The organism is Streptomyces sp. NPDC041135 (genome assembly GCF_055592085.1).
Window position 1 is genome coordinate 740,826 of record NZ_JBVIYZ010000002.1, and the last position, 56,058, is coordinate 796,883.

General features: G+C 71.0%; 51 protein-coding genes (1 of these 51 cut by a window edge). 22 read left to right on the forward strand and 29 right to left on the reverse strand.

Annotated elements, in window-relative coordinates; all coding sequences use genetic code 11:
• Positions 1–283: 283 nt before the first annotated feature.
• The 10 genes from ACZ6CZ_RS07550 to ACZ6CZ_RS07595 all read right to left on the reverse strand — a co-directional run bounded on the left by ACZ6CZ_RS07550 (position 284) and on the right by ACZ6CZ_RS07595 (position 10,846).
• The gene (locus ACZ6CZ_RS07550; protein ID WP_469016130.1) at positions 284–1,513 is read right to left on the reverse strand and encodes a cytochrome P450 family protein; all 1,230 of its coding nucleotides are present in this window, start codon (positions 1,511–1,513) and stop codon (positions 284–286) included.
• A 47-nt stretch (positions 1,514–1,560) separates the two neighbouring features.
• Positions 1,561–2,901: an MFS transporter gene (locus ACZ6CZ_RS07555; protein WP_469016132.1), complete on the reverse strand. Its 1,341-nt coding sequence runs from the start codon at positions 2,899–2,901 to the stop codon at positions 1,561–1,563.
• A 134-nt stretch (positions 2,902–3,035) separates the two neighbouring features.
• A complete protein-coding gene (locus ACZ6CZ_RS07560; RefSeq protein WP_469016135.1) occupies positions 3,036–4,739 on the reverse strand; it encodes an AMP-binding protein in 1,704 nt (567 codons plus the stop codon).
• 5 nt (positions 4,740–4,744) lie between these two features.
• Complete coding sequence (locus tag ACZ6CZ_RS07565; protein WP_469016596.1) at positions 4,745–5,518, reverse strand: enoyl-CoA hydratase/isomerase family protein; 774 nt, start codon at positions 5,516–5,518, stop codon at positions 4,745–4,747.
• Positions 5,519–5,541: 23 nt separating this feature from the next.
• Positions 5,542–6,282 (reverse strand): SDR family NAD(P)-dependent oxidoreductase, encoded by a 741-nt coding sequence (locus ACZ6CZ_RS07570; protein WP_469016137.1) that lies wholly within the window; start codon positions 6,280–6,282, stop codon positions 5,542–5,544.
• Complete coding sequence (locus tag ACZ6CZ_RS07575) at positions 6,282–6,770, reverse strand: PaaD-like zinc ribbon domain-containing protein (protein ID WP_469016140.1); 489 nt, start codon at positions 6,768–6,770, stop codon at positions 6,282–6,284. Before ACZ6CZ_RS07575 ends, ACZ6CZ_RS07570 begins: the two co-directional genes overlap by 1 nt.
• On the reverse strand, positions 6,767–7,840 hold the full coding sequence (locus ACZ6CZ_RS07580) for a Phenylacetic acid catabolic protein (protein WP_469016143.1): 1,074 nt from the start codon (positions 7,838–7,840) through the stop codon (positions 6,767–6,769). Before ACZ6CZ_RS07580 ends, ACZ6CZ_RS07575 begins: the two co-directional genes overlap by 4 nt.
• Positions 7,840–8,727, reverse strand: a complete 888-nt coding sequence (locus ACZ6CZ_RS07585) for a Phenylacetic acid catabolic protein (RefSeq protein ID WP_469016146.1) — start codon at positions 8,725–8,727, stop codon at positions 7,840–7,842. Before ACZ6CZ_RS07585 ends, ACZ6CZ_RS07580 begins: the two co-directional genes overlap by 1 nt.
• 56 nt (positions 8,728–8,783) lie before the next feature.
• Positions 8,784–9,776, reverse strand: a complete 993-nt coding sequence (locus ACZ6CZ_RS07590; RefSeq protein WP_469016149.1) for a 3-oxoacyl-ACP synthase III family protein — start codon at positions 9,774–9,776, stop codon at positions 8,784–8,786.
• On the reverse strand, positions 9,773–10,846 hold the full coding sequence (locus ACZ6CZ_RS07595; RefSeq protein WP_469016152.1) for a ketoacyl-ACP synthase III family protein: 1,074 nt from the start codon (positions 10,844–10,846) through the stop codon (positions 9,773–9,775). The genes ACZ6CZ_RS07590 and ACZ6CZ_RS07595 overlap by 4 nt, the downstream gene beginning before the upstream one ends.
• A gap of 559 nt (positions 10,847–11,405) precedes the next feature.
• Here ACZ6CZ_RS07595 and ACZ6CZ_RS07600 point away from each other — a divergent pair.
• The 3 genes from ACZ6CZ_RS07600 (at position 11,406) to ACZ6CZ_RS07610 (ending at position 16,390) form a co-directional block, all read left to right on the forward strand.
• The gene (locus ACZ6CZ_RS07600) at positions 11,406–12,875 is read left to right on the forward strand and encodes an MFS transporter (protein WP_469016154.1); all 1,470 of its coding nucleotides are present in this window, start codon (positions 11,406–11,408) and stop codon (positions 12,873–12,875) included.
• Between the two features lie 532 nt (positions 12,876–13,407).
• A complete protein-coding gene (locus ACZ6CZ_RS07605) occupies positions 13,408–15,306 on the forward strand; it encodes a 2-oxoacid:acceptor oxidoreductase subunit alpha (RefSeq protein ID WP_469016156.1) in 1,899 nt (632 codons plus the stop codon).
• Entirely contained in the window at positions 15,299–16,390 is a 1,092-nt protein-coding gene (locus ACZ6CZ_RS07610) for a 2-oxoacid:ferredoxin oxidoreductase subunit beta (protein WP_469016159.1), read from the forward strand. The genes ACZ6CZ_RS07605 and ACZ6CZ_RS07610 overlap by 8 nt, the downstream gene beginning before the upstream one ends.
• Position 16,391: 1 nt before the next feature.
• Here the strand turns inward: ACZ6CZ_RS07610 and ACZ6CZ_RS07615 are convergent, their stop codons facing one another.
• The gene (locus ACZ6CZ_RS07615; protein ID WP_469016162.1) at positions 16,392–17,198 is read right to left on the reverse strand and encodes a hypothetical protein; all 807 of its coding nucleotides are present in this window, start codon (positions 17,196–17,198) and stop codon (positions 16,392–16,394) included.
• Between the two features lie 312 nt (positions 17,199–17,510).
• Here ACZ6CZ_RS07615 and ACZ6CZ_RS07620 point away from each other — a divergent pair, with 312 nt between their 5' ends.
• The gene (locus ACZ6CZ_RS07620; protein WP_469016165.1) at positions 17,511–19,556 is read left to right on the forward strand and encodes a cell wall-binding repeat-containing protein; all 2,046 of its coding nucleotides are present in this window, start codon (positions 17,511–17,513) and stop codon (positions 19,554–19,556) included.
• Between the two features lie 84 nt (positions 19,557–19,640).
• Here ACZ6CZ_RS07620 and ACZ6CZ_RS07625 read toward each other — a convergent pair whose 3' ends face one another.
• From ACZ6CZ_RS07625 to ACZ6CZ_RS07665, 9 genes are all read right to left on the reverse strand, one after another.
• Positions 19,641–21,143: an oxygenase MpaB family protein gene (locus tag ACZ6CZ_RS07625; protein WP_469016167.1), complete on the reverse strand. Its 1,503-nt coding sequence runs from the start codon at positions 21,141–21,143 to the stop codon at positions 19,641–19,643.
• Entirely contained in the window at positions 21,137–21,913 is a 777-nt protein-coding gene (gene uppS, locus ACZ6CZ_RS07630; protein ID WP_469016169.1) for a polyprenyl diphosphate synthase, read from the reverse strand. The genes ACZ6CZ_RS07625 and uppS overlap by 7 nt, the downstream gene beginning before the upstream one ends.
• Before the next feature lie 264 nt (positions 21,914–22,177).
• Entirely contained in the window at positions 22,178–23,332 is a 1,155-nt protein-coding gene (locus tag ACZ6CZ_RS07635; protein WP_469016172.1) for an alkane 1-monooxygenase, read from the reverse strand.
• Positions 23,333–23,557: 225 nt separating this feature from the next.
• Complete coding sequence (locus ACZ6CZ_RS07640) at positions 23,558–24,421, reverse strand: MurR/RpiR family transcriptional regulator (RefSeq protein ID WP_469016174.1); 864 nt, start codon at positions 24,419–24,421, stop codon at positions 23,558–23,560.
• Between the two features lie 124 nt (positions 24,422–24,545).
• A complete protein-coding gene (locus ACZ6CZ_RS07645) occupies positions 24,546–25,841 on the reverse strand; it encodes a cyanophycinase (protein ID WP_469016177.1) in 1,296 nt (431 codons plus the stop codon).
• Positions 25,842–25,956: 115 nt separating this feature from the next.
• The gene (locus ACZ6CZ_RS07650; protein WP_469016180.1) at positions 25,957–27,171 is read right to left on the reverse strand and encodes a M20 family metallopeptidase; all 1,215 of its coding nucleotides are present in this window, start codon (positions 27,169–27,171) and stop codon (positions 25,957–25,959) included.
• Positions 27,168–27,920: an amino acid ABC transporter ATP-binding protein gene (locus tag ACZ6CZ_RS07655; protein ID WP_469016598.1), complete on the reverse strand. Its 753-nt coding sequence runs from the start codon at positions 27,918–27,920 to the stop codon at positions 27,168–27,170. Before ACZ6CZ_RS07655 ends, ACZ6CZ_RS07650 begins: the two co-directional genes overlap by 4 nt.
• 8 nt (positions 27,921–27,928) lie before the next feature.
• Positions 27,929–28,891: an amino acid ABC transporter permease gene (locus ACZ6CZ_RS07660; protein ID WP_469016182.1), complete on the reverse strand. Its 963-nt coding sequence runs from the start codon at positions 28,889–28,891 to the stop codon at positions 27,929–27,931.
• Between the two features lie 2 nt (positions 28,892–28,893).
• Positions 28,894–29,835, reverse strand: coding sequence for an ABC transporter substrate-binding protein (locus ACZ6CZ_RS07665; RefSeq protein WP_469016185.1), 942 nt, complete (start codon positions 29,833–29,835; stop codon positions 28,894–28,896).
• 278 nt (positions 29,836–30,113) lie between these two features.
• Here ACZ6CZ_RS07665 and ACZ6CZ_RS07670 point away from each other — a divergent pair, with 278 nt between their 5' ends.
• Together ACZ6CZ_RS07670 and ACZ6CZ_RS07675 are read left to right on the forward strand one after the other, a co-directional pair.
• A complete protein-coding gene (locus ACZ6CZ_RS07670; RefSeq protein ID WP_469016188.1) occupies positions 30,114–31,541 on the forward strand; it encodes a pre-peptidase C-terminal domain-containing protein in 1,428 nt (475 codons plus the stop codon).
• A gap of 160 nt (positions 31,542–31,701) precedes the next feature.
• A complete protein-coding gene (locus ACZ6CZ_RS07675) occupies positions 31,702–32,286 on the forward strand; it encodes a TetR/AcrR family transcriptional regulator (protein WP_469016190.1) in 585 nt (194 codons plus the stop codon).
• Between the two features lie 130 nt (positions 32,287–32,416).
• Here the strand turns inward: ACZ6CZ_RS07675 and ACZ6CZ_RS07680 are convergent, their stop codons facing one another.
• Positions 32,417–34,027, reverse strand: coding sequence for a right-handed parallel beta-helix repeat-containing protein (locus ACZ6CZ_RS07680; protein WP_469016193.1), 1,611 nt, complete (start codon positions 34,025–34,027; stop codon positions 32,417–32,419).
• Positions 34,028–34,528: 501 nt separating this feature from the next.
• Here ACZ6CZ_RS07680 and ACZ6CZ_RS07685 point away from each other — a divergent pair.
• Positions 34,529–34,723 carry an antitoxin gene (locus ACZ6CZ_RS07685; RefSeq protein ID WP_469016195.1) on the forward strand — a complete coding sequence of 65 codons (195 nt, stop codon included), beginning with the start codon at positions 34,529–34,531 and terminating at the stop codon, positions 34,721–34,723.
• A 107-nt stretch (positions 34,724–34,830) separates the two neighbouring features.
• Here the strand turns inward: ACZ6CZ_RS07685 and ACZ6CZ_RS07690 are convergent, their stop codons facing one another.
• Both ACZ6CZ_RS07690 and ACZ6CZ_RS07695 read right to left on the reverse strand, forming a co-directional pair.
• Complete coding sequence (locus ACZ6CZ_RS07690; RefSeq protein WP_469016197.1) at positions 34,831–35,385, reverse strand: DUF305 domain-containing protein; 555 nt, start codon at positions 35,383–35,385, stop codon at positions 34,831–34,833.
• Positions 35,361–36,701, reverse strand: coding sequence for a DUF1996 domain-containing protein (locus tag ACZ6CZ_RS07695; protein WP_469016200.1), 1,341 nt, complete (start codon positions 36,699–36,701; stop codon positions 35,361–35,363). The genes ACZ6CZ_RS07690 and ACZ6CZ_RS07695 overlap by 25 nt, the downstream gene beginning before the upstream one ends.
• Before the next feature lie 584 nt (positions 36,702–37,285).
• Between ACZ6CZ_RS07695 and ACZ6CZ_RS07700 the strand changes: the two genes are divergently transcribed.
• Positions 37,286–38,278 (forward strand): LacI family DNA-binding transcriptional regulator, encoded by a 993-nt coding sequence (locus ACZ6CZ_RS07700; RefSeq protein WP_469016203.1) that lies wholly within the window; start codon positions 37,286–37,288, stop codon positions 38,276–38,278.
• Positions 38,279–38,363: 85 nt separating this feature from the next.
• Here the strand turns inward: ACZ6CZ_RS07700 and ACZ6CZ_RS07705 are convergent, their stop codons facing one another.
• Positions 38,364–39,020 carry a TetR/AcrR family transcriptional regulator gene (locus ACZ6CZ_RS07705; RefSeq protein ID WP_469016206.1) on the reverse strand — a complete coding sequence of 219 codons (657 nt, stop codon included), beginning with the start codon at positions 39,018–39,020 and terminating at the stop codon, positions 38,364–38,366.
• 178 nt (positions 39,021–39,198) lie between these two features.
• Here ACZ6CZ_RS07705 and ACZ6CZ_RS07710 point away from each other — a divergent pair, with 178 nt between their 5' ends.
• Entirely contained in the window at positions 39,199–40,230 is a 1,032-nt protein-coding gene (locus tag ACZ6CZ_RS07710) for a medium chain dehydrogenase/reductase family protein (protein ID WP_469016209.1), read from the forward strand.
• 238 nt (positions 40,231–40,468) lie between these two features.
• Positions 40,469–41,272, forward strand: coding sequence for a hypothetical protein (locus ACZ6CZ_RS07715; protein WP_469016212.1), 804 nt, complete (start codon positions 40,469–40,471; stop codon positions 41,270–41,272).
• Positions 41,273–41,936: 664 nt separating this feature from the next.
• Here the strand turns inward: ACZ6CZ_RS07715 and ACZ6CZ_RS07720 are convergent.
• On the reverse strand, positions 41,937–42,521 hold the full coding sequence (locus ACZ6CZ_RS07720; protein WP_469016215.1) for a TetR/AcrR family transcriptional regulator: 585 nt from the start codon (positions 42,519–42,521) through the stop codon (positions 41,937–41,939).
• Positions 42,522–42,661: 140 nt separating this feature from the next.
• On the opposite strand from ACZ6CZ_RS07720, the gene ACZ6CZ_RS07725 reads away from it, so the two are divergent.
• From ACZ6CZ_RS07725 to ACZ6CZ_RS07745, 5 genes are all read left to right on the forward strand, one after another.
• On the forward strand, positions 42,662–43,510 hold the full coding sequence (locus ACZ6CZ_RS07725; RefSeq protein WP_469016217.1) for a class I SAM-dependent methyltransferase: 849 nt from the start codon (positions 42,662–42,664) through the stop codon (positions 43,508–43,510).
• Between the two features lie 239 nt (positions 43,511–43,749).
• Entirely contained in the window at positions 43,750–43,845 is a 96-nt protein-coding gene (locus ACZ6CZ_RS07730) for a putative leader peptide (protein ID WP_469016220.1), read from the forward strand.
• Between the two features lie 294 nt (positions 43,846–44,139).
• Complete coding sequence (locus ACZ6CZ_RS07735) at positions 44,140–45,570, forward strand: sulfatase family protein (RefSeq protein WP_469016223.1); 1,431 nt, start codon at positions 44,140–44,142, stop codon at positions 45,568–45,570.
• A 212-nt stretch (positions 45,571–45,782) separates the two neighbouring features.
• Positions 45,783–45,911 (forward strand): hypothetical protein, encoded by a 129-nt coding sequence (locus tag ACZ6CZ_RS07740; RefSeq protein ID WP_469016225.1) that lies wholly within the window; start codon positions 45,783–45,785, stop codon positions 45,909–45,911.
• On the forward strand, positions 45,881–46,135 hold the full coding sequence (locus ACZ6CZ_RS07745; protein ID WP_469016228.1) for a DoxX family protein: 255 nt from the start codon (positions 45,881–45,883) through the stop codon (positions 46,133–46,135). Before ACZ6CZ_RS07740 ends, ACZ6CZ_RS07745 begins: the two co-directional genes overlap by 31 nt.
• A gap of 60 nt (positions 46,136–46,195) precedes the next feature.
• On the opposite strand, the gene ACZ6CZ_RS07750 is transcribed toward ACZ6CZ_RS07745, so the two are convergent.
• A complete protein-coding gene (locus ACZ6CZ_RS07750; RefSeq protein ID WP_469016230.1) occupies positions 46,196–46,594 on the reverse strand; it encodes a winged helix-turn-helix transcriptional regulator in 399 nt (132 codons plus the stop codon).
• Positions 46,595–46,746: 152 nt separating this feature from the next.
• Here ACZ6CZ_RS07750 and ACZ6CZ_RS07755 point away from each other — a divergent pair, with 152 nt between their 5' ends.
• The 5 genes from ACZ6CZ_RS07755 to ACZ6CZ_RS07775 all read left to right on the forward strand — a co-directional run bounded on the left by ACZ6CZ_RS07755 (position 46,747) and on the right by ACZ6CZ_RS07775 (position 50,424).
• Positions 46,747–47,478: an alpha/beta hydrolase gene (locus ACZ6CZ_RS07755; protein WP_469016233.1), complete on the forward strand. Its 732-nt coding sequence runs from the start codon at positions 46,747–46,749 to the stop codon at positions 47,476–47,478.
• Positions 47,479–47,675: 197 nt separating this feature from the next.
• Positions 47,676–48,191, forward strand: a complete 516-nt coding sequence (locus ACZ6CZ_RS07760) for an NUDIX hydrolase (protein WP_469016235.1) — start codon at positions 47,676–47,678, stop codon at positions 48,189–48,191.
• Positions 48,188–48,331 carry a hypothetical protein gene (locus tag ACZ6CZ_RS07765; RefSeq protein ID WP_469016238.1) on the forward strand — a complete coding sequence of 48 codons (144 nt, stop codon included), beginning with the start codon at positions 48,188–48,190 and terminating at the stop codon, positions 48,329–48,331. Before ACZ6CZ_RS07760 ends, ACZ6CZ_RS07765 begins: the two co-directional genes overlap by 4 nt.
• 233 nt (positions 48,332–48,564) lie before the next feature.
• Positions 48,565–49,290, forward strand: a complete 726-nt coding sequence (locus ACZ6CZ_RS07770; RefSeq protein WP_469016241.1) for a dienelactone hydrolase family protein — start codon at positions 48,565–48,567, stop codon at positions 49,288–49,290.
• A 447-nt stretch (positions 49,291–49,737) separates the two neighbouring features.
• The gene (locus ACZ6CZ_RS07775) at positions 49,738–50,424 is read left to right on the forward strand and encodes a peptidoglycan DD-metalloendopeptidase family protein (RefSeq protein ID WP_469016243.1); all 687 of its coding nucleotides are present in this window, start codon (positions 49,738–49,740) and stop codon (positions 50,422–50,424) included.
• 7 nt (positions 50,425–50,431) lie between these two features.
• Here ACZ6CZ_RS07775 and ACZ6CZ_RS07780 read toward each other — a convergent pair whose 3' ends face one another.
• Both ACZ6CZ_RS07780 and ACZ6CZ_RS07785 read right to left on the reverse strand, forming a co-directional pair.
• Complete coding sequence (locus ACZ6CZ_RS07780; protein WP_469016246.1) at positions 50,432–51,448, reverse strand: hypothetical protein; 1,017 nt, start codon at positions 51,446–51,448, stop codon at positions 50,432–50,434.
• 208 nt (positions 51,449–51,656) lie between these two features.
• Positions 51,657–52,535, reverse strand: coding sequence for a DUF6424 family protein (locus tag ACZ6CZ_RS07785; RefSeq protein ID WP_469016248.1), 879 nt, complete (start codon positions 52,533–52,535; stop codon positions 51,657–51,659).
• Positions 52,536–52,950: 415 nt separating this feature from the next.
• On the opposite strand from ACZ6CZ_RS07785, the gene ACZ6CZ_RS07790 reads away from it, so the two are divergent.
• A complete protein-coding gene (locus ACZ6CZ_RS07790) occupies positions 52,951–53,574 on the forward strand; it encodes a lasso peptide biosynthesis B2 protein (RefSeq protein ID WP_469016251.1) in 624 nt (207 codons plus the stop codon).
• Position 53,575: 1 nt separating this feature from the next.
• Positions 53,576–55,360, forward strand: coding sequence for an asparagine synthase-related protein (locus tag ACZ6CZ_RS07795; RefSeq protein ID WP_469016253.1), 1,785 nt, complete (start codon positions 53,576–53,578; stop codon positions 55,358–55,360).
• Here the strand turns inward: ACZ6CZ_RS07795 and ACZ6CZ_RS07800 are convergent.
• Positions 55,344–56,058: the 3' portion of a hypothetical protein gene (locus ACZ6CZ_RS07800; protein ID WP_469016254.1), read on the reverse strand. It continues 599 nt past the right edge of the window; 715 of the gene's 1,314 nt are visible here — the last part of the coding sequence; its start codon lies beyond the right edge, outside the window — the gene reads right to left on this strand; its stop codon occupies positions 55,344–55,346. The genes ACZ6CZ_RS07795 and ACZ6CZ_RS07800 overlap by 17 nt on opposite strands.

Sequence of the window (56,058 nt, forward strand, 5' to 3'; positions counted from 1 at the left end):
GACAAGGGCCACCGGTGCCCCTGTTTTTCTTCGGGTGACGGACCCTGAGAACACCACCACCCGCGGCCCCCGCCCCCCGCCGCCCCCCCCGCCTGCCCCCCGCTGCCTGGTCCGCGTCCCGGTCACGCCGCCGCGGTGGAACGGGCCGGGCGAACCGGCCGACGACATGGACACGCCTCCGTCGCCGTCCCGGACGCCGGGGAGCGGCGCCGGGACACGGACAGGACACGCCGCCGGCGCCGCCCCCAGGTCCTCGGGGGCGGCGCCGGCGGCGCGGGCACGATCACACCGGTCGGGGCACGACCTCCAGGCCGAGCGGGCCGTTGATGATGAACGACTCCACGCGCGCCGGCCGCTGTCCGGGGTGCGCCGGCGCGAGATCCGGCAGCCGGCTGAACAGCGTGCTCAGGGCGACGTCCGCTTCGAGGCGGGCGAGATGCGCGCCGAGGCAGAAGTGCGGTCCGTGACCGAATGCGAGGTGTTCCTTGCCGGGGCGCGCGGGGTCGAAGTGCTCCGGGCACTCGGGGTGCAGCTCGGGGTCGCGTCCGGCGGCGGCGAAGGCGACGGTGATCGCATCGCCCTTGCGGATGACGACGCCCTCGCCCAGGTCGATGTCCTCCAGGGCGCAGCGCATCGGTATGTGCATGATCGGGCCCTCGAGGCGAAGCGTCTCCTCGACGACGTCCTGCCAGCCGATGGTCCCCTCCTCGATCCGGGTGAGGGTCCCGGGGTTGTCGAGCACGGCGTGGACGGCGCTGGTGATGAGGTTGACGGTGGTCTCGTAACCGGCGCCGATCATGAGGAACAGCGTGCCGAGCAGTACGTCCTCCGACATCGGCTCCTGACCGGGATCGGAGGGAAGCAGCAGGTCGCTGGTCAGGTCGGCGGCCGGGTGCTCCCGCTTGTACCGCAGCAGTTCGCCGAGGCGCTCGTAGAGGTTGTCGCTGGCGGCCAACGCCGCCTCGGGGCCGAGCGAGGAGTTCAGCACCGCGTCGATCCCCGTGCCGATCGCGGTGCGCAGGTGGCCGGGGACGCCGAACAGGTCGGAGATGACCGTGATGGTCAGCGGCAGAGCCAGGGCCTGGCGGATGTCGACGACCGTCCCCGGGGGCAGCTGGACCAGCGCGTCGATCAGCCGGTCGGCGGTCGCCCGGACCTGCGGACGCATGCGTTCCACCTGCCGCGGTGAGAACGTGGGCGCGACGCGGCGGCGGGCCTTGCGGTGCTCCTCGCCGTAGAAGTTGAAGAAACTCTGCTGCAGGGCGAGGGCGGCGAGCGGCCAGCCGTCGGGCATGTGGGCCAGGTCGGGCCAGTGCCGGCGTATGTCCCTCGAGACGCGCGGGTCGTTGGTCAGCGCCTGGATGACGCTGTGCCGGGTGACCGCCCAGGCGCGGACGGGGCCGGGCAGCTCCACCAGCACGGCCGGCGCTTCGCGCAGGGAGGCGGCCTCGGCGTGCATCGCCCGGCCGGTGGGGTCGAGAACGGGACACCTGGTGATGGACAAGGACGACATGGGAACTTCCTCACTGGGGATGGAAAGGGAACGTGCGCCGGTCGCTCTCAACTCCGGACGGTGGCGACGTCGGCGGGCGCGGCCACCGTCGGTGCGGCGGCGCCGTGGTGCACCGGCGAGCCGGCGAGGCGCTCCCGCAGGAACAGCGACGCGGCCAGGCCGATGACGCCGGCCGCCGCCATGAACAGGGCGATGGGCGTCCAGCTGTGGTACGTGCCGAGCAGGGCTGTGGCGATGAGCGGACTGACGGCGCCGCCGAGCAGACCGCCCACGTTGTAGCTGATGGACATCGCGGAGTACCGCAGCGCCGTGGGGAACAACTGCGGGTAGAACGCCCCTTGGACCCCGTAGTTCGCGGCGAATCCGGTGAACAGCGCCAGGAAGCCGAGTGCCATCAGCGGCAACGACCTGGTCCCGAGCAGCGGGAACCAGGCGAACGGAGCCACCGTCATGACGACGAGACCGCCGACGAAGACCGCCTTGCGGCCCCGGCGGTCACCCAGCCGGCCGAACAGCGGCATGGCGATGATCAGGAAGACGCACGACCCGGCGAGCAGCGCCAGCATCTGCGACCGGCCCACGTGGACGGTCGACGCGTACTTCAGCGAGAACACCGACCCGAGGTAGAACACCAGGAACATCGGGACCGCCGACAGGGACGCGCACAGGGTGAGCAGACCGTGCCGTGACACGACCTCGAGCGCCGGTACGCTCCTCACCGCGCCCTCGGACCGGACCCGCTCGAACTCGGGGGTCTCCGCGAGCCGCAGCCGTACGCGCAGCGCGAAGGCGACGAGGACCGCGCTGAACAGGAAGGGCAGCCGCCATCCCCACGCCAGCACCTGCCGCTCCGGCAGCAGCGTGACGAGCAGCAGGACGCCGTTGGCCAGCAGCAGCCCCCAGGCGTTGCCGGTGCCGACGACGGCGGTGAGGAAGCCGCGCCTGCTCGGCCGGGCGTTCTCCAGTGCCATCAGGAATCCGCCGCTGGACTCGCCGCCGAGTGAGCACCCCTGGACGAACCGGAGGACCGTCAGCAGGATCGGGGCGGCGACGCCCATCGTCCGGTAGGTGGGAAGCAGGCCGATCGCGACCGTCGCGCCCCCCATCACGGTGAGCGTGGTGATCAGCGTCGCCCTGCGGCCCAGCCGGTCCCCGAAGTGGCCGAAGACGACCGCGCCCAGGGGCCTGCCCACGAACGCGACCGCGAAGGTCGACAGCGACAGCAGTGTTGCGGTGGTGGGGGCGAAGGAGGGGAAGAACAGCGTGCCGAAGTACAGCGACGAGAACGACCCGTAGATGAGGAACTCGTAGAACTCGATGCTGTTGCCGATGAGGCTGCTCAGTACGGCTCTCCTGCGCTGCCCCGCGGATGTGAGGACGGGATCCATGGTCTCTCCGAGGCTCGGTGATCGACGGTGCCGGTGAGGGTGCGGGGGAAGGGGGACGGCCGAGCGGGCCACGCCGGTGACGTGCGCAGCCCGCTCGGCCGCTCCTTGACGGGCGAACGTCGCCCGCCACGGCACTACATGTGGAAGTCCTCCTCCCACCACTCCTGCGCCGAGCGCGAGAGCCGCTGCTCCTCCCGCCTGCGCAGCTCGGCCCGCTGCGTCTTGCCGGAGATGGTCTTGGGCAGTTCGGCGAACTCGATCCGGCGTATCCGCTTGTAGGGAGCGAGGTGTTCGCGGGCGTGCGCGAGGATCTGCTGGGCGGTGCGGGCCTCCGGCCGGTAGTCGGCGGCGAGCGCGACGTAGGCCTTGGGCACGGCCAGCCGCAGCGGCTCGGGTGAGGGCACCACCGCGGCGTCGGCGACGGCCGCGTGCCGCAGCAGCACACTCTCCAGTTCGAACGGGGAGATCCGGTAGTCGGACGCCTTGAAGACGTCGTCACCGCGTCCCTGGTAGCGGAAGAGGCCGTCTGCGTCGCGGGTGGCGAAGTCGCCGGTGTGGTAGAGGCCGCCGTGCAGGGCCCGCGCGGTCGCCTCGGGATCGCCGAGGTATCCGCTCATCAGACCGAGCGGCCGGCCGGCCAGCGGCAGACAGATCTCGCCCTCGGCGGGGCCGCTGTGAACCGGGGTGCCGGTCAGCGGGTCCAGCAGCGCCACGTCGTAGCCCGGCAGGGCCCAGCCCAGCGCGCCCTCCACGACCGGCATCCCCGGCGGGGTCCCGATCTGGGCGGTCGTCTCGGTCTGCCCGTAACCGTCCCGTACCGTGACGCCCCAGGCGTCGCGGATGCGGTGCACTATCTCCGCGTTGAGCGGTTCCCCGGCGGCCACCGCCTCGCGCAGCGACATCGGCCACTGGGTGAGGTCCTCCTGGATGAGACTGCGCCACACGGTGGGCGGAGCACAGAAGGAGGTCGCCGCGCAGCGCGACATCGTCTCCAGCAGCGGACGCGCCGCGAACCGCGGCTGGTTCACGACCAGGACCGTCGCCTGGGCGTTCCAGGGAGCGAACAGGCAGCTCCAGGCGTGCTTGGCCCATCCGGGCGAGGAGATGTTCAGATGCACGTCACCGGGGCGCAGACCGAGCCAGTACATGGTCGACAGGTGACCGACCGGATAGCTCAGCCCGGTGTGCCCGACCATCTTGGGACGGGCGGTGGTACCCGAGGTGAAGTAGATGAGCGACGGCTCCTCGGGACTGGTCCGTACCGTCTCCCGCAGCGGTGCGGCGGCGTAGGCCCGCTCGTAGTCCTGCCAGCCCGCGACCCGGTCCCCGACGGCGACACGCGTCCAACCGCCGCGCAGGCCGTCGAGCCTGGGGGTGAGGTCGGCCTGCGCGACGACGTGCCGCACCGCGCCGCGCTCCAGCCGTTCGGCCAGGTCCTCGGCGGTCAGCTGGACCGCCGCGGGGATCACGGTGGCGCCCAGCCGGAACGCGGCCAGCACGCACTCCCACAGTTCCACCCGGTTGCCGAGCATCAGCAGGACGCGGTCCCCGCGCCTGACGCCGATCGACCGCAGCCACCCGGCGACCCGCCGGGACCGCTCCGCCAGTTCGGCGAAGCTCAGCGCCGTGTCGGCGAGGACGCCGCCCTGCCGGTCCAGGTCGACCACGCGCAGCGCGGTGGCGTCGTTGCCGTCGGAGATGGCGTCGAACCAGTCCGCCACCCAGCTGAACGCCTCGCCCGGATCGGGCCGGGGGAAGGCACGGGCGCGCGGCAGGTCCCCGTAGGAGGACAGCAGATGGTCGCGGGCCCGCTGGAACGCGCCGGTCGGTGCGTGCATGGCGGTCACCTCCCCTTGAAGGTCGCGCGGCCGGGTCCCTCGGCGGCGAACCCCCGCATGCCGGTCAGTCGGTCCTCGGTGGCGAACAGAGCGGAGAACACCGACCGTTCGATGGCCAGCCCGCCGGCCAGATCGGTCGCCAGGCCCTGATCGACGGCAGTCTTCGCGGCGTGCAGCGCCAGCGCGGGACCCTTCTCGAAGCGCCGGGCCCACCGCAGCGCCGTCTCCAGCACCTGGCGGGTCGGCACGACCTGGTCCACCAGACCGAGCCGCAGCGCCTCCTCCGCACCGACCTGGCGTCCGGTGAAGATCAGTTCCTTGGCCCTGGCCGGGCCGATCAGCCGCGGCAGCCGCTGGGTGCCGCCGGCCCCCGGGATGACGCCGAGCAGGACCTCGGGCAGCCCGAGACGCGCCTCGCTGCCGCAGATGCGCGCGTCGGCCGTCAGGGCCAGCTCGCAACCGCCGCCCAGAGCAGGCCCGTTGATCGCGGCCACCACCGGCTTGGGGATGTCGGCCACCGCGTCGAAGGCCCCTTGGAGCACCGCCGCGTGCCGCACCATGTCGGCGTGCGTCATCGCGGCCATCTCCTTGATGTCGCCGCCCGCGGAGAAGGCCGCCGGCCCGCCGTGCAGCACCACGGCCCGGACCCGCTCGTCGGCCGCGGCCCGCTCGGCCGCCGCGCGCAGGGCGTACTGCGCCGCACGGTCGAGCACGTTCAGCGGCGGCCGGTCCAGGCGCAGGACGCCCACCGCGCCGTCGACGTCCAGCCACGCCGACAGGCGCTCCGTCGTGGATACGGTCGTCATGACCACAGCAGGCCTCCGTTCACCTCGAGGACGTGGCCGTTGACGTAGCTCGATTCGGGACCGGCCAGGAACACCGCCGCGTCGGCGGCCTCGTCGGCGCCGCCGGGCCGGCCGAGTGCCAGCCGGGTCCGGTAACGCGCCCAGATCTTGTCGTTCTCGGTGAGCTGCTGGCCCATCCCCTCGTCGAGGATGCCCGGGGCGAGGGAGTTGACCAGGATGCCGCGGGGGCCCAGCTCGATGGCGCTGACCCGGGTGAACATCTCCACCGCGGCCTTGGTGGCGCAGTAGCCGGCGGCCCCGACGGCGACCCGGGTGGCCATGCTGGAGGAGACGTTGACGATCCGGGGGGCCGTGCTGCGTTCCAGGTAGGGGACCGCCGCCCGGGTGCACAGGTACACCCCGGTCAGATTGGTGGCCACCATGTCCTGCCAGTCGGCGACCGGCAGCCGGTCCACCCGTCCGTCCCGGCTCACCCCGGCGTTGGCCACCAGGATGTCCACGCCGCCGAAGCGCTCGGCGGTCTCGGCCATCAACGCGGTGACCGAGTCGTCGCTGGTGACGTCGACCGGGATGTACGCGCCGCGGTCGGGGGAGAGGTCGAGGACTTCCTTGATGTCGTACGGGTTGCGCGCCGCGCACACCACCTGCGCGCCTTCCCGCAGGTAGCGTTCCGCGATGGCCCGGCCCAGTCCCCGGGAGCCCCCGGTGATCACGGCTGTCTTTCCGGCGAGCCTCATCATGATCCTCCTTGCCTGACGTCGGGGACCGGGAGCACGGCGGAGCAGCCGGCCGTACCGATCACATCGAAGGGCGAGCCGCATCCGCGGCAGTCGTAGGGCACCTTGCACACCGCGCCGCCGAAGCGGCCGGCCCGGACGACGTCCTCGCCGCCGCAGTAGGGGCACCGGGGTGTGTCGCCCGCCACGCGGTAGCCGGCGGTGCGCAGCGCGTCGTGACCGGCGGTCGTCACTGCCGCGGGCTGCCATGCGCCGCGCTCCCACACGATGTCGATCCCGTGCCCGGGCGCGGCGTCGGTGAGCGCCGACCGCACCCGGCGGGCGATCTCGCCGCGGGCGGGACAGCTGAGCCGGGTGGGGGCGAGGTGGACGACGATCCGGTCGCCGGTCCTGGACACCGAGCGGACCACTCCGAGGTCACCCAGGCCCACGTCGATCTCCGGATCGCGCACGTCGGCGACCACGCCGGTGAGCGGGTCGGGGCTCACAGGAACACCTCCGGGGCGTAGTGGTCGCGCACGAGGCGGCCGCGCGTGAGGCAGTCGGCCAGGACGCTGCCGCCCCTCCCCGCGGCGCGCGGTACCGGCAGCCGCGGCAGGCGTGCTCCGGGCCCGCCGTTGTCGCTGATCAGTGCGGCCAGACGCGCGTGCAGCGCGACCGTCAGGGCGTCCTGCGGACCGGCGCCGAACAGGTCGCCGGCCCGCAGCGTCACCTCGGCGTAGGCACGGCTGAACTCCTCGGCCGTCTCGGGCCAGGTGGCCAGCGCCCGCGCCCAGCGCCGCCAGTGGTCCAGGTGGACTCGTTGCTCGTCGCGGATGGCCGCGGTCGCGGGCTCACCCGCGGCGCCCTCCTCGGCGAGCACGGTGACGGCCGCGGCGATCACCAGCCCGCACACCACGGTGGACGGCCAGTCGTCGCCGAGCCGGCCGACGACACCGGACACCTGCCACTGATCCTGCGGCCGTTCGAAGAAGTGGGCGTCGGCGGCGGCCTCGTCGAAGCCGTGCATCGACAGGATCGTCTCGGCGTGCGCCAGTGCCTCCTGGCCGATGGAGCCGACCGCCAGGGACTCCTCCAGGTCGATGTAGTCGACGATCCGCTCGCCCAGTCGGTTGCCCAGGACGAACAGGTCCTCGGCGAGCGCCGCCCACAGCGCGCTCAGCGCTTGGTCCGCGGCCCCGCCCGCCTCGCCGGCGGGCTCGGACACGCTGCCCTCGGGGTGCCGCTGCGGGGCGGCGGCGGTCCGTGGGTCGGCGCCGGTGTCCGGAGCGGCGGAGCGGTCCCGGCGGCGCGTGGTGGGGAAGCCGGGCTGGCGGTGCGGCATCCGGGTCTTGGCGGCGAGCAGGTCGCGGTCCTCGGCGCTGGAGACGATCAGGTCGGTGCGCCGTACGACCCAGAGCCGGAAGAGGTCGTCGCGGCGCCCGTAGGCCTCCTTGGCCAGGTGCCATGCCGCCTCCCGGCGCGGCGCGACGATGGAGCCGACGTGGTTGAGCGGCGAGCCGCTGCCGGTCTGCGCGAACACCTCGTAGACATCGGCGTCGACGGGAACGTACGGCATCACGCCACCCCCCGCAGTGCGCGCCGGTACCGCGTGTTGCGGTCCAGGGCGCCGCGCACCCACTCCAGCCGGCGCTGGGACGCCGGGCCGCCGCCCGCGATGACCTTCTTCACCTCGGCCCAGTCGGGCATGGCGAACTCCCACTCGCCCGAGGGCGTCTGGCGGGCCAGCGCGGGGTCCACGTGCACGCCGAGCTTCTGGAAGACCGGAATGATCCTGTTCAGCCAGGCCTGGCGCAGCTCGTCGTTGCCGTCGGGCTTCAGGCCGATCTGGTGCATGCGGTTGGCGTGCAGGGTGTCGGTGTCCGGCGGACCGAGGTAGGCGAGCACCCTCGGCAGCCACGTCTCGAACCCCTCCTGCACCCGGCGGCGCTGATCGGTGTCGCCGTGCGTCAGTACCTCGTGGGTCAGGTCCAGGGCGTGCTGGTAGTGGAAGGACTCCTCGCGCTCGATCTTGCGCAGTGCCCGGGCGTAGGGCAGGTACACGCCCTTCATCAGCGACCGGAACTGCAGGATCGCCGCCGAGTTCATCAGGAGCAGTCCGGGGCCGAACTCCTCCCAGGACGCGAAGGAGTAGTGGAAGATGTTGTGCACCTTCGAGCGGCCCTCCAGGTAGTCCAGGAGGATCCGCTCGCGCGGCATGCCCAGGTCCTCGGCGACGCGTGCGGCCACGTGTCCGTGGCCCACCTCGTCCTGGACCTTGGCCATCAGCATCTGCCGCCGGGTGTAACTGGGCGCGCGGTCCAGCCATTCGGCGAACGGCAGCACGCCCACCAGCTCGTTGAGTGCCTGTACGGTGGCGAACCGCCTGGCGCCCTCCCGCACTTCGTCGGGCATCGGGTCCCACAGTTCGTAGCAGCGGAGTCCCGCCGCTGTCACTGCCGGCATATCTGTCTCCTTTCGCAGCGCTTGCATGGTGTGCGGCGATGTCGTGGGGGAAGGGCTCAGTACCAGCGGACGACCACGGCCCCGGCGGTCATGCCGCCGCCCACTCCGGCCAGCACCAGGCGCTCGCCCCGCCTGAACGGCCGGAGTTCGTTCTCCGCGCGCAGGGTGAGCGGGATGGAGGCCGTGGCGGTGTTGCCGAACTGCGGCGCGGTCAGCGGCACCCGGCCGGGGTCAACGCCGAGTTCGCGTGTACAGGCCTCCACCAGGCGGGTGTTGGCCTGGTGCAGGATGAAGCGGTCCACGTCCGCCAGCCCGATCCCGGCCGAGTCGAGCGCCTCGCCGATGACCTTGGGCAGCACGCCGAGCGCGTAGTCACGCACCTCGCGGCCCCGCATGCGGAACAGGTGCTCGCCGGCCTCCCGGCTGCGGGCATCCAGCGGGGTGCGGGTGCCGCCGGCGGGCACCTCGACCAGCTCGCGGTGTTCGCCGTGGGTGACCAGTCGCCAGCCCAGCACGCCGAAGCCGTCGGGCACCGGGCCGAGCAGCACCGCGCCGGCCCCGTCACCGAAGAGGCTGACGGTGCGTCGGTCGGAGCGGTTCATCAGCGAGGAGTACATGTCGGCGCCGACCACCAGCGCGTGGTCGCCGCCCTCCCCGGCCAGCCGCGCCGACAGCATCGAGTCGGCGACCGCCAGCGCGTAGAGGAAGCCGGAGCACACCGCGTTGACGTCGAACGCCGGGACGTCGGACAGACCGAGTTTGTCCTGCAGGATCGCCCCGGTCGAGGGCTGCGGCTGGTCGGGCGTCGACGTCGCCACCACCATCACGCCCAGCCGGGCCACCGCCTCCGGCAGCGTGCCCAGCGCCTCGCGCGCGGCGTGCAGCGCCAGGTCGGAGGTGACGGTGCCGGGCTCCCGGTACCTGCGCTCCAGGATGCCGGTCCGCTCGACGATCCAGTTCTCCTCCGCGCCCGTCCACTCGGCGACCTGCGCGTTGTCTATGACCAGCGGCGGCACGTGGCCGCCCAGGCCGAGGAATCCGAAGTTCATCGCGCGTCCTCCGCCGTAGTCCGAGCGGGCGGTGTCCCGTCCGGTACCTGGACGACGGCACAGGCCCAGGTCCAGGCCGCCCCGCCGCTGATCACCAAGGCGACGTCACCCGGCTCGAGCGGCACCCGGTCCCGCATGTCGGCCAGGTTCGCCAGGAAGTCACCGCACCCGAGGTGGCCGGTGGCGGAGCCGAATCGCAGGGCCTCGGCCTTGAGCAGGTCGTCGAGCACCGGGCCGTAGATGGAGTCCAGCAGTCCGGCCCCGAGCCGCGGCAGCGCGATGTACTTGATCCGCGGGTCGTCGGGTGCCAGCCCCGCGTCGTGCAGGCTGTCCACGATCACCTTGCGGATGTTCTGGCCGGCGATGGTCTCGAACGTCGTTCTGCCGTAGGCCGCCAGATAGGACTTCTTGGGAGTACGCAGATCGATGAAGCCGTCGTGCCACATGGGAGCCGGGCTGAAGTCGTTGCCGTGCCGCATCATCAACTCGAACTGCGCGTCGGTCGCGGTGGCCAGGGACAGCAGGGCGTAGTCGTCGGGTTCCGCGTCGCCGCGGTGCACCAGGGCCGCGGTTCCCGCGTCGCCGAAGCCGAGCCCGTAGTCGGAGGTCCAGCGGTCCATACCGGGAGGGCAGAACCGGTCGCCCGTCGTGACGAGCACGGCATTGAGTCCGGCATCGGCGTCGAGGTGCATGGCGGCCAGCTGGAAGGCCAGTGAGCCGGCGTTACAGCCCTGTTGGACGCCATAGGGCGTGGCATGGCCGGCGCCGACGGCGTTCGCCACGTAGTGCGGCGGCGACCACATGTCATGGCCCTGGTGGTAGATCCAGGTGTGCAGGACCAGGCCGATGTCCGACGGGCTCCAACCCGCCCTGCTGATCGCGGCACGGCCGGCCTCCGCCGCCAGCTCGGGAGCGGACAGAGTGGCGGAGAACGGCAGCCGGCTGACGCCGAGCCGCTCCGCGTCCGAGTCGGTCAGCTTGCCCGCAGCCACGGCGTCCTCGATGGTCTCGCGGTCCGGTGGGAACCACGCGGTCACGGTCTTGATCCGCAGATCGTTTCCGAATTTCATTCAGGCTCCTTCGAAAGCTCGGCATCCGTAGGGGGTGCGGGTCACCGGCCGACGAGCGGGGGCCGGGTGCATGCCCGGCAGTTCGCCCGGCCGAGAAGAGGGGCACGCCGTACCCGGCGCAGTGCGGTACGCAGGTCCGTCACCGGGAGCGGACACGGGCGCACTGGGCCACCAGTGGCTTCCCCGCTCAGACTCGCATACCTTCGCAGAGGTATGTAACTGGACCGGGGCCCGGCGTCCGTGAACGGCCACCGGGCCGTACCGGACGGGGGGTCGCCGCCCGGACTGCCTGCGGCCCTTCGCGCCGCGGTGCCGCAAGCGGGTGGTGGCCCTTGTGCAAGTGAGGACGGTCCTCACTTGCACGAGGGTGCGGGAGAGGGGCGGTTCGGCGATCGCCGGCCAAAGGTGACGGTGCGCCAACTGCACGCGACGCCGCGGCGGTTGACCGATCCCGCTGCCGGTTCCACATTTACATACCTTCGCGAAGGGATTATTCTCGAGCGTGGAATTCACCTCGGGCGGCCACCGCCCCGCTCACCCCGAAGGAAGAAGCCACACCATGGCCACCTCAGAGTCCCGATCGCCACGGTGGGCCGGGTACACACTCGCCCTGCTGGCGTTCACCCAGTTCATCGTCACCATCGACTACAACATCGTCTATGTGGCGCTGCCGGACATCGGCAGCCAGCTCGGCTTCTCCGCACAGTCCCTCCAATGGGTCGTCAGCGCGTACGCCGTCGCGCTCGGTGGACTGCTGCTGTTCGGAGGTCGCGCGGTCGACCGGATCGGCCCGCGGCGCATGCTGGTCACCGGTCTGGTCATCTACGCCCTCTCCTCCCTCACCGGAGGCCTTGCGGCGAACGCCGGGCTGCTGGTGGCCGCTCGCGCCGCCCAGGGCGTGGGCGGCGCACTGCTGACCCCGGCGACACTGATGCTGGTCTTCACCACCTTCGCTCCGGGACCCGAGCGCAACCGGGCCACGTCCGTGTGGGGCGCCATGGGCAGTGCGGGCCTCGCCGCGGGCTCGCTGCTCGGCGGTGTGCTGACCAGTGCCTTCGGCTGGAGCTGGGTCTTCTTCGTCAACGTGCCGCTCGCACTGGTCGCCGCGTTCGCCGCGACCAGGATCCTGCCGCCCGACCGCCCGCTCGGTACCGGCCGCAGTTTCGACGCGCTGGGAGCCGCGGTCGCCACCATCGGTTCGACGCTGCTGGTGTTCGGCCTGGTCAGCGGTCCGGCCAAGGGCTGGGGATCACTCGAGGGCGCCGGTGCGCTGGTGGCCGGCGCGCTGCTGCTGGCGGTCTTCGTGCTGATCGAGAAGCGCTCCGCCGACCCGCTGGTGCCGCTGAAGCTGTTCGCCCTGCGGGGCCTGACCGTCGCCATGCTGGCGATGATCGTCTTCCAGGCGTCCCTGGGCGGCACGTACTACCTGCTCACCACCTACCTGCAAACGGCGCTCGAGTACAGCCCGCTCGCGGCGGGCATCGCGTTCCTGCCGGCCACCGTCATCTGCATGGCGGTGGCGATGAAGCTCAACGCCCGTGTGCTGGGGGTGCTCGGGGTCCGTACGACGCTCTTCCTCGGCACGGTCGGTACTGCCGTCGGCCTCGCCGCGATCATCGCGGGCATGTCCGCGCACGGCTCCTACTGGGCGCTGCTGCCGGGGGTCGCGATCTGGGGTGCCGGTGGCGGCTTCGCCTTCCCGTCGCTCTTCGTCGCGATCGCGTCCTCGGGTGTCGAACCGGCCCAGCAGGGCGTTGCCTCGGCACTCGCCTCCACGTGCCGTCAGATCGGCGGCGCCCTGGGCCTCGCCGCCCTGGTCGCGGTGGCGAACTCCCACGCCGGTGCCCACCCGGGACCCGAGGCCCTGGTCGGCGGGCTCCGAACGGCAGGGTGGGTCGCCGTCGTGGCGACGGTCGGCGGTGCCGTGATCGGGCTCGGCCTGAAGAAGCAGCCCCGGCCGGCCCCCGCGCCCGCCACGCCTTCGGTGTCGCCGGCGGAAGTCGCCGATCCGGCCACGCAGGCGGGCTGACCCCGCCTCGGCGGACGCAGCACGGAGGACCCGGGCTCCCCTGCCCAGCAGCAGGGGCGCCCGGACCTGGGGCGCCACGGTGTTCGCGTGACGCGGATGACCGTGCACGAGGTCCGAGCCCGTTGTCGGCCACGCGCCGGGTCCTCGCCGGGAGCGGCGCCCGGCCGGCAGGCCGGCGGCCGCCGTCACACCGGTACGGCGCCGGTAGGGCGCCGTAACGGCGTCCCGGACCCGGCTGCCGTCCGGGCCCGCGGCAACACACCGCTCGCCCCGCAGCAGTTGAGGACATGAACGTCTCCCGCGCACGGACGTCCCGTACGGGGCGGCAGGGCGGGTCGCGGCCCATGCGCCCGCCGCGGCCCGGCCGGTCACCGGCACCCGGCGGCAAGCGACGGCCAGGACGTCGAAAGCGATGCGCCCTGCCGCCTGGGCCAGGGGCGCGGCACGATCCGCTCTCCCCGCGGGGATGCGGCCATGCACGGCGTTCTCCGGCGCCGTGATCCGCGAGATCACGAACGACAGGAGCTTCCCGATGCTTGTCCAGACCAGCCTGTCCGCCGAGGCCGAGGTGCCCTCCGCGAAGGAGGTGCGCCGCCTGGACCGGGTGATCATCCGGTTCGCGGGGGACTCCGGGGACGGCATGCAGCTGACGGGCGACCGGTTCACCTCGCAGACCGCGTCCTTCGGCAACGACCTGTCCACGCTGCCGAACTTCCCCGCGGAGATCCGGGCGCCGGCAGGCACGCTGCCAGGCGTGTCCTCCTTCCAGGTGCACTTCGCCGATCACGACATCCTCACGCCGGGCGACGCGCCGGACGTCCTGGTCGCCATGAACCCTGCCGCCTTAAAGGCGAACGTGCCGGATGTGCCGCGCGGCGCGCAGATCATCGTCAACACCGACGAGTTCACCAAGCGCGCGCTGGCGAAGGCCGGATATCGGGCGAACCCGCTCGAGGACGGCTCCCTGGAGGGTTACAGCGTGCACCCGGTACCCCTGGGGACGCTGACGGTGGAGGCGCTGAAGGGGTTCGAACTGTCCCGCAAGGAGGCCGACCGGTCCAAGAACATGTTCGCGCTCGGTCTGCTGTCGTGGATGTACCACCGGCCCACCGAGGGCACGGAAGCCTTCCTGCGCGGCAAGTTCGCCAAGCAGCCGGACATCGCGGGGGCGAACATCGCCGCGTTGCGGGCGGGCTGGAACTTCGGCGAGACGACGGAGGACTTCGCGGTCTCCTACGAGGTGGTTCCGGCCGCGAACGCGTTCCCGCCGGGTACGTACCGCTCCATCTCCGGCAACCTGGCGCTGTCCTACGGGCTGGTGGCGGCGTCGCGGCAGGCGGATCTGCCGTTGTATCTGGGGTCGTACCCGATCACGCCGGCCTCGGACATCCTGCACGAGCTGAGCCGGCACAAGAACTTCGGGGTGCGGACCTTCCAGGCCGAGGACGAGATCGCCGGGATCGGAGCCGCGCTGGGCGCGGCCTTCGGTGGTTCACTGGCGGTGACGACGACCTCGGGTCCGGGTATCGCGCTGAAGTCGGAGACCATCGGCTTGGCGGTCTCGCTGGAGCTGCCGCTGCTGGTCATCGACATCCAGCGGGGCGGTCCGTCGACCGGACTGCCGACCAAGACCGAGCAGGCGGATCTGCTTCAGGCGATGTTCGGCCGCAACGGCGAGGCGCCGGTGCCGGTGATCGCCCCGGCCACCCCGTCGGACTGCTTCACCGCCGCGCTGGACGCCGCCCGGATCGCGCTGACCTACCGCACGCCGGTCCTCCTGCTCAGCGACGGCTACCTCGCCAACGGCTCCGAACCCTGGCGCATCCCGGAGCAGTCGGAACTGCCCGACCTCACCGTGCGGTTCGCCACCGGACCCAACCACACCCTCGACGACGGCACCGAGGTCTTCTGGCCCTACCTGCGCGACCCGCTCACCCTCGCCCGTCCGTGGGCCGTCCCGGGCACGCCGGGGCTGGAGCACCGGATCGGCGGCATCGAGAAGCAGGACGGCACGGGCAACATCTCCTACGACCCCGCCAACCACGACTTCATGGTCCGCACCCGGCAGGCGAAGATCGACGGCATCGACGTCTCCGACGTGGAGGTCGACGACCCGCACCGGGCGAGCACGCTGGTCCTGGGCTGGGGCTCGACCTACGGCCCGATCACCGCGGCGGTACGGCACCTGCGCACGGCCGGCGTCCCCGTCGCCCAGGCCCACCTGCGCCACCTCAACCCCTTCCCCCGCAACCTCGGGGAGGTGCTCCAGCGGTACGACAAGGTGGTGATCCCGGAGATGAACCTCGGCCAGCTCGCCACCCTCATCCGCGCGAAGTACCTGGTGGACGTCCACTCGTACAACCAGGTCAACGGCATGCCGTTCAAGGCGGACCAGCTCGCCGCGGCGCTGAAGGAGGCCATCGATGACTGACGTGACGAACGGGCTGCTGCAACTGGTCCCCAAGGCCGAGGCCCGGCAGTCGATGAAGGACTTCAAGTCCGATCAGGAGGTGCGCTGGTGCCCGGGCTGCGGTGACTACGCGATCCTGGCCGCGGTCCAGGGCTTCATGCCGGAGCTGGGCCTGGCGAAGGAGAACATCGTCTTCGTCTCCGGCATCGGCTGCTCCTCCCGCTTCCCCTACTACATGAACACCTACGGGATGCACTCCATCCACGGCCGCGCCCCCGCCATCGCCACCGGCCTGGCCACCTCCCGCCGCGACCTGTCGGTATGGGTCGTCACCGGCGACGGCGACGCGCTCTCCATCGGCGGCAACCACCTCATCCACGCCCTGCGCCGCAACGTCAACCTCAAGATCCTGCTGTTCAACAACCGCATCTACGGCCTCACCAAGGGCCAGTACAGCCCCACCTCCGAACTCGGCAAGATCACCAAATCCACGCCGATGGGCTCCCTGGACGCCCCCTTCAACCCCGTCTCCCTCGCGCTCGGCGCCGAGGCCTCCTTCGTGGCCCGCACCATCGACTCCGACCGCAAACACCTCACCGAGGTCCTGCGCGCCGCAGCCGCCCACCCCGGCACCGCCCTGGTCGAGATCTACCAGAACTGCAACATCTTCAACGACGGCGCCTTCGACGCCCTCAAGGACAAGGAGCAAGCCCAAGAGGCCCTCATCCGCCTGGAGCACGGCGAGCCGATCCGCTTCGGCGCACCCCTCGCGGACGGCAAGGGCGCCAGGGGCGTCGTCCGGAACCCGGCCACCGGTGACCTGGAGATCGTCGAGGTCACGCCGCGGAACGCGGCGCGGATCCTGGTCCACGACGCCCGTGCGACCTCCCCGACCACGGCCTTCGCCCTGGCCCGCCTCGCGGACCCGGACACCCTGCACCACACCCCCATCGGCGTGCTGCGCTCGGTCGACCGCCCGGTCTACGACACCGAGATGGCCGACCAGCTCGACACCGCCGTCGAGCAGCGGGGCAAGGGCGACCTCGCCGCCCTCCTCGCCGGCGGTGACACCTGGACCGTTCGGCCCACTCCGGGCAGCGTCTGATTCAGCAGCCGATCCGATCGCCGTCCAGCGCGATGTCGTCCATCCGCACGTCGTAAGAAGACGGGCTCGGGCTGCCCTGGTACAACTGCCAACCGATCTTCACCGTGTCGAACCGCGGGAAGACGAAGTCGGTGTCGCTCCCGCCGTGATGGTCGGTGGAGACAGTGAGTTCCGGCTTGGCCTCACCGTCGATCCAGAGGGAGATCTCGTTGTCCGCGGCGTCCATCCGCCACTCCACGCACTGCCAGGTGCCGGCACGGGCCGGGGCCGACTCGCGCCAGGCCGTCCAGTCGCCGGTCGGGCCGCCGTCGGAGCCGATGCCCCACAGGTTCTTCCCGGCCGTCGGCACGTACTGCCCGCCCAGGGGGCGCACGTACCCCGGTCCGTCACCAGTGGCCTCGACCATCGTCCAGTGCGCCCAGTCGGGAGCCGTCGGGAAGGCGTCGACACGCAGACGCACCCGGCCCCAGAAGCTGTTGCCGGGCGGCTTCAAGTGGCTGATCCTCAAGAAGGCCCGGCCGTTGCCCTCGGTGTGGATCCGTAGGTGCTTGCTGTGGCGGGTGGCATCCCGCGCGACGGTCAGCGTGCCGTTCGCGGCGTCGGTGGTCCAGCCGCGGCCGTGAGCTTCTCCCGGCGGCAGGGCGGAGAAGTCCTCGCAGAACATCACGGCGTGGCCGGCACAGGTGCGCGCTTCGGAGCGCCCGGTACGGGCGTCCGGTCCGGAACCGGATCCCCAGGACGCGGGTGCCGCCGCGGTCGTCGCCGTCAGCAGTACCCCGAGGGCGACGAACAGGGTGGTTCTCCTCATGTGTGCAGCCTCCAGTTCCAGTGCCGTTCGGGACGCGGCGAGAGGGGCAGTACGCGGGTCTGGATCTGTCGGCTCGTCATGCTTCTCGCCGTAGCCATGGGAGCGCTCCCACTTCTTGCCTGAGAGGGACTGTAGGGACGCACTGAGGCAGTGGCAAGCCACGTGACGACGTAACTCTCCTGATGCAGACGGCCGTCCACGAGACGTGATCTTCCAGGTCCCGAATCTCTGTTCCCATGTGTCTCGGTGGGCTCTACAGTTACTCAGCCCCGGTACGGGGCCTGTGTTCCTGATCCAAGGGGGATCGACAACTTGAGACTGTTCACGCGCCGCCCTGCCGCGGCGCTCGCGACCGCGGCGGCGCTCGCCGCGGTGGGCACCCTGGCGAGCGCTCCGGGCGCCGCCGCGGACGACGCCGGGCCCTGGCCGGGCACCGAGGGCAAGATCCTCACCGACGGCCCGACGCTGGTCGATCCGGCCACCGGGACCGCCACCCAGGTGGGCACCCACATGGGGAGCTACGCGGCCTGGGCTCCGGACGGCAGCCGGATCGTCTCCGAATGGGGCCAGCTCGCCAGCGAACGACCCGACGGCAGCTCGCGCTTCAGCCTGCCCTGGGCGACGGGCGTGCGCTCCAGCGCCGAGCAGAAGGACATCGCCTTCTGGTGGGGCGGCCGGTACGTCGTCTACTCCACCGGCGGCCAGCTCGTCTACGGCCCCTCCGACGCCTCCTGGGCCCCCGAGCCCCTGCTCTCGGCCGCCCAGGAGCCGTCCACCGTCTGCGACGAGGACCCGACGGTCAGCCCGAACGGCCTGGTGGCCTTCTCCCGCCGCGTCAACTACGGCTGCTACGACAACGACGGCGTCTGGGTCTACGACTCGTCCGCGCACACGGTCAAGCGCGTCCTCACCGACGCCGCGCAGCCCGCGTTCTCCCCGGACGGCACCAAGCTCGCCTTCGTCCGCAACGTCGACGGCGGCCGCAGCCGGATCTTCACCGCGAACGCCGACGGCACCGGCGTCAAGCAGATCACCACCGACGGCCGCGGCTACGCGAACCCGTCCTGGTCGCCGACCGGCACCCGGATCATCGCCGACGTCCACACCTCAGGTGACAGCACCGACGTGCACACCACGGAGTACGTCGACGTGGCCACCGGCGCGACGACCGCCGTCCCCGGCACGCCGCAGGGCGCCAACCCGAGCTGGCAGCCGCTGCGCAAGAACGCCACCGGCCGCGTCTGGGGCTCCGACGTCTACGCCAGCAACATCGCCTCCTCCCGGTGGACGTGGAACACCTACGGCGGCACCAAGGTCCCGGGCCTGATGGACGCCAAGGCGGCCGTCCTCATCAACCGCGACGACTCGGCGTACTCGCTCACCGCGCCCGCCCTGGCCGGCAAGAAGCACGGCCCGATCCTCGGCACCACCAAGAGCGGCCTGACGACCGCGGTGAAGAACGAGCTGAAGCGCACCCTGAAGCCGGGCTCGTACGTCTACCTCGTCGGGGGCACGTCCATCCTGACCAGCACGGTCTCCTCGCAGGTCACGTCGCTCGGCTTCACGCCGAAGCGGCTGTCCGGCACCGACCGCTACGCGACCTCGGTCGCCGTCGCCAAGTCGGTGACGAGCAGCCCGAAGTACGTCTTCCTGGCCACCGGCACCGACTACCACTCGGCGCTCGCGGCAGCCTCCGCGGCCGGCGCCGACGGCACGAGCAGCGCGGGCAGCGTCGTGCTCAACAACGGCAACTCGCTGACGTCGTCGGTGAAGTCGTACCTGAACAGCCTGAACCCGAAGAACACCATGATCATCACGGTGGGTTCCTCGGCGAAGTACGCGCTGACGCACACGGCCTTCTCCACGTGGCCGTCGACGTACTCGTACTACCCGATCACGGGCTCGACGAACGAGGCCACCTCGGTCGCCGTCGCCAAGTTCTGGTGGACGGCGCCGAGCACGGCGGCGCTCGCCTACACCGATTCCTGGCGCGGCGGGGTCTCCGCCGGCGCGGCCATGAACGTCTTCGGCCCCGTCCTGTGGACCGCCAAGGACGGCCTCTCCAGCGAGGTCAAGAGCTACCTGCTGCGCGAGTCGGCCGGCACGAACTCGGTGACCGCGTTCGGCGGCACCGGTTCGGTCGCCAAGGCCGCGCTGGACACCGCGGGCGCCGCGATCAGCGCGAGCGCGAGCCAGTTCGTGTACCACCCGTACCCGGACGGCGCCGTCCCGGCGGCCTCCCGGCAGAGCACCTACTCGGCCCGCACCAACGGCGGCCGGCCCGCCACGGTCTCCCGCACCGGCCCGACCGGCGCGGACCCCCACCTGGACTCGCTCAAGACGGTCCAGCACCAGTAACGCGGCTGGGCGGGGGCGTCGGTCAGCACGGTCGGCGCCCCCGCGCCCAAGGCGCCGGATTCGGCCGGTGCCCTGCCCGGACGGTCACGCTTGGGCGAGGAGGGGGTCGTACGGGCTGGTGCGCCGGCGTCCGGACATGAAGGCCAGGAAGTCGCCGATGAAGGCACTACGGCTGTAGGTGACGGCGGCGCCGGGCGCGTCGCGGTGGAAGGCGGTGCGGAACAGGGCGCGGTATTCGTCGGCGTCGATGTACTGGTTGCCGTCCTTGTCGGTGACGTCGAAGAGGACCTCGGCGACCCTGATCAGCGCGGGACCGGCCATGGAGGGGACCGCCGCCGTGTATTCGGCGGCGCTGACACGGCCGTCGCCGTCGGCGTCGAGCGTGTCCTGGAGTTCGCGCCACCAGTCGGCGTAGGCGTGGTAGAGCCGGGTCTCCTCCGGCTCGTCCAGGTCGAGACGGCTGGACAGCTCCCGGGCCATGGCCGCGAGGTCGGGCCAGGACAGATACCCGTCCCCGGTCTGGTCGAGGACTTCGGCGAAGAACTCGCGGGCGCCGCGCTGTGCCCCGCCACCCGTGTCGGGCTCGGGCTCGGAGGGCAGGGGGGTGATGAGCCGGATGAGGGCACCGGCCCGCTTCATCCGATCGCGCAGGGCGGAGATCGTCCGCACCCGGGGGTCGTCTCCGTCGGGGGAGAGCGACAGCATCTCGGCGATGTTCTCGGCCCTGATCCACCCCTCGGGCAGGAACCGGGTCAGACCGGCCACCAGGTAGGCGCCCTGCATCAGCGTCTCGACGCCGGCGATCTCCGGCAGACCGGCACGGCGGCGGAACGGTTCCGGCAGCGAGGCCACGGTGATCGCTCCGATGACAGGTCCGGCGACGGCCCGGCCGGTCGCCCACAGGGCGGGGAAGCCCGTCAGCACCGGCGGCGCGGGGAGGTGGTCGAAGAGCCGGTAGAGGATGATCCGCATCGCCTCGGTGTTCTCCAGCTCCTCGTTGACCATCCGGTCGTAGTAGGGCCAGAACGCGTCCAGGGTCCGTGGCAGATGGCCCGCTTCGTCTCCCATCGCGGCCAGGAACGCCTGGAACTCGGTGTACAGGCGCTCCATGGCCTTCTGTTCGAGGGGCTGGCCGCTGAAGCGGCACATGGTGACGGCGCTTTCGAACAGGGTCGCCACCACCCAGGCGCGTACACCGGGGTCCGTCGCGTCATAGGGACGGCTGTCCGCGCCGGTGCCGCGCAGGCGTGCGTGCAGCCGGTTGAGCCGTGCCGCCTCCCGCTGCCGCGTGTGCTCGTCGGCGCCGAACATGCGCTGCATGCTCGTGAAGGTGTTGCGCAGCCGACGCCAGGGGTGGGCGACGAAGGTGGAGTTGTCGACCAGGGCGGCGCCGATCTGCGGGTGCGCGGCCTCCAGCACGGTCGCCCGGACCATGGCCAGGGCCCAGCGAGGGTCGTTGAAGAACGCGTGGAACTGTGAGCCGGGACCGAACAGCGGCTCTCCCTCAGGGTCATCGTGTCCGCTGCCATGGTCTGTGGCGCCGGCACCGGTGGTCCTGGAGCCGCGGCCGTTCGTGGGGTTCACCATCGGGGTTCTCCGTTCTGATTCGGCAGCACGGCGCCGAAGCGTCGCTCACGCCGCCGGTAGGCATGCAGGCACTCGAGGAAGTCCGGGGCGCGGAAGTCGGGCCACAGCACGCGCGGGAAGACCCACTCGGCGTAGGCGACCTGCCAGAGCATGAAATTGGAGATGCGCTGTTCGCCGGAGGTGCGGATGACCAGGTCCACGTCCGGGGTGTCGGGAAACGGCAGGTGGGAGGCGAAGCTCTCCTCTGTCACGGCTTCGGCCCGCACGCCACTGCGGATCAGTGACCGTGCGGCCTCGACGATGTCCCTGCGCCCGCCGTGATCGAAGGCGACGGTCAGTGTCATCTGACGGTTGCCACCGGTCAGCGTCGTCAAGTCGGCGATGTCCCGGCCCAGCTCCGGCGGGATGCGGGGATCGGTCATGCCGAGGAAGCGGCAGCGGATGCCCCGCGCGTGGAGCAAGGGCGCGTGCTTGCGCACCACCCGGCGCACCAGACGCATGAGGAACTCGATCTCGCTGTCCGGGCGGCGCCAGTTCTCGGTGGAGAACGCGTACAGGCTCAGCCAGCCCACGCCGGCGGCGCGTGCTGCTTCGATCACGTCGATCACCGTCGTCTCCGCGGCGCGGTGACCGGCCGTGCGCGGAAGCGACCGCTGCGCTGCCCACCGGCCGTTGCCGTCCATCACACACGCCACGTGCCGCGGCACCACGCCCAGCCCCGGCAGCGCCGTGCCGGGAGCGGCGCGGGGGGAGACGGGCCCTTCGTCCATGGACCGCTCCACCGTCACGCCCGCCCCCTCAGCACCCGGGAACGACGCCGTCCCGCGGAGGAGGAGCCCCGGTCGGCGTGGCTCCGACACCGTTTCACCATCACCAACGGCAGCCTGACAGCGTTCAGCTCCGCACGACTCACACATCGGGTTGATTCACCCTTGGCGCGCATGTCCGAGGTGCGCACACTCGCGCCGGGGCCCGAACCGGGCCACGGGGCTGGTCGGCCCGCCGGGGCGTCACCCAGCGGCTGCATCAGGAGATCAGGGAGCCATGACCCCGGCTTGTGACCGCCGGCTGAAGGGTGTCCTGCTGTTGGTCAACGCGGCGTTGCCGCCGTAGTGCGCCAGCAGTCGCGGGTCCATGACCTTGCGCCACAGCGGGGGGATCCAGGCGAGGACGATCATGGCCGCGTAGCCGGCGGGCAGCTGCGGTGCCTCGTCGAAGTGGCGCAGGGTCTGATAGCGGCGCAGCGGATTGGCGTGGTGGTCGGAGTGCCGCTGAAGCTGGAAGAGGAAGAGGTTGCTGACCGTGTTGTCGCTGTTCCAGCTGTGCCTGGGGGTGACCCGTTCGTAACGGCCGTCCGACCGCCGCTGACGCAGCAGGCCGTAGTGCTCCAGGTAGTTCACCGTCTCCAGGAGGCCGACGCCGAGGACCGCCTGCAGCAGCAGCCAGGGCAGCACCACAGGTCCGAAGGCCGCGCTCAGTGCGCCGAAGAGGACGGCGGACAGCGCCCAGGCGGTGAGGACGTCGTTGTGCCGGCTCCAGGTACGTCGTCCCCGCCGCCGAAGCCGGCGGCGCTCCAGCGACCATGCCGAGCGCGCGCTGCCCGCGACCGTCCGGGGCAGGAAGTGCCACACGCTCTCTCCCCGGCGGGAGCTGGCAGGATCCTCCGGTGTCGCCACACGCACATGGTGGCCGTGGTTGTGCTCGACGTAGAAGTGCCCGTAGCAGCTCTGGGCGAGTGCCAGACGGCTGAGTATCCGCTCCAGCCGCTCGCGTTTGTGGCCCAGTTCGTGGGCGGTGTTGATGGCCACCCCGGCGACCACACCGGTGGTGGCCGCCAGCCCGGTCGAGCCGGTGACGCCGAGGCCGCCGTCGGCCCACTGCCGGCACGCCCAGACGAGGGCCGCGAACTGCAGCGGCAGATACAGATAGGTGCACCACCGGTAGTAGTGGTCCCGTTCGAGCCGCTTCATCGCCTCCTCGGGAGGATTCGCCCCGTCGGTGCCGGTGACCAGGTCGAGCAGCGGGACGAGGGCGAAGGCGAAGAACGGCCCCCACCACCAGCACGCGGTGACACCGGTGAGGTGCACGAGGACGCCGGCCTGCCAGGGCAGGGTCGGGACGGCGAGTGCCAGCGGCCACCAGAGGCGTTTGGGGTCCCGCCAGGAAACGTCGTCGGCGTCACGGTTCATGGCGTCAGCTCCTACGTCTGTGCGGGCTTGCGCCCCTCTGCTCGGGCGAGGGTGGAAGCACGCGATGGAGGGGGAGTGACAGACTGGCAGTCGACCCGTTCGGCTGACAAAGGCGGCGCCGTGTCAATGTTCTGATGGTCCGTCAGTTGACGCGGGTCGTCGCACAGGTGCCGCGGACGGGCAGGTCCGGCTTTCGGGGCCGCGGCGTCCGGGCCGGCCGCAGGGTCAGAGCAGACCGACGCGGCGGGCGGTGTCCTCGGTGTGCTTCATGTGGCGATGTGCTTCTTCACCGAGTGCGTTGATGACGCCGGCGACGACCGTCTCGACCACTGCGAGAGTGGGGACGAGACTGTCGTAGGGGGAGGGTGTGGACACCTGGCTCGGCAGCACGACGTGGGCGTGGGCGCTCGTGGGCGACAGCCAGGTGTCGGTGAAGACGATGACTTTTCCGCCGGCCTCCTGGGTGAGTTGGGCTATGGCCAGCTTGTCCTCCTCGTAGCGGCGGTAGTCGAAGACGATCACGACGTCCTTGCGCGTGAGCTGGGTGAGGGCGGCGGTGCGCTCGACGTCACGCTCGGGCAGGAAGCGCACGTCCTCCCGCAACTGCATGAGGTGCAGACCGAGGTACTGGGCCAGGAGATGGGTGAAGCGTCCGCCGGCGAGCGTGATGCGTCGTTTACGATCGGCCAGCAGCGCGATGGCGGCCTCGAGGTCCGCCGCCGGGGTTTCGGCCAGCGTCTGGGTGACGGCGTGGCTGAACAGCCTGCTGCTGCGGGCCAGGAGACCGGTTGCCGAGTCGTCGCTCGCGTCGTCCTCGGTGGCTTCGTACACGGCCAGCGGAGAAGCACCGCGTTGGTCGAGTTCGGCTCGCAGGGCGGCCTGGAACTCGGGAAAACCGCTGTAGCCCAGTCGTGCCACGAATCTCAGGACGGTGGGGGCGCTCACGGCCGCGCGCTCGGCGATGATGGCGATGGTCTCGAACCCACTGGAGGGGTAGGAGGACAGCAGCACGCGGGCGACCTTGCGTTCGGCGGGGCTCAAGTCGCCCAGCTTCTGGCGGATGTCGTCGGCGAGTGTGCCGGGGGCCATGGCGGTGTCCTCTCGGAGCATGCGCGGTGCGCGATCAAAGCCTAGCCGCTGGTCGGGAGGCGAGGCCGCCCGGTGGGTTTCGCGGCACTCGCCTCCCGTCGTCACGGCGTACGGGTCCGGTGGTTCATTCGGCTCCGACGTCGACGCGCATGCCGATGAGCGTGGACGCGGCGTTGCCGGGGTGGCCGGTCCAGGCTGTGAAGCCCGGCTTCTTGGTGAGGGTGACGCGGAATGCGGGACCGGTTTCGTAGGTGGTGCAGACCGCGGAGCGCTGGGCCCGGGTGGCGGCGAGGTCCCGGGCCGTGGTGCGGAACGAGTACGCGGTGCCCGCGGGGTTCGCCGGCGAGTGGAAGACATCGTGATTGCCGGGGACGGGAGCGTCGGTCCGCGGGATCAGGCGCTGCTTGTCCGGCTTGGGTGAGGCGAGCCACCGGCGAGGGTCGTAGTGGTCCCCGTCGGTGAGATAGGTGTAGCGGGCGTTCCTCAGGCTCCACCCCCTCCTGCCGTCCGCGGCGTGTGCGCCTCGCAGGTCGAGGATGCCGACGCCGTTGGTACCCAGGACCGTGATGGCCTCGCGGCCGGTTCCGGGTCTGTCGACGACGAGGGCCGTGTTCTCGTCCAGGGCGTACACGCGGTCATGACCGGTGTCGGTGGCCAGGCGCAGGGCGCGCCCTTCCCGGCCGGAGGCGCCGGTATGGGTGTCGACGAGGCCGGAGGCGAGGAAGCCGAATCCGCCTTCGGGCAGGTAACCGAGACGGGCCGGGTCGTCGAAGTAGCCGGCCGTGCTGCCGTCCCTGAGCGCTTCGTAGGAGTCGCCGCCTGTCACCATGTCGGGACCGCCGGCTATCTGGGCGCCGGCGGAGGATCCGGCGACGACCGCGCCGTGGCTGAGCTTCGCGCGTATGGCGGCCAGTACCGCTGAATCACTGTGCCGGTGGCCGTGGAGCAGGGTCGTGACGTAGCGGTACTGGTCGCCGCCGCCGAAGAAGAACCCGGTCATGGTGTTGACCTGGGCGACGATGGCGTCCGAGTCGGCGTTGTCGAGGTGGTCGAGATCGACGGGGATCCACTGGGCGTCGGCGGCGCCGTGCTCCTTGAAGAGGGAGGCGTAGTAGGCGCCGTTGCAGGCGGAGTTGGAGCACTTGTCCGGGTCGGCCGCGTCAGGGTCCTGGCTCTCGGGGACGGAAGCGGCGGTGAGGACACCGATGCGGGCCTTGCTTCCTCCGGCGCGCTGGATGATCTCGCCGTAGATCTCGTCGTTGTCGCTGTTCAGTGCGCCGCCGACGAGGACCAGGGACCCGGAGGCCGGTCGTAGGGCGCGGTGCGCGGCCTGGGCGGCCGGGACGGCGGCGCACGTGGTGGCCAGGACGGTGACGACGGCCAGGACGATGCTGGGTCGTGTGCTTGTGGCAGCGCTCATGGTGTCTCCGGGTTGTCGATGTCACGGGTGGCCGGTCGAGAGGGCGCCCGGCCGTGGGCGCGTTGACGGGCGTACGGCCGGACCGAACTGCTTGCTGCTCAGAGGCTGAGGACGTTCAGCCGCCGCTGTTCGCGTCGCCGAGGGATCGGACCAGTGCGGCCAGCAACGCCACCCGTTGGGGCACGCTGTCGATGTCGAGCCACTCCTGGGGGGTGTGATCGGCCCCGCCGACGGGTCCGAGTCCGTCGAGCACGACCACGCCCTGGCCGGCGATGAGGTTGGCGTCGCCCACCCCGCCGGTCGCCGCGGCACCGACCGTGAAGCCGAGAGCCGCTGCCGCGTTCACGGCTCGCTCCAGGACGCGCCGCGAGGCGGCGGTGTCCTCCATCGGCGGGCACAGGTCGATCTGTTCGACGCGGGCGGAGGTCCCGGGCACGGCCGGGTACCGCGCGATGTCCTCGATCGCCTGCCCGGCCCACTGGATACCCGCCTCGGTGTCCGCTCGGACTTCGACGCGCAGTTCCGCCTCGGGGCAGACGATGTTGGAGCGGTCGCCCGCGCGCACCACTCCGACGTTGACCGTGACGTGATCGCGCCGGCCGTTGAGGGCCTGCACCGCCACGACGAGATGGGCCGCGGCCAGTGCCGCATTGGCGCCGCGTTCGGGTTCGATGCCGGCGTGGGCGGCGCGGCCGGTGACGATGACGCGGAAGTCGGCCACGCCCTTGCGGGCGATGACGAGGTCACCGTTCTCCCGGGCGCCCTCGAGCCCCAGGGCGTAGTGCACGCCCCGCGCCGCCTCTTCCGTGACGTGACGGCTGGCCGGTGACCCGATCTCCTCGTCGGGTGTCGCCAGGAACACGATCTCCGCATACCGCTGCGCGCCTTGCTCCTCCAGGATCTCCAGCGCGGTCAGGCCTGCCAGCAGGCCCCCCTTGTCGTCACTCACTCCTGGCCCGTACGCGGTGCGCCCGCGGATGCGAAAGGGCCGCTGGGCGGCGGTTCCGTCCTGGAACACGGTGTCCATGTGCGCGGCGAGCATGATCCGTCTGCCGCCCTCGGACTCGGTGAGGCGCCCTTGTCTGCGGGCGAGGAGGACGTCACCGACGGTCGGACCGGGCTGTGGGTGCTGGATCCGTTCGATGGTGAATCCGAGCCGTTCGAGTCGGGTCTGGATCCAGTCGGCCACCTCGTTGACGCCCTCGGGGCTGTAGGAGCCGGAGTCGATGGCCACGAGGTCGGCGAGGTCGGTCAGATACCGGCTGTGGCGGGTGCGGGCGAGGGCAAGCAGCTCGGCGGTGCCGGACCGGTTCCGCGGTGGGGCGCTCACAGGACCTTGGACAGGAACGTGCGGGTACGCTCCTGCTCCGGTTCGACCAGAACCTGCTTGGGGTCGCCCGCCTCGACGACGACGCCCTCATCCATGAAGACGGCCGTGTCACCGACTTCGCGGGCGAATCCGATCTCGTGGGTGACCACGACCATGGTCATGCCCTGGGCCGCCAGGCGGCGCATGACATCGAGGACGTCACCGACCAGTTCGGGGTCGAGCGCGGAGGTCGGTTCGTCGAACAGCATCAGTTTCGGCTTCATGGCCAGGGCCCGGGCGATGGCCACGCGCTGCTGCTGCCCGCCGGACAGCTGGGCGGGGTAGTGTCCGGCGCGGTCGTCGAGGCCGACCTGCCGCAGCAGGAGCCGGGCCTGTTCCCGGGCGTCGGCCCGTGAGAGACCCCGCACACGGACGGGGGCTTCGGTGACGTTCTCCAGTGCGGTCATGTGCGGGAAGAGGTTGAAGCGCTGGAAGACCATGCCGATGTCCCGGCGGCGTTCGGCGACCTCGGCTTCACGCAGCTCGTGCAGCCTGTTGCCGTGCTGCCGGTATCCGACGAGCTCGCCGTCGACGGTCAGTTTCCCGCCGTCGACCTTCTCCAGGTGGTTGATGCAGCGCAGGAAGGTGGACTTGCCGGAACCTGACGGTCCGAGCAGACAGCAGACCTGGCCGCGTTCGACGAGCAGGTCGATGCCCTTGAGGACCTCGAGCTTGCCGAACTGCTTGCGCACGTCGCGCGCGTGCACCATGGGAGCGTTCACCGGCCGGTCTCCTTGCTCCGCGTACGGCCCAGGCCCGCGGCGTCCCGCAGCAGACGCCGCAGCGGGGAGGTGCGGCCGGAGTGCACGGCTCCGCGGCCGTACCGGCGCTCCAGCCAGGTCTGCGGGACGCTCAGCAGGGTCACGAGGGCGAGGTACCAGACGCTGGCCACCACCAGCATGGGGATGACCTGGTAGTTCTGCGCGTAGACGTCCTGGATGTTGGACATCAGGTCGTGGGCCGAGATGACCGATACCAGGGCGGTCATCTTGAGCATGTTGATGGTCTCGTTGCCCATGGGAGGGATGATCACCCGCATGGCCTGCGGCAGGACGACGCGTCGCATGGTCAGGGCCGGCCCCATGCCCAGGGAGTGGGCGGCCTCGGTCTGGCCGGGGTCGACCGACTGGATGCCGGCGCGCACGATCTCCGAGGCGTAGGCGGCTTCGTTGAGTCCGAGCGCGAGCAGGGCGGCGATCGCGGGGGTGAGCAGGGAGTTGGTCTCGGCCTGGAAGACGGTGATGTGGGTGAAGGGAATGCCGATCAGGACGTTCTTGTAGAGAGCGGCCGCGTATCCCCAGAAGATGATCTGTACCAGCAGCGGAGTGCCCCGGAAGACCCAGACGAAGAGGGTCGCCAGGGCGTGCAGTACGGGATTCGTGGAGAGCCGCATCACGGCGATGACGGTCCCGAGGCCGAGGCCGACCGCCATGGCCGCCGCGGTCAGCCACAGGGTGGTGGTCAGACCGTCGAAGATCAACCCGGTGAACAGGTAGTGCCCTATGACGTCCCAGTGGAGGTTGCGGTTCTTCGCGAGCGAACCGATCAGCCCCGCCAGGGCGGCGATGGACACACCGGCGGCGATCCATCGGCCGTAATGGCGCACGGGGACGATCTGGATCTCGTGGTCACTGCCGCCGAGGGCGCCGAGGGAGCGGGTGGGCGATGTGGTGTCGGTCATCCTCAGTCGACCGCCGCGTTCTTCGTGGCTTCGTCGACGGCGATCGAGGCCACCCCGTACTTGTCGTAGATCTTCGCGACGGTTCCGTCATCGATGAGGGTCTGGAGGGCCTTCTGGATCGCGGTCGTGAGCTCCGGCAACCGCTTGGAGACCGCGATGCCGTTGGGGGAGGCGTGGTAGCCGCCTGGAGCCGTGGGGTCGTCGACGAGGTCGAAGGCCTTTCCGCTGTCCGCGGTCTTGGCCGTCCAGCCGGCCGCGGGCTTGGTCAGGACCTGAGCGACGGTCTTGCCGGAGCGCAGGGCGAGCTGGGCGTCGGAGTCCTTGGGGAAGGTCTGTATGTCGATCTTCCCCTTGCCGGCATCGGTGCAGGCGGCCTGGCGGGACTTGAGCAGCGTGAGCTGATTGGTGGCGGCCTGCACCGCGACCTTTCTGCCGCACAGATCGGACAGCGTGCCGATCTTCTCAGGGTTGCCGTCGGTGACGAGGATGCCGGACCCCGACCGGGAGTAGTCGACGAAGTCGACGACCCGCTGCCGCTCCTTGTTGTCCGTGATGGCGGACATGGCCACGTCGAACTTCCCCGCCTGAAGCGCGGGGACGATGCCGTCGAACTTCTGCGGTGTGAAGACGAACTTCACGCCGAGCTTGGCCCCCAGCGCCTGGCCGAGGTCGTAGTCGAGGCCGGTCAGCCCGCTGCCGCCCTCCCTCACGAACATCTCGAAGGGGGGATACGGCACATCGGTGGCGACGCGGACCGTGTTCGACTTCTTGATCGCGTCAGGCAGCGTGTCGTGCAAGGACTGACTTCTCACCACCGTAGCCCCGGCCACGGACACCTTGTCAGCGGTGGCCGTGCTCTCGTCGTCCGAGCAGGCGGACAGCGAGGCGAGGGCGGTAGTGGCGACGACCGCGACGGCCAGGCGGCGGGGCGGACGAGTTTTCATCACGGTCGTACTCCTCAGGACGTCGATGCCGACGGACCTCGCCGTCAGCCGCACCTGGAAGTTACACGCGACCGCAGGAATTGACCAGATGTATCGCACGTTACGTGCAGGGGAATCCGCTCCGACGACACCTCGTCCTCGCCAACGGTCCTTTTCCAGCTGGACTTTGCGTCTGCAGCTCGTCCAGTTCGAAAGCTGCAACTTCTTACATATTCCCGGCCGCCGGTCCGGCTTGTATGTTTCAGTACCCGCTCAAGCGCACTCGCTCCGGAGGACCGATGACCCTGTACGTCCTGCGCAGACTGGCGACGCCGACCGCGATCACCCTTCTCGCCGTCACCGGCACGATCCATGCGGCAGAGCCCGCCCACGCTGCCGCCGACCGCGTCCGGCTCGGCAGCGCCGCCGACGTCAGCCGAACGGGCTGGGGCGGACCCGCTTTCACCATGAACGGCGACGGAGCGGTCGTACCGGAGACGATGGCACGGGCGGTCGACGCGATCCGCGGGTCCACCGGAAGTCTCGACGTCGTCGTGCTGGCAGGCTCGGCGCCCACCTCCGGCAGCGCCACCCCCGAATGCGACGCGACCATGCGGCTGCCCGGAGTCAACTCGTGCACCACATGGACCCTCACCGCGGCATCCGACGCCGGCAGCACGCAGCTCAACACCGACGTGCGCAACGCCGAGTTCGTGTACTTCGCCGGCGGCGACCAGTGCCGTTACGCCGCCTGGAAGGGCACGCCACTGGAGGCGTCCGTCGAATCCGTGATCGCCAAGGGAGGCGGTTCCGGCGGCGGCAGCGCCGGCACCCACATCAACAGCTCCATCGTCTACGACGCCTGCAAGGGCAGCGTCACCAGCGCGGAAGCCCTGGCCGACCCCTACAGGTCGACCATCAGCTTCACGACCGGCATGTTCACCTGGCCCGACTACGCCGACACCATCAACGACTCCCACTTCGTCACCCGCGACCGGATGGGACGCACCATGGCCTTCGTGGCACGTGCCATCAAGGACGGGCTCACCACGAACGGGGCGGCATGGGGGATCGGAGTCGAACAGGGCGGCGGCTCCCTGTTCATCGACAACCCCGGCACCGCAACCGAGTACGGGCAGAACGCCTACGTCGTCCTCGGCGACCACCAGCCCGAGCAGGCCGCTCCCGGCAAGGCCCTGACCTTCTCCGACTACAAGATCTGGCGGCTCACGCCCGGCTCCACCTTCGACTTCAGGAACCGGCCGGCCTGCGGCTACTACCGTCGCAGTGTCGTCAACGGCGTCCCCGACGCCAACCTGTACGACGGAACCACTCAGGTCTGCGGACCGGCAGGCGGGACGGCTGTCGGCGAGAGCGAGCCCAACGACTCCCGGAGCACCGCCGACGACGCCACAACGGTCGCGCCGCCCCTCACGTTGACCGGCACCATGAAGTCCGCCACCGACCGTGACTACTTCAGGATCAGCCTGAGCTCCGGGCAGCGCGCCTCCGTCCAGTGCTCCGTCCCGTCCACCTACGACGCCGACCTGTACCTCATGGACGCGAACGGCAGTTCCCTGGCCCGCTCCGTCAACAACGGCGCGGGCACGGCGGAATCCCTCACGTTCACCAGGACGGCGTCCGGCACCGGCACGTACTACCTGGATCGCGAGGCGTACAGCGGCTCGGGTGGCGAGACCTACACCTGCACACTCACCAAGAGCTGACTCCCGGCAGTCCCGCCGGGCGCGGTGCCAGGTGAACCGCACAGGGCACGGCATCCGGCTGCGGGGTGGGACGGGCCTGTCGCACACTGACCGCATGCGATCGGAATCTCCTTTCCCCCCTGCCCGGCCCACCACCGCGCAGCCGCCTGACCCGCCTCGGGTGGCCTGGCGCAGACAGATGCGTGCCCGGGTACTGGAGGAGGCCTGGCAACTCGCTTCGGAGGCCGGCTGGGACCGGGTCCGTGTGGCCGATCTCGCCCAGCGTGCGGAGGTGTCCCGTCCCTCCATCTACGCCGAGTTCGGTGATCGCGCCGGCATCGGCACGGCGCTGGTGCACCGTGAGACGGAGCGTTTTCTCACGGAGATCGCCGACGTGCTGGCCGGCCACCACGACGACGTCGCCGCCGCCCTGGAAGCCGGCGTCGGGCACGCCCTGGCCGAAGCGGCGCGCAACCCCTTCATCCGGGCCGTGGTGACCGCCGCCCGAGGGGGCACCGACGCGCTGCTGCCGTTCCTCACCAGCAGGCCCGAGCCGGTCTTCTCCCAGGCGTGGAGCCTGGTGGCGGCCTGGCTCGGCGAGGTCGTACCAGGGGCGTCGGAAGGCCGCCGTGACGAGGCGGCGGACATCGTCGTCCGCCTTGCCGTCAGCCACATGCTGCTGCCGGCGGTGGACCCGGGGGAAGCCTCCGTCCGAGTGGCCCGGGCGGCCTGCGCGGTGCTGGGGACGGTCGTGAAGTCCGCGTGACGTGTCTAGCCTCTGCCTGACCGCCGGGCCCATGAGCACACGGCGATCGAGCGCGTGCCGGGGTCCGCTACCCGGGCAGGAGAGGGAGAGGGGTGCCCGGGTAGCGGGGATCGGGGGTGCGAGCCTGAGGTCAGGCGCGCTTGCGGCGGAGCAGGAAGAAGATCGACGCACCGAGTGCCAGTGCTCCGGCGCCCAGGCCGAGAGGCATGACGAGGGTGGTACCGGTGTGGGCCAGCCGTTGGCTGTCCCCGGCGGGCCGGGCGTCGTTGTGCCGGCCGGTGCCCGGCTCGGCCGAAGCTCCCGCCGCCCGACCGCCCGCACGTCCGGTGGCCTGGGAACCGTGGCTCTGCGACGAGCCACTGTCCTGGGCCGCCGCCGTGGGAGCCGTGCCGGTGCCCGTACCGTCCGCCGTGACGGAGTACGCCCCGCGGTCGGCCGCGCCGGTTCGGCGGTTTCCGGCGATGTCCGTGGTGACCCCGGGCATCGACGTGCCCGAATCGATGGCGGGGGAGCCCTTGCCGGGCCGGAAGTCGGCTCCGGCACCGCTGCCGGGCTTGACGAACCTGGGATCGGCGATGATGTCGTGCGGGCCCTTCACCTCGGGGGCCCGGCCGCCGTAGTAGACGTTGTAGTCGTAGGTGACGTGGACGTTCAGGCCACTGGAGTTCGTCGCCTGGCCGGGACGGCCGTAGGAGACGTTGTCGAGGATCCTGACGTCCTTGCTGTCGTGAGCGAAGATGTTGGCGTAGCTGTTCATGCGGGTGCTGCGGCCATTGCGGTAGGCGGTGTTGTACAGGATGTCCACGTGCTGGCTCTTGTAGGAGTGGATGCCCGATCCGCCGTTGTCGTACGACACGTTGTTGGCGACCAGGACCCGTCCCTGGTAGTCGGGTCCGCTCGCCCCGGACTTCGCCTTGTCCTTGAGGGTGTCGATGATGATCCCGTTACCGTCCGAATAGCACGTGCAGCGCTCCCACTTCACCTTCGTCTCGTTGTCGTGGACGACGTTGCCGGTGACGCGGATCTTGTACGTGCCCGGGTCGCCCCGGTCGATGTCCCGCGCGGCGAGGATCGAGATGCCGCTGTTGGCGAAGACGCTGTACCACGCGTTCGCGTACACGTGGTTGCGGTCGATCGTCACGTAGTCGGCGTCACCCGCGCTGATGCCGCCGCCCGCGCAGTCGTGCACGGTGTCGCCGGAGATCACGATGTGGTGGGACCGTGCGCCCGTCGATCTGTTCGCGTCGACGGATATGCAGTTGGTGTTGTACGTCCCGTCGGTGGTGCTGGCGCCGCGCACGGCGGCCGAGAGGGAGATATCGGCGTTGTTGCCCTTGACCTCCAGCCCGCGGACGGCGATGTGGGAGGCACCGCTGACGCGGATGCCGTTCCATGCCGTGACGGGGTGGATGACGGGATGGTGTCCCGGGTACGCCTGGAAGGTGATGGGTGCTCCGGACCGGCCGGAGCGGGAGATCACCAGAACGTCCGCGCCGCCCGGGCGTTCGGTGTAGGTCCCGTTCATGATGGAGACGGTGTCGCCCGGAGCCGTCGAGTCCGCGGCCTTCTGCAAGGTGCGGAACGGCGAGGCCGGCGACGTACCCGGATTGCCGTCGGAGCCGCTGGGGCTGACGTAGTACGTGCGGGAGGCGGCCTGAGCCGTCTGCGAACCGGCGAGGCCCAGGGGGATCGCCGAACCGGCGAGTAGTACGGACACTGCGAGTACGCCTGTGCGTTCCATTACTGCCTCTTCTTCGAGATGCTCACGCGGACGTCACTTCGCCCCGGCGGGGACCTGTGAACTCTTCGGCAGCGTGAGACCTCACGAGCGGTCGGTGTGAGGGGACACCGCTTGGCGAGCCCGCCTCGCAGACAGAACGTCGCGTCCGGCGCGGACACGGCGATCAATGCCGTGTGCTCCGCGCGGACTCGGTTCACTCGGCGGCGCGCGGCGTCGCGCGATCGTCCGGACCCGGCCGGTACCGGCTCGCGGACGTGGCACGTCGGCAGCCTCTGCCGTGATGCCGCCTACTCGCGGTGTCTTCCCCAAGTGGGCTTGTTGAGGAGCGAGTTGCGTGAGTGACGTTGACAGAAAGCCGATTCGCACGCAAGGGAGGACGTATTGTCAACCTTCTGACGGAGTATCAGCTGGCGAGCGACATGCGGTGGAGTCGGCGTAGCAGCAGACCTGGTGGGTACCTGCGTCTCGGTACGACGCACGCGATATTCGTGGGAGGTACGCATGGGCAAGCTGGGAGACATGGCGGACAAGGCCAAGGAGTTGGCCAAGGGTCACCCCGATCAGGCCGACAAGGGTGTCGCGGGCGCTGAGCGGCTGGTCGACGAGCGTACGGGTGACACGTACGACGCCCAGACCGACAAGGCCGCCGACGCGGTCCGCCGCTCCTACGGCAGCAGCGGTACGCCGGAGCGCTGACCCTCATTCCGGACACGGCCCGGCCCCGGCGCGCACAGCGCCGGGGCCGGGCCGTGTCCGGACGGTGCGTGACGGTGGCCGCCGCGAGGGGCGGACACCGCCCGCCGTCACCGGATGCCGTCGAGTCGGGTGATCTGCTCCGCCGAACTCCTCTCGATCTCAGCGGCGAGGTCCTTCGCCTCCTCGGCGCTCCCCGACGTGCGTTCGCCCGCACCCAGCAGGCGCACCTGGACGAGATGGGCCCGCAGGCTCCGGGTGACGAGGCGGTCGAAGTCCGCCCCGGTCATGGTCTTCGCCCGCTGCACGGTGTCCAGGGGCACCATGCCCGGCATGGTGTGACCCTCGTGGGGACGCGTGTCGGGAACGCCCGATCGCTCCAGCAGCCGGCGAAGGCGGACGAGTTCGTCCTCCAGGCTCCTTCCCGCCTCCGCCGACCACCCGGCCAGGGCGGGGCGACCGGCGCGTGTGGGCGCCAGGTTCGTGAGCAGCTCGGCTCGTTCGTCCATGGGAATCATCAGCTGGATCCACGCGGTGTCGGTGGCGTTGAAGGCGGCCGGCGTGCTCCGGTCGGCCGCCGGCTGCGTGGTGCAGCCGGCGACCGCCAGTCCCAGGAACAGGGCGGCCGCCGTCCGCCGGGTCAGAACGTCCCGGCCGAGTTGCACTTGGCGCTCTGCACGATGCAGTCCTTCACGCGCTGCCCGAGGGCCGCGGTGTCCCAGGCGTTGAAGAAGTCACCGTGGATGGACGACGCCATGCCCGACGCCAGGGTGAACCCGTCGGCGCTCCCGCTGGTCGGGTAGCTGATGACGAACGAGACCGAGGGGATGGCGACCGGGTAGGCGCCGCTGCACTTGCCGTCGTAGGTGTAGGCGACGTGCGACTTGTGGTCCGGGCTGTCGAGGTGCTTACCGTCCCAGCAGTCCGGGAAGACCAGCTGGTACACCAGCTTGGCGGTGGGGGCGCACAGCGGCCAGTTGCCGTCGGCGCTGCGGCCGGTCTCACCGCCCGGCCCGGCGCAGAAGAACTGGTTGGGCGAGCCGGCCGGCGTGGCCACCTGCGACTTGGCGTTGCCCGCGATCATCCGGAAACCCTGCGGGAAGGGCACGGTCGCCGTGGGGTCGGGCAGCCGTGACCCGTAGTAGACGATCATTCCGTCGGGTTCGACGGCCTTGCTCCGCTCGTAGAGCGTGGGGATCCAGTAGGCGGACAGGTCCTTGGCGGGCGTGCAGCTCGTCGCCGCGTTGCCCAGCAGGCTCTGGGCCGTGGTGAAGGCGTCGGTGCTCTTGTTGCCGAAGAAGCTGTGCATGTGGGACGCACCGGGCAGGCCCGGGGCGACGATCGGGTCGTCCGGCCGGGAGTGGCTGTAGGTGCAGGTGGCGTTGAACTCCGGGACGCGCACGGCGTTGGCGGGCACCGGCGCCGGGGTCATCGCCCGGAACTGGGTCAGCTGGGCCTGCCACTTCGCCTGGTCGATGTCGACCCAGCCCGGTGCGGGGTCGTCGCCGCCGTTGACGAACGAGAACCAGTTGACGTTGACGAAGTCACCGGGCGTGCTGCTGCGCAGCACGGCGAACACGGTCTGGGGACCGGTCGGGTGGGTGGTGACGTCGGCGCTGCGGGTCGCCCAGGTCTGCCAGCCCCCGGTGGGGCTGGTCTGGATCACGGCGAGGAGGGGGCCGGTCAGGGAACCGGTGCGCAGTTCGACGGAACCGCTCCCCGTGGCGGAGGCGACGCGCGCCGACACCGTCAGGCGGCCGGCGGCCCCGAGGTCGACCTGGTCGAAACGCATCCAGTCGCCGTCGGCGAGGTAGGCGGCGTTCTGCCCGCCGCCCGTGTCCCCGGTCGCCTCGAGGCCGACGCCGGACTGGGCCGCGTAGGACTCGGCCTGCACGGTGACCGTGGCGGCCCGCGCGGAAGGGGCGCCGAGGGTGATGCCGAGGGCGGCGGCCAGAGCGAGCGCCAGTGCCCCGACTAACACGGGATGGAGATGAAAGGAGAGTCTGCGCATGTCACGTCCTCGGGGGAGTGGGTCGAGCACGGGTGGGGATGCGGTCCGGTCCGCGCTGCTCCTGTCACGGACCGGACCTGACGGAGGATCAGCAACGGCGTCGCTGAAGCAGGCCCCCTTCATGTCCTTGCCGAGGTCTCGGCGGGGTGGGGCGGCGCGTGGGCAGGGAGAGGAACGCGAGCGGGAGGGCCGCGACCCCGGCTGATGAGCCGACGCGGCGGAGCAGGGGATGCACGGGCGACTCCTCCGTGGGGGAAGGGTGAGGGAGCGCTCCCTGAGTGGTGAGGATGAGCTGGTCCGAGAGGGCTGTCAAGGCTTTGGGACACGGTCCCGTAACACCGTCGACGCACAGCTCCGCTGAGGGAACGGTTTCTGAGATCCACCGCGGTGGCGTGCACGCCGCCCGCCGACGGGCGACGGGGAGCGACCCGTCGCCGGCGGACTCCCCCAACGGGGCTGCTCCGGAGCAGCGTTGACAGGCGGATCCGGCCGAGGTCATGCTGAGGGAGAACGCTCCCTGGACCGCAGGACCGGGCACCGGTGATCGGAAGGCGATGAAACGACCCACGCTCGCGGTGGTCGCCGCCCGGGCAGGCGTGTCCAAGTCGAGCGTCTCCCGCGTCGTCAACGGGGAGACCACCGTCGCACCGGAGATCCGGGACGTCGTCATGCAGGCGGTGCGCGAACTCGGTTACGTGCCGAACGCCGCCGCCCGCAACCTGGTCACCCGCCGCACGGACACCGTGGCCGTGGTCGTCTCCGACCCGCCCAAGGGCGTGGTGTCCGACGACCCGCTGTTCTCCACGGTGGTGCGCACCGTCAGCAGGGAGCTGGAGGCTGTCGGCAGACGCGTGGTGCTGATCCTCGCCGAGTCCGACGAGAGCCGGGCCCGGGTGGAGCGCTACGTGGCGGGGGGTCACGTGGACGGCGTCATGCTGGTGGCGCTGCACGGTGCGGATCCCCTGCCGGCCGCGCTCGCCCGCATGGGCCTGCCCGTCGCGTCCTTCAACCGCACGGCCGCGACGGACGTCCCGTACGTGGCCCTGGACAACGCGGGTGGTGCGGAGCGGGCCGTGCGGCACCTGCTCGACCGGGGCAGACGCCGGATCGCCACCATCACGGGCCCCCTGGACCTGTACGAGTCCCGCGAACGGCTCGAGGGCTACCGCGCGACGCTGCGCGACACCGGCCGCCGTTCGATCGTCGCGCTGGGGGATTTCACCCGGGTCTCGGGCGCGGAGGCCATGCGGCAGCTCCTGGAGGACGACCCGGCCCTCGACGCGGTGTTCGCGGCCAACGACCTCATGGCCATCGGAGCCCTGCGCACCCTGCACCAGACGGGCCGCCGGGTGCCCGACGACGTGGCCGTCGTCGGGTTCGACGACATCGAGGCCGCCGCCTACACCACTCCCGCGCTCACCTCCGTGCGCAGTTCCATGGCCGACCAGGCGACCGCCACGGTGCGTCTGCTGCTGGCGCTCATCGAGGGCGGCCCCAGGAAGCCGGTGATCATGCAGAACGAACTGGTGATCCGCGAGTCGACCTGAACCGGGTGCCGAACCGGGAGGCCGAACCGGCCCGGGGCCCCCGGAGTCACCGACGCGAGCGTGGGTGATCGCCGTGGTCGTTCCCTCACTGTGCGAGGTGCCGCAGTTCGTCCTCGTACAGCTCGGCCGGGTCGAACTCCATGCCGGCGAAGTGGCCTGCCAGCTCCAGCGAGAGGACGCCGTGCAGGCGGGCCCAGAAGCGGAGGGCGAGGCGCAGGGCCGTGGGGGAAGCGGGGTGGTCACCTGCCCACTGCCGGTGTTCGGCGAGGTGGGATTCGAGCGGAGTGTCCTGCACCGCGGCCGTGGCCGGGCCGGCGGTCGGGTGGGCGGCGTCCAGAATGGCGTCCATGATCTCCGAGGCGATGACGGTGATGTCGTCGGGGGCGTGGTAGCCGGGGACCGGTGTGCCGTAGAGGAGGAAGTAGCGCTGGGGGTCGTCGAGTGCCCAGGTGCGCAGCGCGTGCCCGAGTCCGGCGAGATCGGCACCTGATGCGGCGGCGGTGCGGATGGTGTCCGCGAGGCTGCGGTAGGCATCGCGGATCAGCGCGGTGATCAGCTCGTCGCGGCCGGCGAAGTACCGGTAGAGCGCGGGGCCGCTCATGCCCATCTGTTTGGCGATGGCGTTCAGGGAGAGCCCCGGTGCCCCGGCGGCGGCGATCTGCTCCCAGGCGCGCTCCTTGATCTCTGTCCGCAGTTGGGTGCGGTAGCGCTCGCGTGGGGTCTCTTTCCCTGCGACGGCCATGGGCTGGTCCCTTCCCTGTCGTGTCCGCCGGTTTGCGTGAGCCGGCGGAGCGGCTGGTCGGCCGCCTGAGTTAGACCCTATTACGAACGTACTTGACCGTCACTCCTCAGTGGAGTTATAACATCTAACGAAAGCGCCAGCCACTAACGGATCTGGTGCGGGTCGAGGGAGGAACGCCATGAACGCCGCAGAGATGGTCGAGGTCGTGCTGCCGGGCAAGGTCGAGCCGGAGGAGCTTCAGGTGCGGCGGGGCGCCGTCCCGAGCGCCGGGCCGGGGCAGGTGGTCGTCCGCATGGAAGCCACCGGCGTCTCCTTCGCCGAGCAGCAGATGCGCCGGGGCCGCTACTACGACCAGCCGCCCTTCCCCTTCGTCCCCGGCTACGACGTGGTCGGTACCGTCTCGGCGGCGGGCGAGGGCGTCGACGCGGGTCTGGTCGGCACCCGGGCGGCAGCGCTGCTGAAGGTCGGCGGCTGGGCCAGCCATGTGGTCGTCGACGCCGCCGACCTGGTGCCGGTCCCCGACGGGATCGGCGCGGCGGAGGCGGAGACCGTGGTGATCAACGGCATCACGGCCTGGCAGATGCTGCACCGCAAGGCCCGCGTCCGCGCCGGGCAGACCGTCCTGGTGCACGGCGCCAACGGGGGAGTGGGCTCGGTCCTGGTCCAGCTCGCCCTGGCCGCCGGGGCGCATGTGATCGGCACCGCGTCCGCACGCCACCACACCGCACTGCGCGCCCAGGGAGTCACGCCGATCGACTACCGCACCGAGGACATCCCCGCCCGCGTCCGCGCACTCGCCCCGGGCGGCGTGGACGCCGTCTTCGACCACGTCGGCGGCCGCGGCATCGTCGACTCCTGGCGCCTCCTCGCCCCCGGCGGCACGCTCGTCTCGTACGGCAGCGCCTCCACCCGCGACGACGAGGGCTCCAAGCAGTGGCCCGTCCTCAAGCTCGTGGGCCGGGTATGGCTGTGGAACGCGCTGCCCAACCGCCGCCGCGCCCACTTCTTCAACGTGTGGGCCGGCCGCGCCCTCAGCCGCGGCCGCTTCCAGGACCGGCTGCGCGCCGACCTCACCGAGGTGTTCGAAGCTCTGCGCCGCGGTGAGATCACCGCCCGGATCGCCGCCGAACTGCCCCTCACCGAGGCCGCCGAGGCGATGCGGCTGGCCGAGTCCGGCACCGTCGCCGGAAAGGTCGTCCTGCACGCCTGACGCGCGGCAGTGCGTGCATTCGGCTTCGCCGGGTCCTCGGCCCGGGGCGGGCCGTGCAGGTCCTCACACGGTTCCGCCGTGGCCGGCCCGCTGACATCTCGTTGCGGCCGTCGGCCATGGCGCTGACGGGAGCGGAGCGTGGGGGCTCGAACCGGGGGTCGTGCACCGGCTGTTAACCTGCGGCGACACACGTCCTTACCGGTTTCTTACCGGTTACTCGATCAGCAAGAGGTTGTGCATGCGCGCAGGCAGATCCGGCTCCGCGGTCGCGCTCGCGGGAGCGCTCGCCCTGGGAGCGTACGCCGCGCCGTCAGCGGCGGCGGCGGACACCGGCATCACGGTGTCGAACCTGGTGGTCAACCACGGCACGTCCATCGTCGTGGGCACCACCGCCGAGGTGCGGCCCGGCTTCACCTTCCACATGTCCCTGCCGTCCGGCGTCAGCGTCGACGACGTCACCCCCTTCCCGTACCTGTACCACGACACCACGGCCGCCAAGGGCGCCGAGTCCGGCGGCATCTACACGGGCCTGTCCGCCTGCAACGCGGCCGGCCCGCGTGCCGCGGACTGCGAGGGCGAGCTGTACATCGATCCGCGCTCACGGCTCGACTCCAACAGCGACGCGACGACCTGGAAGACAGCTGTCTGGGTGCGCGTCTGGGACTCGAACGAGAAGCTGAAGGGCGAGGAGTACCTGACCGGCTTCAGCTCGGTGCAGGTCAAGCGCCAGGGGAAGGCCACCGTCAACGCCTCGCCCGAGCCCGTCACCAAGGGGAAGGCGATCACCGTGACCGGCAGGCTCACCCGCGCGGACTGGGTGAGGCACACCTACACCGGTTTCGGCGGCAAGGCGGCCAGGCTGCAGTTCCGCAAGGCGGGCACCAGCACCTACTCCACGGTGAAAACCGTGCAGGCCGACTCCGCGGGCTACCTGAAGACCACGGTCACCGCGGCCGCGGACGGCTACTGGCGCTGGACCTACAGTGAGACGTCCACGACCGGCGGCGCCACGGCCGCCGGCGACTACGTCGACGTCACGTGACCCGGCGCGCTCCCGGCGCGCACTGAGCCGGTAGCGCCCGGGCGGCCCGCCCACCACCCTCTTGCGGTACCGGGTGAGGTGGGCGTGGTCGCAGAACCCGGCCGCCACCGCCACCTCGCCCGGCGGCAGCTCCTCCAGCAGCAGCCGTCGGGCGTGACCGTCCCCGCGGGACTCAGGTACTGATGAGGCGGGATGCCGTACGCACCGCCGGCCATGACCAGTGGCCGCACGGCTGTGACCAGTCAGCCGCTCGTGCTCGGCCAGGTCGTCGGCGCAGGCCTCGCGGCGTGCGGTGCTCCAGGGGCAGAGGGTGTCAGCCACGGCCGAGATGCCCCGTGCCAGTTCGACGTCCTGCCTGGTCAGCCCGAAGAACGCGTCGGTGAGCGTGATGACCCGGACGAAGACGCCCTCGCCCCGCAGGTCGACGTCCGGACGGCCCGGGCCGATACCGGGCAACTCGCCGATGGCCTGCGCCAGCGGGACGCCTGCCGAGAACGACCCCGTACGGAATGCACGGCACCTCACCGCTTTGCGCGTCACCCGAGTACATCCAGTACGCGGGTGACGCTTCGCCTTGCGATGCTCCCCACTGCCTGAACGGCGTGGGAGGTGCCCCCACCACCAGACGCCGCGAGCTTTCCGGCGCACCTTTCCGGTCACGGCACTAGCCGTCCACCAGCGCGGCCACCAGGCGCGTCATGGCCGACCGTGGGTCAGGTGTGCCCGGCCAGCTGGTCATCAGGAGGTGGTGGGCGGTGCCGACGATGGCGAGGGCCACCGTGCACGGATCGACGGTCTCCGCCACCCGGCCGCGATCGCGCTCGGCGTCCAGATAGCCGGTGATGGCCTCTTGAATGGCCGTGAAGCCGGGCGCCCCGCCTTCCAGGGCCTCGCGGATGCGCAGCGTGGCGGCGGGGCGTGTCATGGCCAGGCCCGAGATGGCGGGACCACCGGATTCGAACAGCGCCAGGGCGACGGCCTGCAGGTTGTGTGCCACGGTTCCCTGCCCGGCGAGCCCCGACAGCTCCCGCGCCCTCGCTGCCGTACGCGCGAACCGGTCGAGGCAGAGCTCGGCCACGAACTCGTCGAGCCCCGCGAAGTGCGTGTGCAGCAGTCCTTTGGCACACCCGGCCTCGGTGGTGACGGACCGGCTGGTGAGCGCGCCCGGTCCGTCCCTTTCCACCACGCGCTCGGCGGCCGCGAACAACTTCTCGCGTACGTCCGGCGTCGCTACTCCGCGCGGTGACATGGGCCTCTCTTCCGTACGCCTTCGTCCGCCCACCGAGGGGACACAACCTCCCGCAGCGTAGCGGGGATTGCCAGTTCGGGCCTACGCCCATACTGTTTGGGCGAGTGCCCATTCCTGGTCTTCCGCCGCAGGAGGCATCCGTGCCGGACATCGTCAACACCGAACAGGCGCAGGCGTGGAACGGTCCCGAGGGCGCCCACTGGGCCCGCAACCAGGACCGCTGGAACGCCGTGAACGAGGGCTTCAACGAGCCGCTCCTCGACGCGGCCGAGATCACCGGCGGGCACCGGACTCTCGACCTCGGCTGCGGGACCGGCCAGACCACGCGCCTCGCCGCTCTGCGGGCACCACACGGATGCGCGATGGGCCTCGACCTCTCCGGCCCGATGCTGGCCGGGGCCCGGGCCCGGGCCGAGCGGGAGGGCATCGCCAACGTCTCCTTCACCCAGGGCGACACCCAGGCCCACCCCTTCCGAGCCGGTGCCTTCGACGCGGCGATCAGCCGCTACGGGGTGATGTTCTTCGCCGACCCCGTAGCCGCCTTCGGCAACGTGGGCCGGGCGCTGCGGCCCGGCGGGCGCCTGGCGTTCGTCTGCCCGGCCGACGCGTCGCTCAACGACTGGGTGGCAGCCATGCGATCGCTGCGCGACGTCCTGCCGCTCGGCGACTTCGGGCAGCCGGGACTGCCCGGCATGTTCTCCCTGGCCGCCCCGGACCGCATCCGCGACGTCCTCACGGCAGCAGGCTTCACCGGCATCACCATCACCCGGGTAGAGGCGTACGGGGCATGGGGGCACGGAGCCGAGGACGCGGCGGACTTCTTGCTGGGATCGGGACCCGGTCGCCACCTGATGCAGCAGACCGACGCGGTCGCGCAAGCCGGCGCGCGCCGGATCCTGACGGACCATCTGCGCAACCACGAGGCGGTGGACGGCACGGTCCGGCTCCGCAGCACGTCGTGGCTGGTCAGCACGGACCGGTGCGGGTAGTTCACACGACCCTGAGCAGGAGCGGGTTGCGCGGGCCGGTCCGCCCCAGTCCCGCGGACGCCACGCCACCACAGGCGAAGCGGTGCATCGCCATCGGCCGCCACAGGCCCAGCCCCGGCCGTCAGCCCTGGTCCGCCTCCCGGGTACGTCACCGCGAACGGTGTCTTCGCATGGCTCGGCGGTCCGTACTGTGGACCGCCGTTGACACGTGTGACCCGGCTTCGGCAGGCTACGCGATCATGCAGCTCGCCAGTGGCCCCGGTACCACGCTCGTGCGGCGCCGCCACGTCGACCTCGGCCGTGTGGCGAGCGCCATCTGTTGCCGCGCTTTCTAGGCCCTCGTCCGTCCGGACCTGTCGCCGCCCGTCCAACGGGCCGCCGTTTCCCGGCGCCCGCCGGGGCTGCTTCCTGACATCGGCGGCGCTTGCTTCCCCGCGTTCGCCGGGCCCGCTTCCGGACGCTCGTCCGCGTCGCACCTCGACGTCCGCCGCGTGCCGGTTCCTCGCACCGGCTCGTCGCCGCGTCCTGCTGTCCGTCCCGTTCTCTCCGTTCCCGCCGATCCCGCGCGGGCCGGCCGCCGTCGCGCCGTGCGTGACGGCCGACGCCGCCCGCGCTGAGGAGTTGCCGTCATGTCTCCCTCTTCGAACGACCGATCCGCCCTGTCACGGCGGGCCTTCGGCGGCGCACTGGGCGCCGGAGCCGCCACCGCCGCGGTGGGGCTGCCGGCCGCCCCGGCGCACGCGCAGTCCGCCCGCCCGTACCAGGAGCAGCCGTTCCGGGCCACGACGGGCCGGCACACGCGACGGCCCAACATCCTGTTCATCCTGGGCGACGACCTGGGATGGGCTGATCTGTCCTGCTACGGCGCGCCCCACATCGAGACCCCGAACCTGGACCGGCTGGCCCGGCAGGGCGTGCGTTTCACGGACGCCTACTCCGGCTCCGCGACATGCTCCCCGACGCGCTTCAGCCTGTACACGGGACGCTATCCGGGGCGTACGAAGGGCGGCCTGGCCGAGCCCATAGCCGACAGGTCCGACGGACTGGAGCCGACCCACCCGACCCTGGCCTCGCTGCTCAAGGGCGCCGGATACGCGACTGCGCTGATCGGCAAGTGGCACTGCGGCTACCTGCCCGACTACTCGCCCACCAAGTCGGGCTGGGACGAGTTCTTCGGCAACTTCGGCGGCGCGCTGGAGTACTACTCCAAGCTCGGACTCGGCGGCGAGTACGACCTGTACGAGGGGGACGCCGAGTACAAGGACCTGCGCTACTACACGCGGATCCTCACCGAGCGGGCGAGCGAGTACGTGCGGCGGGACCACGGTCGGCCGTGGCTGCTCAACCTCAACTTCACGACCCCGCACTGGCCGTGGATCGCCGACGGCGACACGGCGGAGAGCGCCGAGATCGTACGCCGCATCAAGGCCGGGAAGGGCATGCAGGCGCTGCTGCACACCGACGGCGGTTCCGTCGAGAAGTACACGGAGATGGTCCAGGACCTCGACCGCTCGGTCGGGCAGGTCCTCAAGGCGCTGAAGGAGTCGGGACAGGAGGAGGACACCCTGGTGTTCTTCGGCTCGGACAACGGCGGCGAGCGATTCTCCTACCAGTGGCCCCTGTCCGGAGCGAAGTCCTCCCTCCAGGAGGGCGGCATCCGGGTGCCGTCCGTCGTGCGCTGGCCCGCACGGCTGAAGGGCGGGCAGGTCAGTCACGTGCCGGTCTTCTCGCCCGACTGGACCGCGACCCTGCTGGAGCTGGCCGGTGCCCGGCCCGACGCCGGCCACCCGCTGGACGGGGTGAGTCTGGCCGGCTACCTGCTGCGCGGTGAGGCCGTGCCGGAGCGGGAACTGTTCTGGCGGGTGCGGGGTGAGCGGGCGGTGCGCCGCGGCACGTGGAAGTACTACCGCGGCAAGGGCGGCACCGACCAGCTCTTCGACCTGTCCCGCGACCTGCGGGAGCAGGCCGACCGGGCGGCCGAAGAGCCCACGGTGCTGGCCGAGTTGAAGGCCGCGTGGGAGAGGGTGAACGCGGAGCTGCTCCCGTATCCCGCCACCTGACGCGCTCCAAAGCCCGGCCGGCCCGGCCCGACGGGGAGTCGTCGGGCGGGGCTTGCCGGGGTGGAGGCACGGTCCGCCGCCGCCTGGACGGTGGGGATCAGGTCCGCGATTCGTTCGAGCTGGTCGCGCTGGGAGCGCAGGTCCGGGGCACCGAACCGGACGACGATGTGCCGGGCGCCGGCGGCGACGTACCGTCCCAGGTGCTCAAAACGGTGGCCGCACATCGACTGCCGGCCGCCGTGGCCCTGCTCGGCGGCATCTCCAAGACGTTCATCCCCAAGGAGAAGCTGGCCGCGCAGCACGGCGGCGAGTGGACGAAGAGGCCGGCGCCGGCTTGGTGAAGGCTCTCGGAATCCTCGAACTGCTGGCCGCGGTCGGCCTGATCCTGCCCGCCGCGCTGGACATCGCACCGGTCATGGTGCCGGTGACCGCCCTGTGCCGGATCCTTCTGATGGTCGGCGCGATGATCACCCATGGCCGCCCCGGCCAGTTCAAGCTCGTGATGGTGAACTCGGTCCACCTCCTGCTGGCGGCCTTCATCGCCGTGGGCCACTTCGCCGCCTGAGCGACCACGCGGCGGCGTTCCTGCGCGACTTCGACGAGCTTGAGTACAGCCGGGCTGGGGTCAGGCGGGCGGCGAGGTGTCGGGGCGGGCGTCGTACTCGGCGCGGGCGGCGTCGATGTGCGTCAGGTGCGTGATGCTCCACTCCAACAGGGGTGCGGCGGCTTCGCGGAGGGTCCTGCCCATCGGAGTGAGTTCGTAACTGACGTGCGGCGGCATGACATTGCGGACGGTCCGTGTGAGGATGCCGTCGCGTTCCAGGCCGCGCAGGGTGACGGTGAGCATACGCTGGCTGATCCCGTCGACGGCCCGCTTGAGTTCGGTGAAGCGGCGCGGCCCCTGGCTGAGGTGACGCACGACCAGCAGCGACCACTTGTCGCCGACGATGCCGAGCACTTCACGGGCCTTGCACGGGTCCCCCGGCCCTGCCGGCCGCGACTCGCCGCCCACGGTGCCGCTCATGGTTACCTCCAGAGAACCGGGGCACCGAAATGTGCCTTATTGATCGCGGTGCGGCAGGTGCAGCACGATGATCTCGGTTCCCGAAGAGTACCGAGGCACAGACAGGAACCATAAGGCCCGCGCGCCTCCACACCTCGAGAAGGACAAACCTCATGTCGACTTTTCTGCTGGTGCACGGCGCCTGGCACGACGGCCGGTGCTGGGAGCGGGTGGTCCCGCTGCTGGAGTCGGCCGGACACCGCGTGTACACGCCCTCACTGACCGGCTACGGCGACAAGGCACACCTGCTCGGTCCCGAGGTGGGGCTGGACACGCACGTCGTGGACGTCGTCGAGCTGATCCACGAGGAGGACCTGGCCGAGGTGGTGCTCGTGGGTCACAGCTATGCGGGGCTGGTCATCTCCTCCGTGGCCAACGAGGTAGCGGAACGCATCGCGCACCTGGTGTACCTCGACGCGATGGTCCCGGAGCACGGCGAGACCGCCGTCGACGTGCAGCCCATGACCCAGAACCTGATCGACCTCGCCGCCAAGTCCGGCAGCGGCTGGCGCATCCCGCCGCTGCCCGAGATGCCTCCGCCCCTCGGCCTGTTCGGAGTCACCGACCCGGCGGACGTCGCATGGCTGCGTGCGACGCTCTCCGACCATCCGGTGCGCTGCCTGCGGCAACCGGTCCGGCTGGACAACCCTGCCGTGGGCTCCGTTCCGCGCACGCACATCCACTGCGTCGGCGCGGGGCCGGAAGGCATCGTGCGGCGGCCCGTCCCCGCTACCCAGCCCAACGGCTCCCCAGCACGGATACGGGAACTGCCGACCGGACACGACTGCATGATCACCATGCCGGCGGATTTGAGCGAACTGCTGCTCGAATGCACCCTTCGGTAGCATCCGGATCAATGATCACCGTGCCGGGGCAGCCCCGGCCGTGAGCAGGGCTACTCGTCCGTGGTGGGGGACTTGGGACCCTTGCCCTGCCCCTTCGCGCAATTCGCCCGTGTGCCGTCTTTGCTCGGCCGGCCGTTAGTACCGTGTTGACGGCTTCAGCGACAGCCGCGGTCCGACGACCGCCGAAGGGACGACGGATGAACGACTACGTGGCTGAACTGCGCGCCCTGGTGGGTCACCGGCCCGTCATCTTCCCGGGTTCGTCGGTGGTCGTGACGGACGACCTGGGCAGGGTGTTGCTGCTGGCCCGTGCAGACACGGGCGGGTGGGGGCTGCCTGGTGGGCTGATGGACCCCGGCGAGTCCTTCGAGGACACCGCCCGCAGAGAGGTGCTGGAGGAGACGGGACTCGTCGTCGGCGAACTCGTGCTGCTCGGCCTGTTCTCCGGCGGGCCGCAGTACTTCTACCGCTACCCGAACGGCGACGAGGTCCACAACGTCACCGCGGCCTACGTCACCTCCTTGCCGGCCGGCGCCACCGTGGTCCTCGACCGGGTCGAGAACACCGAAGCCGCGTTCTTCGACATCGACGACCTGCCCGCCGACGTCATCGCGCCGGAACGCCCGATCCTCGACACGTACCGGGACACGTGCCGGGACGCGCGCCCGGACCGGTCGGCCGCGCTCACGGCGAAGGCGGCGGGGGAGAGGTGACCGACTACCGCCCTGGCTCGACACGATCCCGGACCGGGCGGACGAACTGGCCAGACCTGGTCCACGAGGTCGTCCTCGCCGCCGACGGCGCACACGAACTGCTCGCGGCGCCGGCCGGGCGGACGGACCCGGCCGGCTGAGCAGCGGCCGTGCACCCGGGCACCGGAGGTTCCCGGACAGCGCGGACACGAGGGTGGTGGCGCAGCAGACGGCCACGGCGACGACGAGTGCGCCGCACCGGCCCGCCGAGTGGGCCAGCCACCCGGCCAGGCCAGTAACGTTCCGGCCATCAGGCCCACGACGGGGGACTTGCCTTCTGCCAGCGGCAGAACACCGGCCCGACCCGGCTTGACGATCACTACAGTCCAGGCTCATGACGGCGATCACGACGCGTACGGTCGAGTACCAGGCGGACGGTTTGACGATGATCGGGCACCTCGCGCTCCCGGCCGGTGTCGACCGCCGGCCGGCGGTGCTGCTCGGACCGGAGGGCATGGGGCTCAGCGACGTCGAGCGCCGCCGGGCCGATGCGCTCGCCGAGCTTGGGTACGTGGCGCTGGCCTTCGACCTCCACGGCGGGCGCTATCTGGGCGACCCTGAGGAGATGCTGGCCCGCTGCATGCCGCTGCTCGCTGACCCCGACCGGATGCGAGGCATCGGCCACGCGGCGCTCGACGTGCTCCGCGCCGAGCCGCGGACCGATCCGGACCGGATCGCCGCCGTCGGCTACGGCACCGGAGGCGCCATCGCGCTGGAACTCGGGCGCGACGGCGTCGACCTTCGCGCGATCGCGACGGTCAACGGACTGATCACGGGCCGACCGGGCGAGACGGCGCGCATTCGCTGCCCGGTGTGGGCCGCGGTCGGGTCGGAGGACCCGATCATGCCGCCCGCGCAACGGGACGCCTTCGCCGCCGAGATGCAGGCCGCGGGCGTCGACTGGCGCCTCGTGGTCTACGGCGGCGCCTTGCACGCCTTCCATCACCCGCCGGTCGACCACATCGTCCTTCCAGGGGTCGGATTTCACCCTCAGCACGCGCGGCGAGCCTGGCGGGACGTCGTCGACCTGCTCGCCGAGTGCCTGCCCATCACGGAGTGATCTGGTCGGCAACCACGATCCCGGACCGCGAATCAACCGGTCGCCCGGGACTTGGTTCGCCGTCGTACACGTTGATCAGCCGTCCGCGGAAGTCGGGACCGGTCTTGGAAGAGGGCGCCGGCATCGCCGTGCCCGGAGTGCAGGTCGGGCCGCCTGCCGCGCCGGTGCGCCTCCGTAGGGCTCTCGGTCCCATCGACGGCACGTGAACCGCGCTCGCGACGCCCGGTGCGGCTTCCGTGGGGTGCCGCGATGCTCCGACGAGACGTTCTGCCACCATGGTCGGCCGCCTGCTCACGCCGTGCAACTCCGCCTGGGCGTCCCGCGCCCGGCGATGACGGCGGAATGACGCAGCGCTGACACCGCTTCCGTACTTTTGAACCAGGCGAAGGACCGGCCGATCCGCGCAGCCCGGAAACGGCCCGGGTCATCACAGTGGGGAGAACCGCCATGGTCGCCCTGGCCAACGTGCAGTTGGGGAAGCGGAACGAGGACGTACGCACCGTCCAGAAGGCCCTGATCAAGCGGGGTCGCAAGATCCCCGACGGAGCCACCGGCCTCTTCGGGGAGCAGACCCGGGCCGCCTACCGTGCCGAACAACTCGCGCAGGGCTTCAAGGGATCCGACGCCGACGGCGTCCCGGGCCCTGCTTCGCTGACCACCCTCGGCCGCCTCACCGGCTTCACGGTGGACTGCAAGGGTGTCGGGGCGCACACCCCTGCGCGACGCGGCGAGGGACGTGTGCCGTCACCCGTGCCCGGCCACAAGGTCACGTTCGGGTTCTTCCAGCGCGGCAACTACGCGTGGAAGCCCGACGGTGTCGGCCGGCACACCGGTCAGGACTTCGCCGCCGGGTCCGGTGCCCCCGTGGTCGCCGTGCGCGGCGGAAAGATCGCCTGGTCGAACGGCAGTGGCGGCGCGTACGGCCAGTGGATCGGGCTGGCCGCGGACAACGGTCACGTCTACACGTACTGTCACCTCTCGGAACGCCAGGTGAGGGCGGGCCAGCGGGTCGCTGCCGGGCAGCAGCTCGGCAAGGTCGGCACCACGGGCAACTCCACCGGCCCGCATCTGCACTTCGAGATGTCGAAGGGCTCCAGCTGGGCGTACGGCGACGTGGCGAAGCCGAGTTGGTGAGGGAGTGCTACTGGACCAGCCCTCTGAGCGGGACGCGGACCAGGATCTCCTTGACGCCGGTTCCGACTCCCGACACGAGCGCGCCGCCCACCCACGCGGCTGTGGGAGCGAGCAGGACGGCGCCGATCGCCAGGACGGCCACGGCGGCCGCCACACTCGCGGTCTCGTCCTCCTGGCCGGTCCTGATCCGCAATTGCACCTGGAGGTCGCCGGACACCTGCGCCTCGCCGGCCGTCACGGGCTGGGATCTGAAGACGGGCACGCTCCCGGTGTAGATCACCGTACGTTCCACCGGCTCGAACTCGACGCGCAGGAAGGCGGTCTCGTCGCCGAGGGTGCCGCCGATCCGGGGTGTGCCGTCCAGGCCCGTGCTGACACTGACGGCCGCGAACAGGGAACCGATCGCGTCCCTGGACTCCGTGCGCAACCGGGAGCAGAGCTGATCCAGCGCGACTCCGCCGATGGCCCGGGCGCTGCCGGAGGCCACGGCCTCGTCCAGGGCCTTGAAGTCGGGGGACACCTCGCAGCCCAGGTTGTAGGCCTCGCGGCTCCAGGTGACCTTCAGGGGCCCGTTCACCCAGAGTTCCATGTGGATGCCGGGGCCGTCCCACTCCGCGACCTGCCCGCGAAGGGTGTAGGTCAGGGAGGGGAAGGGCGCGGCGCTCTCCGGCAGCTCGAAGACCTCGAAGTCCGAAACGGCGAGCAGCAGCGGGACGGCCGCTCCGGCGGGGGCACCGGCCGGATGGACCAGCTCCATCAGGCGGTTCCAGGTACCCGCGCCCACATCCACCCGGGCGTCCGCGACGAGGCCGTCCTGGACCGTCTGGAAGTTCCGGATGGCCTCACACAGCTCGTTCGAGGCGTTCCCGTCCCCGATGGGTGGGAGGGTGTCCAGCGAAGTGCCGCCGGCCGGCAGTCCGACCGCGTCGAGGAGTTCGGCGACCTGTTGCTGATCGGTGGCATGGTTGGGGCACTGGGTGCCCTCGTTCGTCAAGCCGACCGGTTCCCGCAGTCCCCAGGGCATGGCATGTCCTTCGTGTCAGGCAGTGAGCGGCAGTGTGGGGGAGGCGTCGCACGACAGGCCCTGGCCGCCGGGTGGCGTCGCCGGCGGTGCACGGCACCTTCCTGCGGCCCCGGGCGACCGGCATCGGCCCGGCGATCGCCCGGGGCGTCGCGCGCTAGCTGGTGCTGCGGCCGGAAAGGTTCACCGGCGAACCTTTCCGGCCACAGCACTAGCCGGAGCTCCGGCCGGTGCGCCGTGCGCGAGGCGACAGCGGGCCGGCCGCGGTGCGCCGGCCGGGGGCGACCTGCTGGGCGAAGGCCTGCAGGGCCACGTCGCTGTTCGCCGGGAGGACGGCCATCAGCCCCCGGTCCTGGGCCTCGGCGACGGCGGGGGCGGCGGCGCTTCCCTCCGGGACGAAGGCCAGGCGGACGTGCCCGTCACCGGAACCGCGGCGGTCCACCGGCGCGACGGCGCCATGGGTGCCGTCGGGCAGGGTCACCCAGAGCTGGAAGTCGTCGTACCGGACGAAGTCCGCGCCCTTCACCGGCCAGGGGTAGTGGTGTTCACCGGGCACACTCGGAAGGATGCCCTGGTGGTTGCCGTGGCTCAGGGGCACGCAGGAGTTGAACAGGGAGTCGGTCCACGCCTCCACGCCGTCGGCGTCCTTGATCGGCGTACGCAGCAGGTCCTCGGCGCGCTCGTAGCCGAGGTCCGCCAGCGCGGGCAACGTGAGCGGGAAGGCGTCGACCAGTTCGGCGGCCTCCTGACGGAGCCGGTCCACCTTCGCGGGGTCGGCGCAGAACTGCATGCTCCACTCGATGCCCACCCGGGCGCGGTACATGAGCCAGTCGCGGGCCCCCTTGACCCACAGGCTTCCGCCATGGTGCATCTCCCAGCGCTCGGAGTTCTCGGCCTCCTGCTGCCCGGCCACGGGTCTCGGCCCGTACGGCAGGTCGGCATCGTCCATGGCGTGCAGGATCTTGTGGGCTGTCGCTTTGGCAGCCCGGAAGTGTGACGATTCGAAGCGCTTCGGGTGCTCGACGAGGCGGATCCTCCACGGATGGGTCTCCGATTCGGTGCCGCCCAGTCGGAATTCGGGGTGACCCATGGCTGACCTCCTCGGCTCGGCCTCCTGCTCGCGGGGCGGAATCCCCCCTGCATCCAGCGTGCGCCGCCGACCGGCCGGCCGCGACCCGGCGGACAGCCGTGATCGTGAGCAAAGCGCTTGCGTGCACACGTTGTTGACGGTGTGTGGTCCGGTGCGGCGGGCGATCGCGGAAGCCCGCCCGATCGGTCTCGGCAGCCCGGTTGCGGGGCATTCCAGGCGGAGTAGCCTGAAGTTGATCCGGCTCCGCCTTATCTGGAGGTGGACGATGTTTCTCCGATTTCTGCGGCGTCGTCAGCCGCACCGGCTGGTCCTTCTCGGCAACGGCCGTCTGATCCGGGGCTTCAGCGGCGGACTCTACGACGGTCACGGGTATCTGTCTTGACCTCGTTCACGGTTGAACGTTGGAGGAAGTGCGGTGACAGAGGACACCGATGCCATGGCGGCCATGGCGAGGCTTCTGTCACCGCACTGCCGTGTCCACGGGATGTCCGACGGAGCGCTGATCGCGGACTGGAAACGGACGCGTTTCTTCGCGATGACGACGGCGGACCTCCGTACGTTCGCTGAAGGAACCCCCGAGGTACGCGCCGAGCTCGTCACCCTCCTCCAGCGTGCAGGCTGCGCCCGGGGCCGCGGCAAGCAGCATGCCCACGCCCGTGTCGGACCCTGGCTGCGCGGAGTGCACCTGCTGATCCGCACCGCGGGCCTCGGGCGGGTCCTGCGGCTGCTGTCCCTGGCCGCCCCGCAGTACGCCCGCGCGGACGTGCCCTCGGCGGAGCAGATCCGACGGCTGAAGCGAGCGGTGGAGGCACACAGCCGCGGCAGCTGGCTGGTGGACGGCGACTGCAAGTCCGAGGCGGTGACGGCCTTCGTGCTGCTGCGCCGGTCAGGTCTGGAGGCCGTACTCCACATCGGTGTGCGCGAGCACCCGTTCGCCCTGCACGCCTGGACGGTCTCGGGCGGTCTGTGCATCCCGGACGCCGATCCGCGAGGACACGCCTTCGACCCGGTGCTCTCGATCGACGGCGGGGGACGGTGACATGGACGCCCTCCGCCTCGAGTGGGCGGGCGGCGCTCCGAGGCTCCGGGTCGACGACGCCATGGCGCGTCAGGGACTCGTGACGACGCTCTCCTCGCCGGCCGGCACGGCTGCCGTCGTCGGCTGGGTGGGCTCGGCCCGCGACCGGACGGCAGGCGCACACGCCCTTGTCGACGCCTACGGCCGGCAGGGAGCGGCCCTGCCGTCACCGGCCGGCGACTACGCGGCCGTACTGGTGTACCGCGACCGCGTTCTCCTGACCCGCGACGAGCAGGCACGCATCCCCCTGTTCTTCAGGGTGTCCGAGGGCCGCGTGAACGCCGTGAGCACGTCCGCCCGGGCCCTGGGCAGTGCCGACGGACTGGACCCCCGCTACTTCTGCCGGTACCTCACCGGGAACATGGCGCAACCGCACACGGACCTCACCCCCTTCACGGGCGTGCACCGCGTCCTCGGCGGTGAGGTGGTGGAGCTGTCCCTCACCGGGCGGCTGCGCGGTCGTACGCCGCGCCGCGCCCGTCCCGCCACCGACGCGCCCGCGTCGACAGCCGACCGGCCCCGCCTCGACGAGGCCGCGCGGGACCTGCGCCAAGCGCTGGAGAAGGCCGTCGGGCGCCGTATGGGCACGAGGACGGCATGCCATGTCTCGGGCGGCACCGACTCCACGGGTGTCGCGCTGCTCGCCGCGCGTCTTCTGGCACCGGGGTCCGGGTCCGGCCGCCCCCAGGAGCTCGTCCTGCTCTCCGGGCGCTTCTCGCAGGGGGAGCTGGCCGCGGAGCGGCCGTACCTGGACCTCGCGCTGGCGGAGATCCGCCGGCACGCCCCAGCGGCCCGCCCGGTGATCGTCGACGCCGACGACGTGGCCGACTTCGACGACTTCCGGTACCACGCGGGAGACGCGGACGAACCTCATGCGCACGCGTTCCGCGCCCCGTTCTGGAGCAGACTGCACGGTGCGGCCGCGGAACTCGGCTGCGACACCCTCCTGACCGGGTGCGGGGCAGATCCGGTCGCCGACGCCAATCCGTTCCACCTGCACCGACTCGCCCGCACGGGCCGGCTCCGGCAGATGACCCGGCAGGCACGCGCCTGGACAGTGGGGAGCGAACGGGGCCTGCGGGACGTCGTCCAGGCCTATGTGGTGCAGCCGACCCTCCCGCTCACGGTCGAACGGATCACCACACTGTCCCGTGGCGCGACGGTGCTGGGCGGACTCGGCACCTTCGCCCGCCCCCGATGGCTGCGGCCCGGTTTCGCCCGGGCTCACGGGTTCCGGGAGGCCCGCATCGCGGAAAGCCGCTTCGTCTACGGGAGCAGACCGGAACGGTCGCTGTACGACGCGGCCAACTACCTCACCGCCCCCGATCCGCTGTCCTGGCACCGGGCCGGCCAGGACGGATTCTTCCTCGCGCACCCCTTCCTCGACCCCGAGGTCATCGCCACGATGAGCCGCCTCCCCGCCGCGGCCACGTTCCGGCCGGGCCGTCCGAAAGCGGTTCTTCGCGAGGCCCTGGCGGACCTGCTGCCGACCGCGATCCGCGGCAGGGCGGTCAAGGTCCCCTTCGACGACCTCTACGCACGTGGCCTGCGCAGACACGCCGAGGAACTCATCGCCCTGTGCCGCTCCGCCCGGCATCCGCTGACCTCGGAGATGTTCGACGTCGAGACGCTGTGCCAGGCCGTGCGGGAGGCGCAGCTCGGCACGGGGGACGCGTACGCCTGGGACCGGATGAACAGCTCGCTCGCGCTGGTGGCCTGGCTGGAGGGGCTCAGCGCTGGCTCTTGATGTCCCACAGGATCCGCTCGACGGGACCGGCGACGAGATCGACGAGACCGTACCGGCTCACCAGCTCCCGTTGGTCCTCCCCTGACAACCTGCTGTCATCCCCGTCCTTGCGCGTGATGCTCGACTGCAGAATCGCACCGTGTGCGCCGAACGTCCAGTAGACGTTGACCAGGCGCGGCCCCGTGGTGTTCTCGTCGATCGCGTTGTTCTCGTGCAGCGGGGCAGTGAAGAGGAGGGAGTCGAAGCCGTTCTTCTGTTGGTCCTTCACCCATTTCGGGACGTCGCCACCACCCCAGGAGGTTTTGACGAATTTGAGCGGTGACTCCAGCGACATCTGGTCCTTGCGCGCAAGGCTCGCGGAGGCATAGAAGGCCACCTGGTCGTACTGGGTGTCCATGGGCAGTTCCACCACCATGCGCGTGGCGAAGGAGTCGCTCGGTTCGATCCAGTGTCCGGCCGCCATCCAGGGTTTCGCCTCGACCAACTCGCCAGGCTGGTGAATCTCCCTGCGGGAGAGCGGGTTCATTTCTCCCGTGAAGCTGGCGAACTGCTCGGCGTCCTTTCGCCACTGCTCGCGAAGGCGGTCCTTGGAGCTCAGCGGCACCCGTTCCCCCATGGCGTGGACTTCCGTGCCGAGCACATAGAACCCCACGTCGGCGTGGTTCTGGAGCGTGATGTCAACGGAGATGGCGAACGCC

What these genes read in the sequence shown, in the direction of transcription:
- ACZ6CZ_RS07560 (WP_469016135.1), bottom strand. Translation starts at nt 4,739, where the DNA reads ATGCACGCACCGACCGGCGCGTTCCAGCGGGCCCGCGACCATCTGCTG.
- ACZ6CZ_RS07770 (WP_469016241.1), top strand. Translation starts at nt 48,565, where the DNA reads ATGACGGCGATCACGACGCGTACGGTCGAGTACCAGGCGGACGGTTTG.
- ACZ6CZ_RS07585 (WP_469016146.1), bottom strand. Translation starts at nt 8,727, where the DNA reads ATGCCGGCAGTGACAGCGGCGGGACTCCGCTGCTACGAACTGTGGGAC.
- ACZ6CZ_RS07715 (WP_469016212.1), top strand. Translation starts at nt 40,469, where the DNA reads ATGCGCGCAGGCAGATCCGGCTCCGCGGTCGCGCTCGCGGGAGCGCTC.
- ACZ6CZ_RS07705 (WP_469016206.1), bottom strand. Translation starts at nt 39,020, where the DNA reads ATGGCCGTCGCAGGGAAAGAGACCCCACGCGAGCGCTACCGCACCCAA.
- ACZ6CZ_RS07665 (WP_469016185.1), bottom strand. Translation starts at nt 29,835, where the DNA reads ATGAAAACTCGTCCGCCCCGCCGCCTGGCCGTCGCGGTCGTCGCCACT.
- ACZ6CZ_RS07615 (WP_469016162.1), bottom strand. Translation starts at nt 17,198, where the DNA reads ATGAGGAGAACCACCCTGTTCGTCGCCCTCGGGGTACTGCTGACGGCG.
- ACZ6CZ_RS07590 (WP_469016149.1), bottom strand. Translation starts at nt 9,776, where the DNA reads ATGAACTTCGGATTCCTCGGCCTGGGCGGCCACGTGCCGCCGCTGGTC.
- ACZ6CZ_RS07660 (WP_469016182.1), bottom strand. Translation starts at nt 28,891, where the DNA reads ATGACCGACACCACATCGCCCACCCGCTCCCTCGGCGCCCTCGGCGGC.
- ACZ6CZ_RS07735 (WP_469016223.1), top strand. Translation starts at nt 44,140, where the DNA reads ATGTCTCCCTCTTCGAACGACCGATCCGCCCTGTCACGGCGGGCCTTC.
- ACZ6CZ_RS07645 (WP_469016177.1), bottom strand. Translation starts at nt 25,841, where the DNA reads ATGAGCGCTGCCACAAGCACACGACCCAGCATCGTCCTGGCCGTCGTC.
- ACZ6CZ_RS07775 (WP_469016243.1), top strand. Translation starts at nt 49,738, where the DNA reads ATGGTCGCCCTGGCCAACGTGCAGTTGGGGAAGCGGAACGAGGACGTA.
- ACZ6CZ_RS07785 (WP_469016248.1), bottom strand. Translation starts at nt 52,535, where the DNA reads ATGGGTCACCCCGAATTCCGACTGGGCGGCACCGAATCGGAGACCCAT.
- ACZ6CZ_RS07750 (WP_469016230.1), bottom strand. Translation starts at nt 46,594, where the DNA reads ATGAGCGGCACCGTGGGCGGCGAGTCGCGGCCGGCAGGGCCGGGGGAC.
- ACZ6CZ_RS07670 (WP_469016188.1), top strand. Translation starts at nt 30,114, where the DNA reads ATGACCCTGTACGTCCTGCGCAGACTGGCGACGCCGACCGCGATCACC.
- ACZ6CZ_RS07655 (WP_469016598.1), bottom strand. Translation starts at nt 27,920, where the DNA reads ATGGTGCACGCGCGCGACGTGCGCAAGCAGTTCGGCAAGCTCGAGGTC.
- ACZ6CZ_RS07685 (WP_469016195.1), top strand. Translation starts at nt 34,529, where the DNA reads ATGGGCAAGCTGGGAGACATGGCGGACAAGGCCAAGGAGTTGGCCAAG.
- ACZ6CZ_RS07600 (WP_469016154.1), top strand. Translation starts at nt 11,406, where the DNA reads ATGGCCACCTCAGAGTCCCGATCGCCACGGTGGGCCGGGTACACACTC.
- ACZ6CZ_RS07780 (WP_469016246.1), bottom strand. Translation starts at nt 51,448, where the DNA reads ATGCCCTGGGGACTGCGGGAACCGGTCGGCTTGACGAACGAGGGCACC.
- uppS (WP_469016169.1), bottom strand. Translation starts at nt 21,913, where the DNA reads ATGGACGAAGGGCCCGTCTCCCCCCGCGCCGCTCCCGGCACGGCGCTG.
- ACZ6CZ_RS07680 (WP_469016193.1), bottom strand. Translation starts at nt 34,027, where the DNA reads ATGGAACGCACAGGCGTACTCGCAGTGTCCGTACTACTCGCCGGTTCG.
- ACZ6CZ_RS07555 (WP_469016132.1), bottom strand. Translation starts at nt 2,901, where the DNA reads ATGGATCCCGTCCTCACATCCGCGGGGCAGCGCAGGAGAGCCGTACTG.
- ACZ6CZ_RS07625 (WP_469016167.1), bottom strand. Translation starts at nt 21,143, where the DNA reads ATGGTGAACCCCACGAACGGCCGCGGCTCCAGGACCACCGGTGCCGGC.
- ACZ6CZ_RS07760 (WP_469016235.1), top strand. Translation starts at nt 47,676, where the DNA reads ATGAACGACTACGTGGCTGAACTGCGCGCCCTGGTGGGTCACCGGCCC.
- ACZ6CZ_RS07720 (WP_469016215.1), bottom strand. Translation starts at nt 42,521, where the DNA reads ATGTCACCGCGCGGAGTAGCGACGCCGGACGTACGCGAGAAGTTGTTC.
- ACZ6CZ_RS07580 (WP_469016143.1), bottom strand. Translation starts at nt 7,840, where the DNA reads ATGCCGTACGTTCCCGTCGACGCCGATGTCTACGAGGTGTTCGCGCAG.
- ACZ6CZ_RS07605 (WP_469016156.1), top strand. Translation starts at nt 13,408, where the DNA reads ATGCTTGTCCAGACCAGCCTGTCCGCCGAGGCCGAGGTGCCCTCCGCG.
- ACZ6CZ_RS07635 (WP_469016172.1), bottom strand. Translation starts at nt 23,332, where the DNA reads ATGAACCGTGACGCCGACGACGTTTCCTGGCGGGACCCCAAACGCCTC.
- ACZ6CZ_RS07755 (WP_469016233.1), top strand. Translation starts at nt 46,747, where the DNA reads ATGTCGACTTTTCTGCTGGTGCACGGCGCCTGGCACGACGGCCGGTGC.
- ACZ6CZ_RS07595 (WP_469016152.1), bottom strand. Translation starts at nt 10,846, where the DNA reads ATGAAATTCGGAAACGATCTGCGGATCAAGACCGTGACCGCGTGGTTC.
- ACZ6CZ_RS07710 (WP_469016209.1), top strand. Translation starts at nt 39,199, where the DNA reads ATGAACGCCGCAGAGATGGTCGAGGTCGTGCTGCCGGGCAAGGTCGAG.
- ACZ6CZ_RS07610 (WP_469016159.1), top strand. Translation starts at nt 15,299, where the DNA reads ATGACTGACGTGACGAACGGGCTGCTGCAACTGGTCCCCAAGGCCGAG.
- ACZ6CZ_RS07640 (WP_469016174.1), bottom strand. Translation starts at nt 24,421, where the DNA reads ATGGCCCCCGGCACACTCGCCGACGACATCCGCCAGAAGCTGGGCGAC.
- ACZ6CZ_RS07795 (WP_469016253.1), top strand. Translation starts at nt 53,576, where the DNA reads ATGGACGCCCTCCGCCTCGAGTGGGCGGGCGGCGCTCCGAGGCTCCGG.
- ACZ6CZ_RS07730 (WP_469016220.1), top strand. Translation starts at nt 43,750, where the DNA reads ATGCAGCTCGCCAGTGGCCCCGGTACCACGCTCGTGCGGCGCCGCCAC.
- ACZ6CZ_RS07700 (WP_469016203.1), top strand. Translation starts at nt 37,286, where the DNA reads ATGAAACGACCCACGCTCGCGGTGGTCGCCGCCCGGGCAGGCGTGTCC.
- ACZ6CZ_RS07550 (WP_469016130.1), bottom strand. Translation starts at nt 1,513, where the DNA reads ATGTCGTCCTTGTCCATCACCAGGTGTCCCGTTCTCGACCCCACCGGC.
- ACZ6CZ_RS07570 (WP_469016137.1), bottom strand. Translation starts at nt 6,282, where the DNA reads ATGAGGCTCGCCGGAAAGACAGCCGTGATCACCGGGGGCTCCCGGGGA.